The sequence below is a fragment of the Arthrobacter sp. ISL-95 genome (genome assembly GCF_018613695.1).
GTDB lineage: Bacteria > Actinomycetota > Actinomycetes > Actinomycetales > Micrococcaceae > Arthrobacter.
The window spans coordinates 204,448-262,118 of record NZ_JAGGPR010000008.1 but is presented as its reverse complement, the minus strand read 5'-3'; the positions used below and the strand labels follow the sequence as shown (position 1 = coordinate 262,118).

52 protein-coding genes and 1 pseudogene (1 of these 53 running past the window's edge) are annotated in these 57,671 nt (G+C 62.9%); 25 read left to right on the top strand and 28 right to left on the bottom strand.

All coding sequences use genetic code 11. From position 1 onward, the window contains the following. Positions 1-791 precede the first annotated feature (791 nt). The gene (locus tag J7I86_RS13365) at positions 792-1,865 is read left to right on the top strand and encodes a DNA polymerase IV (RefSeq protein ID WP_214820533.1); all 1,074 of its coding nucleotides are present in this window, start codon (positions 792-794) and stop codon (positions 1,863-1,865) included. Positions 1,866-1,902: 37 nt separating this feature from the next. Here J7I86_RS13365 and J7I86_RS13360 read toward each other — a convergent pair whose 3' ends face one another. The 5 genes from J7I86_RS13360 to J7I86_RS13340 form a co-directional block, all read right to left on the bottom strand. Further along, entirely contained in the window at positions 1,903-2,886 is a 984-nt protein-coding gene (locus J7I86_RS13360; RefSeq protein ID WP_214820531.1) for an aldo/keto reductase, read from the bottom strand. A gap of 18 nt (positions 2,887-2,904) precedes the next feature. After that, positions 2,905-4,104, bottom strand: a complete 1,200-nt coding sequence (locus tag J7I86_RS13355) for an RNA polymerase sigma factor (RefSeq protein WP_396019882.1) — start codon at positions 4,102-4,104, stop codon at positions 2,905-2,907. A 24-nt stretch (positions 4,105-4,128) separates the two neighbouring features. After that, positions 4,129-4,488, bottom strand: a complete 360-nt coding sequence (locus J7I86_RS13350) for a YciI family protein (protein WP_062068338.1) — start codon at positions 4,486-4,488, stop codon at positions 4,129-4,131. A 102-nt stretch (positions 4,489-4,590) separates the two neighbouring features. Further along, a complete protein-coding gene (locus J7I86_RS13345) occupies positions 4,591-5,406 on the bottom strand; it encodes a methyltransferase domain-containing protein (protein ID WP_214820530.1) in 816 nt (271 codons plus the stop codon). A 29-nt stretch (positions 5,407-5,435) separates the two neighbouring features. Next, a complete protein-coding gene (locus J7I86_RS13340; protein WP_214820529.1) occupies positions 5,436-5,957 on the bottom strand; it encodes a MarR family winged helix-turn-helix transcriptional regulator in 522 nt (173 codons plus the stop codon). Between the two features lie 167 nt (positions 5,958-6,124). Here J7I86_RS13340 and J7I86_RS13335 point away from each other — a divergent pair, with 167 nt between their 5' ends. The 5 genes from J7I86_RS13335 (at position 6,125) to trxB (ending at position 11,187) form a co-directional block, all read left to right on the top strand. After that, the gene (locus J7I86_RS13335) at positions 6,125-8,296 is read left to right on the top strand and encodes an MMPL family transporter (RefSeq protein WP_214820528.1); all 2,172 of its coding nucleotides are present in this window, start codon (positions 6,125-6,127) and stop codon (positions 8,294-8,296) included. A gap of 251 nt (positions 8,297-8,547) precedes the next feature. After that, positions 8,548-9,117 carry a pyridoxamine 5'-phosphate oxidase family protein gene (locus tag J7I86_RS13330; protein WP_214820527.1) on the top strand — a complete coding sequence of 190 codons (570 nt, stop codon included), beginning with the start codon at positions 8,548-8,550 and terminating at the stop codon, positions 9,115-9,117. A 10-nt stretch (positions 9,118-9,127) separates the two neighbouring features. Further along, complete coding sequence (locus J7I86_RS13325; protein ID WP_286179741.1) at positions 9,128-9,682, top strand: ArsR family transcriptional regulator; 555 nt, start codon at positions 9,128-9,130, stop codon at positions 9,680-9,682. Between the two features lie 49 nt (positions 9,683-9,731). After that, the gene (locus J7I86_RS13320) at positions 9,732-10,163 is read left to right on the top strand and encodes an arsenate reductase ArsC (protein ID WP_214820526.1); all 432 of its coding nucleotides are present in this window, start codon (positions 9,732-9,734) and stop codon (positions 10,161-10,163) included. A 46-nt stretch (positions 10,164-10,209) separates the two neighbouring features. Next, positions 10,210-11,187: a thioredoxin-disulfide reductase gene (trxB, locus tag J7I86_RS13315; protein WP_214820524.1), complete on the top strand. Its 978-nt coding sequence runs from the start codon at positions 10,210-10,212 to the stop codon at positions 11,185-11,187. Positions 11,188-11,197: 10 nt separating this feature from the next. Here trxB and J7I86_RS13310 read toward each other — a convergent pair whose 3' ends face one another. The 3 genes from J7I86_RS13310 to J7I86_RS13300 all read right to left on the bottom strand — a co-directional run bounded on the left by J7I86_RS13310 (position 11,198) and on the right by J7I86_RS13300 (position 14,392). Then, on the bottom strand, positions 11,198-12,055 hold the full coding sequence (locus tag J7I86_RS13310) for a prephenate dehydratase (RefSeq protein WP_214820737.1): 858 nt from the start codon (positions 12,053-12,055) through the stop codon (positions 11,198-11,200). Positions 12,056-12,217: 162 nt separating this feature from the next. Next, a complete protein-coding gene (locus J7I86_RS13305; RefSeq protein ID WP_214820522.1) occupies positions 12,218-13,630 on the bottom strand; it encodes an aldehyde dehydrogenase family protein in 1,413 nt (470 codons plus the stop codon). A 171-nt stretch (positions 13,631-13,801) separates the two neighbouring features. After that, positions 13,802-14,392, bottom strand: a complete 591-nt coding sequence (locus tag J7I86_RS13300) for a TetR/AcrR family transcriptional regulator (protein ID WP_214820520.1) — start codon at positions 14,390-14,392, stop codon at positions 13,802-13,804. 122 nt (positions 14,393-14,514) lie between these two features. Between J7I86_RS13300 and J7I86_RS13295 the strand changes: the two genes are divergently transcribed. The 3 genes from J7I86_RS13295 (at position 14,515) to J7I86_RS13285 (ending at position 18,102) form a co-directional block, all read left to right on the top strand. Continuing rightward, positions 14,515-16,491 (top strand): primary-amine oxidase, encoded by a 1,977-nt coding sequence (locus tag J7I86_RS13295; protein WP_214820518.1) that lies wholly within the window; start codon positions 14,515-14,517, stop codon positions 16,489-16,491. Positions 16,492-16,513: 22 nt separating this feature from the next. Next, complete coding sequence (locus J7I86_RS13290; RefSeq protein ID WP_214820516.1) at positions 16,514-16,945, top strand: hypothetical protein; 432 nt, start codon at positions 16,514-16,516, stop codon at positions 16,943-16,945. A gap of 119 nt (positions 16,946-17,064) precedes the next feature. After that, the gene (locus tag J7I86_RS13285) at positions 17,065-18,102 is read left to right on the top strand and encodes a zinc-dependent alcohol dehydrogenase family protein (protein ID WP_214820514.1); all 1,038 of its coding nucleotides are present in this window, start codon (positions 17,065-17,067) and stop codon (positions 18,100-18,102) included. Positions 18,103-18,115: 13 nt separating this feature from the next. On the opposite strand, the gene J7I86_RS13280 is transcribed toward J7I86_RS13285, so the two are convergent. The 4 genes and pseudogenes from J7I86_RS13280 to J7I86_RS13265 all read right to left on the bottom strand — a co-directional run bounded on the left by J7I86_RS13280 (position 18,116) and on the right by J7I86_RS13265 (position 22,777). Beyond that, positions 18,116-19,351 (bottom strand): pyridoxal phosphate-dependent aminotransferase, encoded by a 1,236-nt coding sequence (locus J7I86_RS13280; protein ID WP_214820736.1) that lies wholly within the window; start codon positions 19,349-19,351, stop codon positions 18,116-18,118. A gap of 48 nt (positions 19,352-19,399) precedes the next feature. Next, the gene (locus J7I86_RS13275; RefSeq protein WP_214820512.1) at positions 19,400-20,059 is read right to left on the bottom strand and encodes a hypothetical protein; all 660 of its coding nucleotides are present in this window, start codon (positions 20,057-20,059) and stop codon (positions 19,400-19,402) included. 125 nt (positions 20,060-20,184) lie between these two features. Then, positions 20,185-21,048 (bottom strand): hypothetical protein, encoded by an 864-nt coding sequence (locus tag J7I86_RS13270; protein WP_214820510.1) that lies wholly within the window; start codon positions 21,046-21,048, stop codon positions 20,185-20,187. 123 nt (positions 21,049-21,171) lie between these two features. Next, a pseudogene (locus J7I86_RS13265) lies at positions 21,172-22,777 on the bottom strand (alkaline phosphatase D family protein). A gap of 133 nt (positions 22,778-22,910) precedes the next feature. Here J7I86_RS13265 and J7I86_RS13260 point away from each other — a divergent pair. Next, positions 22,911-23,321, top strand: coding sequence for a hypothetical protein (locus J7I86_RS13260; protein WP_286179740.1), 411 nt, complete (start codon positions 22,911-22,913; stop codon positions 23,319-23,321). On the opposite strand, the gene J7I86_RS13255 is transcribed toward J7I86_RS13260, so the two are convergent. From J7I86_RS13255 to J7I86_RS13245, 3 genes are all read right to left on the bottom strand, one after another. Beyond that, positions 23,303-25,732 (bottom strand): HAD-IC family P-type ATPase, encoded by a 2,430-nt coding sequence (locus J7I86_RS13255; protein WP_214820507.1) that lies wholly within the window; start codon positions 25,730-25,732, stop codon positions 23,303-23,305. The genes J7I86_RS13260 and J7I86_RS13255 overlap by 19 nt on opposite strands. A 70-nt stretch (positions 25,733-25,802) precedes the next feature. Further along, entirely contained in the window at positions 25,803-26,312 is a 510-nt protein-coding gene (locus tag J7I86_RS13250) for an isoprenylcysteine carboxylmethyltransferase family protein (RefSeq protein ID WP_214820506.1), read from the bottom strand. Between the two features lie 20 nt (positions 26,313-26,332). After that, positions 26,333-27,277, bottom strand: coding sequence for an NAD-dependent epimerase/dehydratase family protein (locus J7I86_RS13245; RefSeq protein ID WP_214820504.1), 945 nt, complete (start codon positions 27,275-27,277; stop codon positions 26,333-26,335). 145 nt (positions 27,278-27,422) lie between these two features. Between J7I86_RS13245 and J7I86_RS13240 the strand changes: the two genes are divergently transcribed. From J7I86_RS13240 to J7I86_RS13230, 3 genes are read left to right on the top strand one after another with little or no spacing between them, the layout of a single operon-like run. After that, positions 27,423-28,166 (top strand): TetR/AcrR family transcriptional regulator, encoded by a 744-nt coding sequence (locus J7I86_RS13240; RefSeq protein ID WP_214820502.1) that lies wholly within the window; start codon positions 27,423-27,425, stop codon positions 28,164-28,166. Between the two features lie 17 nt (positions 28,167-28,183). Then, entirely contained in the window at positions 28,184-28,975 is a 792-nt protein-coding gene (locus J7I86_RS13235) for an oxygenase MpaB family protein (RefSeq protein WP_214820501.1), read from the top strand. Beyond that, on the top strand, positions 28,968-29,861 hold the full coding sequence (locus J7I86_RS13230; protein ID WP_214820734.1) for a DUF817 domain-containing protein: 894 nt from the start codon (positions 28,968-28,970) through the stop codon (positions 29,859-29,861). Before J7I86_RS13235 ends, J7I86_RS13230 begins: the two co-directional genes overlap by 8 nt. Here J7I86_RS13230 and J7I86_RS13225 read toward each other — a convergent pair. Further along, positions 29,836-30,003 (bottom strand): hypothetical protein, encoded by a 168-nt coding sequence (locus J7I86_RS13225; RefSeq protein WP_214820752.1) that lies wholly within the window; start codon positions 30,001-30,003, stop codon positions 29,836-29,838. The two genes, J7I86_RS13230 and J7I86_RS13225, sit on opposite strands and share 26 nt — an antisense overlap. Positions 30,004-30,180: 177 nt before the next feature. On the opposite strand from J7I86_RS13225, the gene dnaK reads away from it, so the two are divergent. The 4 genes from dnaK to J7I86_RS13205 all read left to right on the top strand — a co-directional run bounded on the left by dnaK (position 30,181) and on the right by J7I86_RS13205 (position 34,221). Beyond that, positions 30,181-32,052, top strand: coding sequence for a molecular chaperone DnaK (gene dnaK, locus J7I86_RS13220; RefSeq protein WP_214820499.1), 1,872 nt, complete (start codon positions 30,181-30,183; stop codon positions 32,050-32,052). Between the two features lie 2 nt (positions 32,053-32,054). Continuing rightward, positions 32,055-32,714, top strand: coding sequence for a nucleotide exchange factor GrpE (locus J7I86_RS13215; RefSeq protein ID WP_089596351.1), 660 nt, complete (start codon positions 32,055-32,057; stop codon positions 32,712-32,714). An 87-nt stretch (positions 32,715-32,801) separates the two neighbouring features. Next, on the top strand, positions 32,802-33,782 hold the full coding sequence (locus J7I86_RS13210; RefSeq protein ID WP_214820497.1) for a DnaJ C-terminal domain-containing protein: 981 nt from the start codon (positions 32,802-32,804) through the stop codon (positions 33,780-33,782). A 10-nt stretch (positions 33,783-33,792) separates the two neighbouring features. Next, entirely contained in the window at positions 33,793-34,221 is a 429-nt protein-coding gene (locus tag J7I86_RS13205; protein ID WP_141280640.1) for a heat shock protein transcriptional repressor HspR, read from the top strand. A 28-nt stretch (positions 34,222-34,249) separates the two neighbouring features. Here the strand turns inward: J7I86_RS13205 and J7I86_RS22875 are convergent, their stop codons facing one another. Continuing rightward, positions 34,250-34,714, bottom strand: coding sequence for a hypothetical protein (locus J7I86_RS22875; RefSeq protein WP_286179738.1), 465 nt, complete (start codon positions 34,712-34,714; stop codon positions 34,250-34,252). A 208-nt stretch (positions 34,715-34,922) separates the two neighbouring features. Between J7I86_RS22875 and J7I86_RS13195 the strand changes: the two genes are divergently transcribed. After that, positions 34,923-35,225: a DUF3040 domain-containing protein gene (locus J7I86_RS13195; RefSeq protein ID WP_214820495.1), complete on the top strand. Its 303-nt coding sequence runs from the start codon at positions 34,923-34,925 to the stop codon at positions 35,223-35,225. Between the two features lie 41 nt (positions 35,226-35,266). Here J7I86_RS13195 and J7I86_RS13190 read toward each other — a convergent pair whose 3' ends face one another. The 3 genes from J7I86_RS13190 to J7I86_RS13180 form a co-directional block, all read right to left on the bottom strand. Beyond that, complete coding sequence (locus J7I86_RS13190; RefSeq protein WP_214820493.1) at positions 35,267-35,689, bottom strand: hypothetical protein; 423 nt, start codon at positions 35,687-35,689, stop codon at positions 35,267-35,269. A gap of 83 nt (positions 35,690-35,772) precedes the next feature. After that, positions 35,773-36,423 carry a CG0192-related protein gene (locus tag J7I86_RS13185; protein ID WP_214820491.1) on the bottom strand — a complete coding sequence of 217 codons (651 nt, stop codon included), beginning with the start codon at positions 36,421-36,423 and terminating at the stop codon, positions 35,773-35,775. A 59-nt stretch (positions 36,424-36,482) separates the two neighbouring features. Next, on the bottom strand, positions 36,483-37,118 hold the full coding sequence (locus tag J7I86_RS13180) for a TetR/AcrR family transcriptional regulator (RefSeq protein ID WP_214820489.1): 636 nt from the start codon (positions 37,116-37,118) through the stop codon (positions 36,483-36,485). Between the two features lie 92 nt (positions 37,119-37,210). On the opposite strand from J7I86_RS13180, the gene J7I86_RS13175 reads away from it, so the two are divergent. The 3 genes from J7I86_RS13175 (at position 37,211) to J7I86_RS13165 (ending at position 40,429) form a co-directional block, all read left to right on the top strand. Then, positions 37,211-38,269 carry an agmatine/peptidylarginine deiminase gene (locus J7I86_RS13175; RefSeq protein WP_214820487.1) on the top strand — a complete coding sequence of 353 codons (1,059 nt, stop codon included), beginning with the start codon at positions 37,211-37,213 and terminating at the stop codon, positions 38,267-38,269. Next, positions 38,269-39,987, top strand: coding sequence for an amidase (locus tag J7I86_RS13170; RefSeq protein WP_214820485.1), 1,719 nt, complete (start codon positions 38,269-38,271; stop codon positions 39,985-39,987). Before J7I86_RS13175 ends, J7I86_RS13170 begins: the two co-directional genes overlap by 1 nt. Before the next feature lie 76 nt (positions 39,988-40,063). Further along, positions 40,064-40,429 (top strand): hypothetical protein, encoded by a 366-nt coding sequence (locus J7I86_RS13165; RefSeq protein WP_214820484.1) that lies wholly within the window; start codon positions 40,064-40,066, stop codon positions 40,427-40,429. Positions 40,430-40,704: 275 nt separating this feature from the next. Here the strand turns inward: J7I86_RS13165 and J7I86_RS13160 are convergent, their stop codons facing one another. The 6 genes from J7I86_RS13160 to J7I86_RS13135 all read right to left on the bottom strand — a co-directional run bounded on the left by J7I86_RS13160 (position 40,705) and on the right by J7I86_RS13135 (position 47,547). Continuing rightward, a complete protein-coding gene (locus J7I86_RS13160; protein WP_214820483.1) occupies positions 40,705-42,456 on the bottom strand; it encodes a beta-galactosidase in 1,752 nt (583 codons plus the stop codon). A gap of 17 nt (positions 42,457-42,473) precedes the next feature. Next, on the bottom strand, positions 42,474-43,184 hold the full coding sequence (locus J7I86_RS13155) for a DUF624 domain-containing protein (RefSeq protein ID WP_214820482.1): 711 nt from the start codon (positions 43,182-43,184) through the stop codon (positions 42,474-42,476). Next, complete coding sequence (locus tag J7I86_RS13150) at positions 43,181-44,122, bottom strand: carbohydrate ABC transporter permease (protein WP_214820481.1); 942 nt, start codon at positions 44,120-44,122, stop codon at positions 43,181-43,183. Before J7I86_RS13150 ends, J7I86_RS13155 begins: the two co-directional genes overlap by 4 nt. Beyond that, positions 44,122-45,048, bottom strand: coding sequence for a carbohydrate ABC transporter permease (locus J7I86_RS13145; protein ID WP_214820480.1), 927 nt, complete (start codon positions 45,046-45,048; stop codon positions 44,122-44,124). The genes J7I86_RS13150 and J7I86_RS13145 overlap by 1 nt, the downstream gene beginning before the upstream one ends. 124 nt (positions 45,049-45,172) lie before the next feature. Continuing rightward, on the bottom strand, positions 45,173-46,453 hold the full coding sequence (locus J7I86_RS13140; protein WP_214820479.1) for an ABC transporter substrate-binding protein: 1,281 nt from the start codon (positions 46,451-46,453) through the stop codon (positions 45,173-45,175). A gap of 80 nt (positions 46,454-46,533) precedes the next feature. Further along, on the bottom strand, positions 46,534-47,547 hold the full coding sequence (locus J7I86_RS13135) for a hydroxyacid dehydrogenase (protein WP_214820478.1): 1,014 nt from the start codon (positions 47,545-47,547) through the stop codon (positions 46,534-46,536). 164 nt (positions 47,548-47,711) lie between these two features. Between J7I86_RS13135 and J7I86_RS13130 the strand changes: the two genes are divergently transcribed. From J7I86_RS13130 to J7I86_RS13115, 4 genes are all read left to right on the top strand, one after another. Then, complete coding sequence (locus J7I86_RS13130) at positions 47,712-49,667, top strand: heparinase II/III family protein (RefSeq protein WP_214820476.1); 1,956 nt, start codon at positions 47,712-47,714, stop codon at positions 49,665-49,667. Continuing rightward, entirely contained in the window at positions 49,664-50,815 is a 1,152-nt protein-coding gene (locus J7I86_RS13125) for a LacI family DNA-binding transcriptional regulator (protein ID WP_286179737.1), read from the top strand. Before J7I86_RS13130 ends, J7I86_RS13125 begins: the two co-directional genes overlap by 4 nt. Further along, entirely contained in the window at positions 50,815-52,752 is a 1,938-nt protein-coding gene (locus J7I86_RS13120) for a DUF2264 domain-containing protein (protein ID WP_214820474.1), read from the top strand. The genes J7I86_RS13125 and J7I86_RS13120 overlap by 1 nt, the downstream gene beginning before the upstream one ends. A gap of 195 nt (positions 52,753-52,947) precedes the next feature. Beyond that, entirely contained in the window at positions 52,948-53,748 is an 801-nt protein-coding gene (locus tag J7I86_RS13115; protein WP_214820472.1) for a GNAT family N-acetyltransferase, read from the top strand. A gap of 4 nt (positions 53,749-53,752) precedes the next feature. On the opposite strand, the gene J7I86_RS13110 is transcribed toward J7I86_RS13115, so the two are convergent. Beyond that, entirely contained in the window at positions 53,753-54,862 is a 1,110-nt protein-coding gene (locus J7I86_RS13110; protein ID WP_286179736.1) for a Fic family protein, read from the bottom strand. A gap of 243 nt (positions 54,863-55,105) precedes the next feature. After that, positions 55,106-57,671, bottom strand: the 3' portion of a protein-coding gene (locus tag J7I86_RS13105) for an Ig-like domain-containing protein (protein WP_214820468.1). Its footprint extends 953 nt past the window's final position; only the last 2,566 of its 3,519 coding nucleotides appear in the window; its start codon lies beyond the right edge, outside the window; it ends in the stop codon at positions 55,106-55,108.

Genomic DNA, 57,671 nt, shown 5'->3' with positions numbered 1-57,671 from the left:
CTTTGGACGCGAGCCTTCACCACCCACTTTGGCAGTGACCGAGGCCAGCAAAGCTTGACGGTGGCCGCCAAGCATTGCTGGCGGCCACCGCTCCCGGCTAGGGGATGTTGTGCCAGAACCAGCGGGCGACATCAACGACTAGTCGGATGATGTTGACCGCCAGGTTCCAGGCGCCCCATGATTCCGCGCGTTTACGTTTGGAAGTCATGCCGACACCTCCTCCCGAAGGAACAGGGCGCGGCCAAGCTAACGGAGCAACAAGCGTTGCGCCCTTAGTATGTGAGGCCATAGACTCAAGAGGTGATGTTTGAGGTTCTACAGCCCTCCAACCGCACCAAATGAGCGCACCACGCTGAACAAGGACCCGACTGCAATCGGGTCCATTGTTCGTTAACGGCGCATCAGGACGTCGTCCTGATTGCCTCCAACACTAGAGGAATGCGAGCCTCCTTCCCGCCATCCTGGAGGACTGTGGACCGCGCGTGCCGTCCGTAGGCCATTGCGGCCAGGGCGGACAGCAAATCTGCCATGAAGTAAACCTCGGCTCACTTCTTCGGCCGGCTACCAGCTGACAGGCGCGAGGGCTTCATTCCCCAGTGAATTTGTGACCGAAGTTGGCGCTTCGTGACGGGAGGCGGGGCGCGAGCCAACTTTGGACGCGAGCCTTCACCACCCACTTTGGCGGCCAACTTGCCCGAATGCACCCGTAATAGGTTGATTCCTGCGCCTCAGCGGATCAAAGAAGGTGGTGAAGGTACAGCCAAAGCAACGCATTAGGGCAAACTGGTGCCGTGAGCGGAAACCCTTGGGTACTCCACGTCGATCTCGACCAGTTCATTGCTGCCGTCGAGGTGCTCCGCCGGCCTGAGCTGGCGGGCAAGCCGATCATTGTGGGTGGCAGGGGAGATCCCACGGAACGGGCCGTAGTGTCCACCGCCTCCTACGAAGCGAGGGCTTTCGGCGTCGGGTCCGGCATGCCACTGAGGATCGCGGCCCGCAAAGTGCCCGACGCCATCATTTTGCCGGTGGATCAAGAGGCTTACCTGGCGGCATCGGAGGTGGTGATGGCCACCCTGCGGGCACAACCGGGTGCCACGGTTCAGGTGCTTGGTTGGGACGAGGCTTTCGTGGGCATCGAAACCGATGACCCGGAAGCGTATGCCAAGCAGATCCAGACTGCGGTACTGGAGCAAACCCGGCTGCACTGCAGCGTGGGCATTGGCGACACCTTGGTCCGGGCAAAGAATGCCACGGATTTTGGCAAACCAGCCGGCATCTTTCGGCTGACCAAGGAGAACTGGCTCGACGTCATGGGCGATAAGCCCACCAAGGAATTGTGGGGCGTTGGAAGCAAAGTGTCGCAGCGGCTGGCAAAGCACCACATCACTACGGTGGCTGAGTTGGCAGCGTCCAATCCCCAGGATCTCGTCCCGGAGTTCGGCCCGAAGATGGGCCCTTGGTATGCCCAGTTGGGACGCGGTGAAGGTGCCAGCGAAGTGGACGACACTCCCTGGGTTGCCCGCGCTCACGGCCGCGAGACCACCTTTCAGCAGGACCTGACACAGGCCGAGCAGATCCAGGACGCCATCAAGGAACTGACTGCGCGTGTCTTGGAAGATGTGGCAGCCGAGGGGCGGCCGGTGATCGGTCTGACCCTGAAAGTCCGTTACGCGCCATTTTTTACCAAGACCTACGCGAGGAAGATCCCCGAGTCATTCGACAGGGAAGAAGTCCTCGCGCAGGCCCTGGAACTCACCGGGAAAATCGAGCCGGAGCGTCCCATCCGGCTCCTCGGACTGCGTGCTGAAATGTCCATGCCCGAAGAAGCCCGAAAGGGACACACGCCGACGCGCAGCGGCTGGTAACGACGTCGAACGCTAAGGCCCGACGGCGGCCCGGCAGCTACCAGCGCGGGTGGATTGCTTCGCGGAAATACCGGTCATAGATATCCCGCACTCCGTCGGTCAGGCCTGCTCCGACAGACTGCAGCCCACCTGCCTCGGCATTTGCCGCTGCCTGCGAAGCGGACCGTGCGCCGGGGATGACCGAGGTGACACCGTCCTGGGCGATCACCCAGGCGAGGGCCGCTTGGGCGGTGCTGACGCCGTCGGGAACTAGTCCGCTGAACTCCTGCGCAGCCTTGACTCCGGTTGCGAAATCGACGCCGGAGAAGGTCTCGCCGACGTCGAATGAAGAACCATCGCGGTTGTAATTGCGGTGATCGTTTTCCGGGAACTCGGTGTCCGGCGTGTACTTCCCGGAAAGTAAACCGGAAGCCAGGGGGACGCGGGCGATGATGCCAACGCCCGCTTCCTTCGCTGCGGGCAGCACCTCGTCGAGGGGCTTGAGGCGGAACGCGTTGAGGATGATCTGGACAGAAGCGGTGTTCCCGCGCTTGATGGCTGCAAGGGCTTCGTCGGTACGCTCGACGCTGACGCCGTAGTTGCGGATGGCACCCTCGCTGACCAGAGTGTCCAGGGCGTCGTAGACACCGTCGTTGCTGTAAACGGAGGTGGGAGGGCAGTGCAACTGGACCAGGTCCAGGGTGTCCTGCTGCAAGTTGCGCCGGGAGCGGTCTGTCCACGCCCGGAAATTGTCCAGCGTGTAATTCTCGGGAATCTGATCAACGCGGCGGCCCATCTTGGTGGCAACCGTCATGTTCAGGTCCGGGTGGGCGCGGAGGAAGCGTCCGATGAACTGCTCACTGCGCCCGTCTCCATACACGTCTGCCGTGTCGAAGAAATTGACGCCGCCTTCCACCGAGGCTTCAAGGACGGCAAAGGCGTCCTCTTCGGTGACGGAACCCCAGTCGGCTCCCAGTTGCCACGTTCCCAGTCCGACGGTGGAGACGGACCGGCCGGTCTTGCCAAGTATGCGTTGTTCCATGAATTCGACTATATGGGGTTATTGCTCATCCATCCGCGCTACTTTTCCCATTAAGTATTTTCGCTCCGGCAGGCTTCCGGTCTTCTTGGCGGCGGAAAGGTACGCTGCTCGAGCCTCGGCGTAAGAGCCGGACATTTCCAGTAGATGGCCACGCACTGCGTCCAGCCGGTGGGTCCGGCCAAGCGCCGCATCCAATCCGACCAGCACCTCCAGACCAGCGGCCGGCCCATGCACCATTGCCACGGCAACCGCGCGGTTCAGAGTTACCACCGGACTGGGTGCCACTGCTTCAAGGACGGTGTACAGGGCCAGAATCTGCGGCCAATCAGTCTCGGCAGCAGACGCCGCCTCCGCATGACAGGCGGCGATTGCGGCCTGAAGTTGATACGGCCCGGCCGCCCCACGCCCCAAGACGGAGGACAACAGCGCGATGCCCTCCTTAATCTGCTCTCCATTCCACAGGCTTCGGTTTTGCTCCGCCAACGGCACCGGTGTTCCGTCCGGCAGAGCACGCGCCGCCCTCCGGGAATCGATGAGCAGCATCAGTGCCAGCAGGCCGGTGGCCTCGAGCTCACGCGGCGCAGCGGCCACCAGCAGTCGCGTCACCCGGATGGCCTCAGTGGTGAGTTCCTCGCGCTGCAGGGACGGACTCGAGCTTGCGGCGTAGCCTTCGTTGAAGATCAGGTACAGGACGTGAAGTACGACGCCGAGCCTTGCCTTGCGCTCGGACGCCGGCGGCATGGTGAAGGTGGCTCCCGCCTTGTGGATCCCCTGTTTCGCGCGGCTGATGCGCTGTCCCATGGTCGCTTCGGGGACCAGGAAAGCAGAGGCGATTTCCGCCGTCGTGAGTCCGCCAACTGCCCGGAGCGTTAGGGCGAGTTGCGAAGGTGCGGACAGAGCAGGGTGGCAGCAGAGGAACATGAGCGTGAGGGTGTCGTCGGCTTCCGGGGCGGAGCTGTAGGAAAATTCGACGTCCAGGGATGCGACGCGTTCCTCACGGGTTCGGCGGGCGCTTTCGCTGCGGTAAAAATCCACCATTCGGCGGCTTGCGACGGCCATCAGCCACGCCCTCGGGTTGTCCGGCATGGTGCTTGGCCACTGAAGGGAGGCCTCGAGGAGTGCTTCCTGGACTGCGTCCTCGCAGGCATCGAATTGTCCGTGGGTCCTAGCCAGCACGCCGAGGACCTGCGGCGCCAGGGTGCGCAGCAGGTCCTCTATTCGTGCGGCCGGTGACGAATCCAGCTATACCTCCGGAGGTGCTTCCTGAACTGCGCGGAGCTCAACCACCTGCGCGTACTTCACAATGCTTGAACAAATTTCCACTGCACGTTCCTCGCTGGCAACATCAACCACCCAGTAGCCCACCAGCGACTCCTTCGATTCGGCGTAAGGCCCGTCTGTGGTGATGACACCGTCAGGGGTCTGCTTGACCAGCTTCGCGGTGCTGCCGTCGGCCAAGCCGGCATTGAACACCATCTCCCCGGACTCGGTAAGGTCCTTGTCGATCTGGATCATGAACCCGATCATTTCCTGGATCCATGCAGGGTCTGCGGTCTCCATCATGCCCTCGGCCGATCCGAACATCATGATCATGTATTTCATTTCAAACTCCTTGTGAGGAGCGCCCTTTGTGGGTGCTTTCACTCATAGGTCGGAACTGCAGGCGGCATTTCTACATGGTTGGGAAAACTTTCTTGAAAAAGTTCAGGCCCGGGCGATCACCTCGCCGTTGGGGATGAGGAAGAAACCGTCATCGGTTGCTCCCCAGCGGTGCCAGCCCGCGGCGATCCGGGCGAGATCGGCTTCGTTGGCGAAGCCGTACTCCAGGGCTTGCTCGGCGAACGCTGAATGCAGAACCCTCTCGCTCCAGACGCGGGATTGCCACGCACGTTGCTGGGCGGTGGCGTAGAGCCAGTTGCTGCTGGTGGGTGCCACCTGGGTGAAACCCGCCTGTTGGGCCCAGGAAACCAGGCGACGGCCGGCGTCGGGTTCTGCTCCGTTGCGACGCGCGATTTTCTGGTAGAGCTCCATCCAATCGTCCAGCTCGGGGACTTCGGGATACCAGCTCATGCCGTGGAAATCGGCGTCGCGGACGGCAACGATCGCGCCGGGTTTCGCCACCCGGCGCATTTCCCGGAGGGCAGCAACCGGATCGGTCAGGTGCTGGAGGACCTGGTGGGCGTGGACGAGGTCGAAAGACTCATCCTCAAAGTCGAGATCGTAGATGTTGCCGGCCTGGAACGTCACGTTGTCCACGCCGCGGTCGGTAGCCAGTTCCGTGGCTTGGGCGACGATATCTGCGGACCGGTCCAAACCGATGACTTGCCCGGGCGCAACCAGCGCCGCAAAGTCGCACGTGATGCTGCCGGGTCCGCACCCGACGTCGAGCACTGACGTTCCGGGAGTGAGATGGGGAATCACAAACGCGGCCGAATTCTCGACCGTCCGTGAGGCGTGGGCCCGGACAACCGACTCGTGGTGCCCGTGGGTATAGACATCTTCAGGCTGCTGCGCGTTCATAGGAGAACGCTACAACTTGGAGGGTGAATTTAGGTGGAACGCGAGGAGTCAGGTTGGACGGCTTCTTCGCGGGCCGCCAGAGTGGCCTCCACCATGTCAGTCATGAACCGGGTAACAAGTTCCAGTTCCGCAGGGCTGTAAGCGGCCATCGCCTTGCCCATGCGAATGGCAAGCGGCATAAACATGGCGCTTCCGTCCCGGTACGCCTTGGGTGTCATCTGCAACTGGACTTGCCGACGGTCCGCGCCAAGACGTTCGCGCACCACGTGCCCGGAGGCGTGCAGGCGGTCAACCAACGCCGTGGTAGCCGGGGAGCTGAGCCGGAGTTCGGCCCGGAGAACACCCGGCGTAACCACTTCGCCCGCTGCAGAATGGCGCATGATGACGGCGAGCGCGTTGAGGTCCGTGCGGTGCATGTCGTTCCGGCCGCCTGCTGCGTCCACATAGTGGTTGGCTTCGAGGGTGAAGTCCTGGAGGAGCCGCACGAGTTCTTGGGGAGCCGCGTTTTCGGGTCGGCTCGCCTCGGGGCGCGGGGCTGTTGGTTCCGACATCTCCGCCCTCCTGCCAGCGTTGTGTGGTGATTACTGCCTTCCGGATACTACTCCCAGCAGTAGGGGATTCCGGCATTCTCATCCTTGCACTCTTGGAATAGTTCCATCATAGAGATAATCTATGATGGAAATAAAGGCCATCAAGCATTCCCAGAGAAGAAGGACTCATGAACTCGCAGAAGGTACCGTTCTGGCTGCGCTGGCTGATACCGGTGGTGCTGGTTATCACGTGGTTGGGCATCGCAGGAATCGGCGGCCCAACGTTCGGGCGCTTGGAAGAGGTTTCGTCCAATGACCAGGCCTCCTTCCTTCCCGCCGGCGCTGAGGCCACGGAAGCCGGGGACTGGCAGGCCAAGTTCCGGGACTCCGAAGAGATCCCGGCAATCGTCATCGTTGAGAGCGATGCTTCCTTCACCCCTGCACAGTTGGGCGAAGCAGCCCAGCTGAAAGCCGACATCGAGGCACTCAAGTTGGGGAGCGCCGTCGTCGGGCCCATTCCGTCCCAAGGCGGCAAGGCCATTCAGTTCGTTGTTCCCATGGCGTCCTCCGATGAACTGCGCGAGAAAGTCCAGGAGCTGCGCGACGTGGTGCAGCCCGGCGCCCCGGACGGCATGAAGGCTTTCGTCACCGGGCCGGCCGGCTTGACCGCCGACCTCGTCAACGCTTTCGGTGGGATTGACGGCATCCTGCTGCTGGTTGCCCTCGGTGCCGTGTTCGTGATTCTGCTGCTGGTCTACCGTTCAGTGGTGCTGCCCATCGCTGTGCTGCTCACCTCTGTGTTCGCCTTGTGTGCCGCGATTCTGCTGGTGTTTGGAATGGCCAAGGCCGGTTGGATCCAATTGAACGGCCAGAGCCAAGGCATCCTGTCCATCCTGGTCATTGGCGCTGCGACGGACTATGCGCTGCTGTTCGTGGCGCGGTTCCGGGAGGCGCTGACGCACACCACCAACCGTACGCAGGCTGTGATTACGGCGTGGAAGGCCTCATTCGAACCGATCCTCGCTTCCGGTGCCACGGTCATCATCGCGCTGCTCTGCCTGCTGTTCTCCGATCTGAATTCCAACAAGGCGCTGGGTCCTGTTGCTGCCGCCGGAATCCTTTGCTCCCTGTTCGCTGCGCTCACGCTCCTGCCTGCGCTCATGGCGTTGCTGGGCCGGGCGGTCTTCTGGCCCTTCAGTCCCAAGCTGCTGCCCGACGACGAACGCGAACCGGAGATTGTCACCGGCCTTGAGTGGCAAAAGGGTCTGTGGCGCGCCACCGGCCGTCTGGTCTCCAAGCGGCCGCGCGTTGTGTGGGTGGCTTCGGTCCTGCTCCTCCTTGCAGCTTCCACTGGCTTGATGCAGCTGAAGGCCAACGGTGTTCCGCAGACGGACGTCATCCTTTCCGCATCCGACGCCGTGGACGGCCAGGAAGCGCTGGCGCGCCACTTCGACGCCGGCAGCGGAAGCCCCGCCGTCGTGGTCGCCTCACAAGGTTCCGCGCAGCAGGTGCTGGACAAGGTCAAAGCGGCCGACGGCGTGGGCGACGCCTACCTGCTGGCTGACGGAAATGTTCCCATCACCGGTGCTCCCGGCACTCCCGCTGACCCCGCAGTTCGTGACGGCAGGGTGCTCATCAACGCCACGTTGAACTCGGCGGCAGACTCGATCGAGGCTGAAGGCGCCGTGAAGTCCCTGCGGTTGGCGGTGAAGGAAGTCGACGCCGACGCTTTGGTAGGTGGTGTCACAGCCACCGCGCTGGATACCAACACCACGGCCCAACGTGACCTGGTGGTGATCATCCCGATCGTGCTGGTGGTCATCCTGTTCATCCTGATGCTCCTGCTCCGCTCGGTGGTGGCACCGGTGCTGCTGGTGCTGTCCGTGGTGCTTTCCTACGGTGCCGCCATGGGTGTTTCCGCCTGGGTCTTCAACGGAGTGTTCGGATTCTCCGGCGCCGACGCCACGGTGCCGCTGTTCGGCTTTGTGTTCCTGGTGGCCCTCGGCGTGGACTACAACATCTTCCTGATGAGTCGTGTCCGGGAAGAGTCGTTAAGGCATGGGACGCGTCCGGGAATCCTGCGAGGCCTGGCCGTTACCGGTGGTGTCATCACCTCTGCCGGTGTGGTCCTGGCCGCTACGTTCGCCGCCCTTGGTGTAATCCCCATCATGTTCCTGGTGCAGCTCGCCTTCATCGTGGCATTCGGTGTGCTGCTGGATACCGTGCTGGTCCGGTCCCTGCTGGTTCCCGCGCTGGCCTACGACATCGGCAGCAAGATCTGGTGGCCGCACAAGCTGGCGCGTGAGTCCTCGCCGGCCCCGGTAGAGCCTCGCGAGGAAGAGGCGCCGGTGGGTCGTTAGGCGATTAGTCGACCACCTGAGAGCGGCGTTACAGCAGCAGGGTGTCGCGCCATTGTCCGGTGGTGGGTCCGGTGCTCACACGAGCAAATAGGGTCCCGCCGCCCGACGATGGCAAAACCATGGGCCTGATGGAGCTTTAGTCTGGCCTCGTTCTCCCGGTCCAGCAAGACAGTCATCAATGTTCGTCAGTGCCCGTACCGCCCCCTGAGACAGGTTTGAACCACGCTGCTGCTCATGGAAGCGTGTTTCCCATGAAGGTATACGGGGCAATCGATGAGCGATTGAGCAAGTTCATTGAACAACAAGTGGTCTTTTTCGTTGCGACCGCTCCGCTGTCCAGTGATGGGCACGTCAACGTATCGCCCCGCGGGCTCCCGGGCACCTTCGCGGTCCTTGATGAGAAGACGTTCGCTTGGCTCGATGTCACGGGCAGCGGCAGCGAAACCATAGCCCACTTGCGGGAGAACGGCCGGATTACCGTCATGTTCTGCGCTTTTGATGGGCGCCCAAATATTGTCCGACTCCACGGGACGGGCCGCGTGGTCACCCGCTATGACCCTGACTTCGAATCTATGGCTCAGCGCTTCGACGACAAACCCGGGGCCAGAGCCGTCGTTGTTGTTGACGTCCACCGTGTTTCCGATTCGTGCGGGTGGGGCGTTCCCCTGATGAGATTCGAGGGCCACCGCGATCTGTTGGGTCCGTACTTTGAACGCAAGGGCGTTGACGGTAGTGCCGACTACCGGATCACCAAGAACCGCACCAGCATCGACGGACTTGCTGCCTATGACTTTGACCCTGCGGAACTGGCCGACGCCTGACACTCGGGTCATGCAGTCGGAATTAGGTATGCCGGCCAATTTGCTGTCACACCACTTGCGCTCCATGGAGGATGCTGGCTTGGCGGTCCGGCATCTTTCCGAAGGTGACAAGCGGCGCAGTTATGTCCGGTTGGCTCCCGGCGCGCTGGAGGGGCTCACCCCCGGCCGGGAGCACGGAGCCCGGCGGGTCCTGTTCGTCTGCACGAGGAATAGCGCACGCTCGCAGCTGGCAACGGCGTTGTGGCGAACCGTGAGCGACATTCCCTCGGCGTCGGCCGGAACACATCCTGCGGAACGTGTGGCGCCAGGTGCCGTGGATGTCGCCCGCCGTCATGGCCTGGACCTTGCAGGTTCAAAACCCCGCCTGATAGACCAAGTGATGAACGACGAAGACTTGGTGGTCACTGTCTGCGATAACGCCCATGAGGAACTGCCGGGTTTGCACGGCATTCACTGGTCCATCCCCGATCCGGTGCGGCTAGACAGCAAGGAAGCGTTTGAGGATGCGTACGCAGACATTTCACGCCGCGTCCACGATTTGGCCCCCCGACTGCGTGCAGCATGACCCACTGCTTCCATCCCAACCAGACCAACCCAGAGACACAGGAGAACCCGTGAGCACCGAGACCGCCGAGAAGCCCTCCGTTCTGTTCGTCTGCGTTCACAACGCAGGGCGCTCGCAGATGGCCGCCGCCTTCCTCACAACTCTCTCCAAAGGTGCCATTGAGGTCCGCTCCGCGGGGTCGCAGCCCGCGGACAAGGTCAACCCTGCTGCTGTTGAAGCAATGTCTGAGCTTGGTATCGACATTTCTGCAGAAATCCCTAAGATCCTCACCACGGAAGCCGTCAAGGAATCTGATGTGGTGGTCACCATGGGCTGCGGGGATGAGTGCCCGTATTTCCCCGGAAAGCGTTACGAGGACTGGGTTCTTGATGACCCCGCCGGACAGGGGGTGGACGCTGTCCGTCCCATCCGCGACGAGATCAAGGTCCGCATTGAAGATCTCGTCGCGGAACTCTTGCCTGCCCGGCACGCAGACGCCTAATAATTCACTTACCCGCTTGTCCCCCCGACCCTTCCAAGGAGATATCGTGAGCACCGAACAGTTGATCATCATAGGGTCCGGCCCTGCCGGCTACACGGCCGCTATCTACGCCGCCCGCGCCGGGCTTAACCCTTTGGTTCTGGCTGGTTCAGTCACTGCCGGTGGCGCCCTCATGAACACCACCGAAGTGGAGAATTTCCCTGGCTTCCCGGGCGGGATTCAGGGCCCGGAGCTGATGGACGGACTCCAGGAACAGGCTGAAAAGTTCGGCGCCCGGATAGTGTTCGACGACGTCACTGAGGTTGATCTCAAGGGTCACCTCAAGCGTGTCGTCACCGGCGGCGGAGAGGCTCACGAGGCAGCGGCGGTCATCCTCGCCACCGGCTCCGCGTATAAGGAGCTCGGGCTTCCGGAAGAGAAGAAACTCAGCGGACACGGCGTTTCCTGGTGTGCTACCTGTGACGGCTTCTTCTTCCGCGAACAGGACATCATGGTGGTTGGTGGCGGCGACTCCGCCATGGAGGAGGCCACCTTCCTGACGCGCTTCGGGAAGTCCGTCACGGTAGTGGTCCGGAAGGATGAGCTGCGGGCCTCGCGCATCATGGCTCAGCGCGCCAAAGACAACCCCAAGATTAAGTTCGCTTGGAATTCGGCCATCACCAAGATCCACGGAGATACCAAAGTTACAGGTGTAACCCTCACCGACACCCGCACCGGCGAAACCCGTGAGCAGGCGGCGGCCGGAATCTTCGTTGCAATCGGTCACTTGCCGCGGACAGGGCTGGTGGAAGGACAGGTTGACCTCGATGCCGAGGGCTACATCAAGGTGGACTCACCCACCACCTGCACCAACGTTTCCGGCGTCTTTGCCTGTGGCGACGCCGTGGACCACCGCTACCGTCAAGCCATTACTGCAGCGGGCACCGGCTGCGCGGCCGCTTTGGACGCTGAGCGCTACCTCGCCGCTCTGGACGACGCCCACAGCATTGCCACTGCGCTGGTGGAAGAGCCCACCCACTTCTAAGGCGGAAGTACTAGACGCTGATGGTGTTCCGTTCGCGGTAACCGTCGGCGGCGTAAACACCGAGGACACGCACCTCAGTGGTGAAGAACTCCAGTTCCTCCAACGCGCGGCGGAGTCTAGGGTCTTCTGGGTGGCCTTCGACGTCGGAAAGGAACATGGTGGCAGCGAACTCGTCGCCCACCATGTAGCTTTCCAGGCGCGTCATGTTGAGGCCGTTGGTGGCAAAGCCGCCAAGTGCCTTGTAAAGGGCAGAAGGAACGTTGCGGACCCGGAAAACGAAACTGGTGATTGCAGGACCGGGCAGTTCTTCCTTGGAGGGAAGATCGCGTTCGCGGGCCAGAACAACAAAGCGCGTGGTGTTGGTGGGGTCGTCCTCCACCCCGGAGGCCAGGACTTCAAGGCCGTACAGGCCAGCAGCGAGCGGTGGAGCCAGGGACAGCTTGCGGGGGTCGTTCCAGTCCCGGACTTCGCGTGCTGAGCCCGCAGTGTCACCGGCTATGACAGGCTTGAGGCCAGCTTCCCGGATGATCCTGCGGCACTGTCCCAGAGCGTGGATGTGGCTGTGAACCTCAGTGGCACCTTCGATGGTGCTGCCCGGAATTCCCAGGAGGTCGAAGCGGATCGGCAGGAAGTATTCGCCAACAATCTGCAGCTTGGACTGGGGGAGCAGGACGTGGATATCGGCCACACGCCCGGCGATGGAGTTCTCGATAGGGATCATGGCCAGATCGACTTCGCCGGTGGATACCAGCTCAAACGCGTCCTCAAAGCTCGCGCACGGGACGCTTTCGAGCTCGGGGAACATTTCCTTGCACGCGAGATCCGAATTGGCTCCGGGCTCACCTTGGTACGCAATCTTCTGGGCCATGATGCTCATGGTTGCACGCTGAGCACCCGTCTAACCAACCGCGTCCACCCTGTGACTCTCTGTCCCCAGGCAACGCCCCCAACCCAAAGTAGGGGACAGATAACGCCGCTATGAGGCTCATTGCGACGTGATCTGTCCCCTAGTCGGGTAAGCGGAGCGGGGTTAGCCGTTGATGATCTGCGGGACTCCCAGGGCTTTCAGACCTTCGGCTCCGAACTCGAGACCGTATCCGGACTGCTTGGCGCCACCGAACGGGATGCGGGGATCCACAGCACCGTGCTTGTTGATCCACACCGTGCCGGCCTGGATACGTGAGGCTACTTCGCGTGCGGCGTTCAGGTCCGATGACCAGACTGAGGCGCCCAGTCCGACGTCGAGCCCGTTCGCCTTGGCCACCGCCTCATCAACGGTGCTGTACTTGATGATCGGCAGGGCTGGTCCGAACTGTTCCTCGGCGACCAACGGGTTGTCGTTGTCGATGTCGGCAACCAGCGTGGTGGGGTAGAAGTTGCCGGGCTGCTCCGCGTCCGGGTTCCCACCCAGAAGTACTCGCGCGCCGGATTCTTTAGCGGACTCCACCAGGCGGGCCACGATGTCGTACTGCTGCCGGTTCTGCAGCGGGCCAAGCACGTTGTTCTCGTCAAGACCGTTGCCCATCGGCATGGCTTGGGCCACGGCGACAAGCTCGGAGCAAACAGCCTCGTACTGCGACTCGTGGACATACAGGCGCTTCAAAGCCGCGCAGGTCTGGCCGGTGTTGATGAACGCGCCCCAGAACAAGCCCTCAGCAATAGCTTTGGGATCGGAATCGGGGAGGACGATGCCTGCGTCGTTGCCGCCGAGTTCCAGCGTGAGCCGCTTGACGGTATCGGCCGAGGAGCGAATGATCGCCTTGCCCGTGGCGGTGGAGCCGGTGAACATGACCTTGCCGATCGCCTCGTGTGCGGCCAGGGCCTCGCCGACCTCGCGGCCGCCGGAGACCACGGAAAGCAGACCTTCGGGCAATTCCTGATTGATGATCGAGGCCAGTGCCAGCACGGACAACGGCGTGTATTCGGACGGCTTGACCACCACGGCGTTACCCATGCGCAAGGCGGGTGCAATCTGCCAAACAGTGATCATCATGGGCCAGTTCCACGGGCCAATGGCACCGACGACGCCGATGGGCCGGTAGTGCAGTTCGGCGCGGGTTTCACCGTCGTCCACCACGGTTTCAGGATCAAGCGGCGTGGCAGCGGTGGCACGGAGCCAGGCCGCGCACGCGCCGACCTCGAATCGCGCGTTCGGCCCGTTCAGCGGCTTGCCCTGCTCGCGGGAGAGGAGTTGGGCGAGCTCTTCGGCGGAACGTTCGACGGCGTCGGCGGCCTTCATGAGCGCAGCGGACCTTGCGTCGTGCCCTAAGGCAGCCCACGCCGGTTGCGCAGCGGTAGCGGCTGCAATGGCGGTTTCGAGGTCTTCCACCGTGTGAACAGGTGCTTCGCCGACAGCCTCGCCCGTTGCCGGGTCGAAGATGGTGCGGCTTTTCTGGCCGGTAACCGGTGTGATCGAGGTCAGGAGGGCGTCGTAAGTCTCCATTGGTACTCCGCTCGGGTAGTAAGTCTTGGCGGCCAGTCAGGCGCGCGGCGATGCTTCCAGTGTGGTCGGGATCACGCGCCAAGGCCTTGTCTATGCACGAACACCCCTTGACGGGAAGCGAACGCTTCCCGAAGCGGGCTGGGCGTGGTGGCCTCGGGCGCCACCATTTAGCTAGCCCGCCAACAGCGCGAGGTAATTATCCAGCTGCCCCGCAAGGTCCTGCGAGAAATGCTCGGCGGGGGATAGCGCCACAACTATTTGCGCACCGAGCATCATATTCAGCAGGTGATCGGCGACGGCGGCGTCCCCGATGGGGGCTTTGATCTCACCTGCCGCGCGGGCTGCTGCGCAATGCGCCGCAATGGTGGAGTGCCACTGTCGCATGGACTTACTGTGAAGTGCAGCCATGTGGGCGTCGTTGAGCGCCTTCTGCCAGAACGGAATCACGATCCGCGCTTCGTTGACACGTTCCTCATCCAGCGGCAGGACTTCGGCGCAGAACGCGCGGAGGGCCGCGGCGCCTGAGAGTCCCTCAGTCATGGTGGCGATGCGCTGGTTGGTGCGGTTGAAGACGTGTCCGAACGCCGACGTCAGCAGCAGATCCTTGGTGGGAAAGTAGGGCTTGAGGGCGCCGTTGGCGAAGCCGGCTTCCTCGGCAATTTCCCGCATGGTGGCGCCCTCCATGCCGAGCTTGGCGATGATCCGCCAGGTTGCGTCCACTAGTTCGAGGCGTCGTTGATCGTGGTCCACAATCTTTGGCACTGGATGGGCTCCCGAAAAATAAATGATGGACAGGTCTTGTGACCCATCTTACGTTTTGGTTATTCTCTACACCTATAGAAAATAAATCCTGACCCATCATAGGTCCCGGACAAGAGGCAGCCATGACGCCCAAAGCAACTGAGACAGCAACCGACGCCACCGCCATTGAGGAAGCACAATACGCCCTGGCAACGGGAGCCGAAATCTCCCAGGTGCAGGGAATCCTGCAGGCCGCCGGCCACCTTGGCGCCGAGAAGCGCATCGCCTATTTGGGACTGGTGGACCCGGCCCGCCGCCAGTCAGGGCAGGACCGCCGTTTCCGCGTCTTCCTCCACGACATTTCCGGCGGCGCACCCACCGATGTCCTTGTCTCGGTGACCCGCGGCGAGATTGTGTCCGCAACAGAACTGGACACCAAGGTCTCCGGTGAACTCCCTGTGTTGGAGGAAGAATTCGAGGTTGTGGAGACGCTCCTCGCCACCGACGAGCGGTGGCTTGCCGCGCTCGCAGCCAGGGATCTGGACGTCGCCAAAGTCCGCGTAGCCCCGCTCTCTGCCGGTGTCTTTGAGTACGACGACGAGAAAGGTCGCCGCATCCTGCGCGGCCTCGCCTTCGTGCAGGACTTCCCGGAAGACAGCGCCTGGGCCCACCCCGTGGACGGGCTGGTGGCCTACGTGGATGTGGTCAACAAGGAAGTCACCCAGGTTATTGACCTCGGCGTCATGCCCATCCCGGCCGAGCACGGAAACTACACGGATCCTGAGCTGACCGGCCCCCTCCGTGAAACCCAGAAGCCCATCAGCATCACCCAGCCCGAAGGCCCCAGCTTCACCGTCACCGGCGGGAACCATGTGGAGTGGGAAAAGTGGAGTGTGGATGTCGGCTTCGACGTCCGCGAAGGAGTTGTCCTCCACAACCTGGCCTTCCAGGACGGTGACAAGAAGCGTCCCATCATCAACCGCGCCTCCATCGCTGAAATGGTGGTCCCGTATGGTGATCCCTCGCCCATCCGGTCCTGGCAGAACTACTTCGACACTGGCGAATACCTGGTGGGCCAGTACGCCAACTCTTTGGAACTGGGCTGTGACTGCCTGGGTGACATCACCTACCTGAGCCCTGTCATCAGTGACGCCTTCGGCAACCCGCGCGAGATCCGCAACGGCATCTGCATGCACGAGGAAGACTGGGGAATCCTCTCCAAGCACTCCGACCTTTGGACCGGCATCAACTACACCCGCCGCAACCGCCGCCTGGTGATCTCCTTCTTCACCACCATCGGCAACTACGATTACGGCTTCTACTGGTACCTCTACCTGGACGGCACCATCGAGTTCGAGGCCAAAGCCACCGGTGTCGTCTTCACCAGCGCCTTCCCGGAGGGCGGCTCGGACAACATTTCGCAGCTCGCGCCAGGCCTCGGCGCACCCTTCCATCAACACCTCTTCAGCGCCCGGTTGGACATGGCCATTGACGGCTTCACCAACCGGGTTGAAGAAGAAGACGTGGTCCGCCAGCCCATGGGCGAGGGCAACGAGCGGGGCAACGCGTTCTCCCGCAAGCGCACGGTTCTGTCCAAGGAGTCGGAGGCAGTCCGTGAGGCTGACGCACGCGCAGGCAGGACGTGGATCATCTCCAACCCGGAGTCCAAGAATCGTCTGGGCGAGCCCGTCGGCTACAAACTCCACGCCGAGAACCAGCCAACACTGCTGGCAGACCCCGGCTCGTCCATCGCGAAGCGCGCGGCTTTCGCCACGAAGGACCTGTGGGTCACCCGCTACTCCGACGAGGAGCGCTACCCCACGGGCGACTTCGTCAACCAACACTCTGGCGGAGCCGGGCTGCCGGCCTACGTTGCCCAAGACCGCGACATCGACGGCCAGGACATCGTGGTGTGGCATACGTTCGGCCTGACGCACTTCCCGCGGGTGGAAGATTGGCCGATCATGCCCGTGGACACGGTGGGCTTCAAGCTCCGGCCGGAGGGCTTCTTTGACCGCAGTCCTGTCCTGGACGTGCCGGCCAGTGCCTCGGGTTCGAGCTGCCACAGCCCGGCAGCGGCCGGCGAAGAACACGGCGAACCCGCCGGGCACTGCCACTAAAGCCAGCCGCAGGACATTCACGATGACAACCATGACAGGACGGGTCCGGGCCTCCGGGCCTGTCCTGCACCCCCGAGTCTGTGCGGCCCTCACGGCCGTGTCCTGCCTGGTCCATCTGTGGCTCGCAGCCTCGGGACACCATCAACTTTGGCTAGGCGTCCTCATGATCGTCCTGGCTGCAGTGTGTCTCCCGTGCACTGTCCACATCTGGCGCCACAGCCGCGTGGGAGCACTACACCAAGTGACCATCTCGGCTTTGGCAATGGTGGGACTCCATGCCGTCCTGCTGTTGGGCGCAGGCGGTTCCGGACATGCGCACGGCGGGGGACCGGCGTCGAACACTGTTGACATCACTGGCGCTGCCGGGTTGTTGCTGGTGATCGGGCTTGAAATCACGACGGCGTTGATCGCCGCCACGCTGGTGGCCCGCCTCCGGCCTCGGGTGGCATGCTGAGCCGAACCTGCCGCCGAAGTGGCCCACCTTTGCTGGAGAAAAGCCCGGTTATCAGCCTCAAGGAGCCGGCCGGGGAAGCAAAGGTGGGCTGGAAGCCACTCATTGTTAGAGTCAGTGGCGTGCGCGCAATAGTTTTTGATGAAGTCCGGACCCAGCCCGATGTCAGGGAGGTCGCCAAACCCCAGGCTCCCGTGGGAGGCGTGGTGGTAAAAGTGCTGGCAACAGGTATGTGCCGCAGCGACTGGCACGCCTGGGCCGGCCACGATGACATTGCCATGCCCCATGTGCCGGGCCACGAGCTCGCCGGGGTGATCGACGCCGTCGGGGAGGGCGTCCAGCGCTGGAAGGTTGGCGACCGCGTCACCGTCCCCTTCGTCTGCGGGTGCGGCACCTGCGAATGGTGCCTGGCCGGCGAGGCGCAGGTCTGCCCGGACCAGCAGCAGCCCGGCTTCACCCACTGGGGATCGTTCGCCGAGTTTGTGGCCTTGCATGCCGCCGACAGCAACCTGGTTGCCATTCCTGACGGTGTTGAATTTACGACGGCGGCAAGCCTCGGCTGCCGCTTCGCCACGGCATACCGTGCGCTGGCAGCCCGTGCGCAGGTGAAGGCCGGCGAATGGGTGACCGTGGTTGGCGCGGGCGGCGTAGGGCTGAGTGCCGTGATGATTGCCAAGGCCATGGGAGCAAGGGTGATTGCCGTGGATAGGAACCCCGAGGCCCTGGCTGTAGCCGAGCGTTTGGGTGCCGAACATACTGTGCTCGCCGATGGTTCGGATATCCCGGCTGCAGTCAACGCCCTGTCCGGCGGAGGCAGTCACGTGGCGGTAGACGCCGTCGGGAGTGAGCAGACTTGCGCCGACGCGATCCTCAGCCTTCGCAGGCGGGGCCGGCACGTCCAGATCGGTTTGCTGCCGTCCATCGACGGCAATCCGCAAGTGCCCATGGCACGTGTGATCGGCTGGGAACTGGACCTCCTGGGCAGTCACGGCATGGCCGCAGTGGACTATCCGGGCATGATGGCGCTCATTGAACAGGGTGCCCTCCAGCCGCAGATGCTCATTGAACGCACCATTGGCCTGGAAGGAGCTGCGGCACTGCTGCCCGGCTTCGATCAGGCCAACCCCGCGGGCATGACCATGGTGGACCCTGCCCTATGAGGGCTTCCCCCACTTACCGGAGTGCGTCGGCGGGGCGGTTCCGGTAGGCGGCCAGGTAGGTGGAGATGCGGCGCACTGCTTCCTCAATGTCCTCCGTAGCCGGCAGGATCACGAACCGGAAGTGGTCCGGTGTGGGCCAGTTGAACGCGGTACCGTGCGAGACCAGGATTTTCTGTTCCTGCAGTAATTGGAGGACGAACTTCTCATCTGAGGCGATGGGATAGACCTCCGGATCCAACTTCGGGAACAGGTACATGGCGCCCGCTGCCGGGACACAACTGACGCCCGGGATCGCGGTGAGGAGTTTCCACGCAAGGTCCCGCTGGTCGCGGAGCCTTCCGCCGGGGCGAATGAGTGCTTCGATGCTTTGATACCCGCCAAGGCACGTCTGGATGGCGTGCTGGGCCGGAACGTTGGCGCACAAGCGCAAGGAGGCCAGCAGTTCCAAGGACTCCCGGTAGGCGGCCGTTGCGGTCCGGGGGCCGGTGACAGCGACCCAACCCGCGCGGTAGCCGGGCATGCGGTAAGCCTTGGACAATCCGCTGAACGTCAGCACGCAGACGTCCTCGGCAACGGCTGCGGTGTGAATGTGAGGGGCGGCCACGTAACGGATCTTTTCGTAGATCTCATCCGAGAAGAGCACAAGATCATGTTTCCTGGCCAACGCCGCGAACTGCTCCAGAATGTGCCGGGGGTAGACGGCCCCGGTGGGGTTGTTCGGGTTGATGATCACAATGCCCTTGGTGCGCGGGGTGATCTTGGCCTCGACGTCGGACATGTCCGGCCACCAGTTCTCCTCCTCATCGCACAAGTAGTGCACCGGGTTGCCGCCCGTCAGAGTCACGGCCGCAGTCCACAAAGGGTAATCCGGTGCCGGGATGAGGATTTCGTCGCCATTCTCCATGAACGCCTGAAGGGTCATGGAGATGAGCTCACTGACGCCGTTCCCAACAAAGACATCCTCGACGCCGATGGTCATCAGTCCGCGCGTCTGGTAGTACTGCGAGATGGCGGTACGGGCGGAGAAAATGCCCTTGGAGTCGCTGTAGCCCTGCGCGCCGCGAAGGTGATGGATCATGTCCACCACAACTGACTCCGGTGCCTCCAGCCCAAACGGTGCTGTGTCCCCAAGATTCATCTTGAGAATCCGGTGCCCTTCGGCCTCCATGGCCTTGGCCGCTTGGAGGATGGGCCCGCGGAGTTCATAGCGGACATTCTGAAGTTTGCTGGAGTGCTGCATCGGACGCATGGTTGATCTTTTCATGGCACCCGCCCGCCCGAGCAAATGGTTCCAGAATCAGAGCCAGCGAATGACCATAGGAAGTCTCTTGGTGCTGGCCGAAAGTTCCCGTTCAGTACCGTCCACCGCAACAGCGAAATGCTGAACTTCGTCAGCCGACGCAAGGACCTCGAAGTGCCCGGTAGCGTCACTCACGACAGCCTTAGCGGATGAATGGGCGTGGATATAGGCGTCAGGAATGCCTTTGTTGTGCACATCCACCAGTCGTCCACGGATCCGGCGGCTGGCACCTGACGTGCCCGTGACGGGCTGGGCGGGAGGATCGGAAGGTTCCTCGAAGCGAAGGGATACCGGGACGCGGACCAGAAACCCCAGCCCTTGCCCGATTGCACCGGAGTACTCCTCGGGCCGGAACTCGCCGTTGGATACAACGGAGTACTCGCTGTGGAGTTCCACGGCCAGAAGTAATTGCTCCATGTTGTCCAGTTGCCCGGGGCCGTGACATTCCACCGAAACCCTCAGCTCCAGGTCCAAGGCCGGGCCGTCACGGCGGGATCTTCCAACCCTGTTAAGGGCTACCGCCCGCACGGTGACCGGAGCATCGGGTGGGGGAACAACGGCGGTGGGGGACCCGTCGTCGAACCTTACATGCTGAGGGGCGACGGCGCCGGAAAGTACCCCCAGAAGGTCGGACAGCGACGAACGCACATGGCCCACGGCAGAACCCCAGCCGGACAGAGATCCACTAATTCAACTGGAACTAGGCTACTCCCGCAGTTGCCCGTAGTCACTGGGATTCAGAGGTAACTCCAACCGATTGAAGGCATGGGTCCGCCGGGATCCTACGTGTAGGACTCCACCCGCTCCACGGGCATGCCCGAGCGCCACGAATTCAGGGCCAAGGCTGCAGAAAGCAGCATCGCTACGAGGCCTACGGTCAGGCTCAGTGCGAGGTTGAGTCCACTGCCGAAGTGCGCTGCCAGCGGAGCCAAACCCAGCGCCGAGCCGCCCACGGCGGCAGCACCAAGTTCACCGCGCCAAATGTGGGAAAAGCGCCACCAAAATGCCTGCTTCGGTCCGGGCGTGAGGGTGCTGATGCTGCGGGCAAGAAGGCGGTTATACGTCAACTTCTTCAGCAGGGACATGGCAACCATGGCGGTGATGGCGCCAGAGATCAGGCCGTAGACCACCACGATGAACCAGAGTTGGCTGCGCGCAGTGGAACCATCCTTGGCGGCGATCAGCCCCTGGGTGTCCAGATAAGCAGGCAAGGCAAGAACCGCGAACCATGCTGCGAAGCCCACCAGGACCAGGAACCCATGAATCACAGGGTTGATGGGGCGAAGGTCCACACGCCACGTTCCCGGCTTGCCCCGAGGCTGTTCTTCTTCTCGGAGCAAGCTCCACGTGCCGCGCAGCGCGAAATTGCCGAAGACCAGCGCAATGAACCCAAACATGAGCACCAAGAACGGCGCTGCAATGGTTGTGGTGCCGGTCCGGTCATCCGGAAAGACCTCGCGAATGGGTGTCCCGCTACCAGTGAGCACCAACAGGAAGGCCACCAGGCCGACCCCAGCCAGGGTTAGGGCAATGCCCAATATTAAGGTCAGTTTGCCGAACCTTCGGCCACGTCTGACAGCTGCGCCAGGCACGGACCCGTTCCGGTGTGCCTTGCCGTTTAGCGTTGCCTTGCTCTTGGCCGTCATACCGTCCTTTCGGGCAACGCCTGCAAAGGTCGTTGCCTTACCAAGGTAATGGCAGGACCGTCCTTTTCGTAATGCCCTCAAAGCACCCCGGAAGGGCACTATCCGTACAAAAACTCTGCAGGATCAGACGAGGCCTGGGATGCGGTCGTTGATCGTGAATGACTTCTTGGTGCTGACCGGCGCGCCCGGGGTGGTGACGTAGTCCAGCACACGGAAGTCGGCGGTCAGGGCGTCCTTGGTGATGCGCGTGTTCACGTACCCGCGGTTGTCGTTGTAGAACTTCAGGTGCGGGTTCCAGGCCATGGTGGGATCGGTGGTGGATCCCGTGCCATCGCCGGTGGACGTGATGGAGGAGCACACCAGTTCCGAGCCCACCACAGGTGCCGCCGGGTCCTTGTAGTCCACTTTGAGGTCGGTGGCCCAGTGGCGGTGAACATCGCCGGTGAGTACGACGGCGTTGCGCACCTTGGCATCAACCCAGCCTTGGGCGATGCGGCGGCGGGAAGCAGCGTAACCGTCCCAGCCATCCATGGAGACGTCGTCGATGTCCGGTGCTTTGTCACGGTCCCGCTCGGCGAAGAAGACCTGCTGGCCCAGGATGTCCCACCGCTGCGTGGAATTCCTGAAGCCGTCCAGCAGCCACTTCTCCTGCTCGGCCCCGGTGATGGTGCGGTTGTCGTCCAGGCGCCCGGCGACGTTCTTCTGCCAGCCGTCACCCGCGAGTTGATCGTCCCGGTACTGCCGAGTGTCCATCATGTGGAAGTTGGCCAGTTGGCCCCATTGGACAGTGCGGTAGATCTTCATGTCGAACCCGGCGGGGACTGATGACCGGCGCAGCGGCATGTTCTCGTAGTACGCCTGGAACGCTGCCGAGCGGCGCTGGCGGAAGTGCTCAGTGGTGTCGTTGAGCTGCGTCGTTGTTCTCCGGGATGTCGTCGGCCCAGTTGTTGTCCACTTCGTGGTCATCCCACACCACCAACCACGGCGCGATTGCGTGCGCGGCCTGAAGATCGGCGTCGGACTTGTACTGGGCGTGCCGCTGGCGGTAGCCGGCCAGGCTCACGGTCTCGGGACCCTCGTGGTCGCGCGGGTTTCCGCCGCCGATCACGTAACTGCCCTTCTTGTACTCGTACAGGTAGTCGCCCAAGTGCAGTACCAGATCCGGGTGATCCTCGGCCAGGCGCTTGTATGCGGTGAAATAGCCGTGCTCGTACTGGGCACAACTGGCGAAAGCCATGGCCAGGGCAGCGGGGGTTTCACCGGGTGCCGGGCTTGTCAGCGTGCGCCCCACTTCGCTCAGGTGCCGCCCGGTCCGGAAGCGGTAGAAGTACTCCCGCCCCGGCTTGAGGCCCTTGAGTTCGACGTGCACCGAGTGGGCGGTTTCGCTCCTGGCATGTTCGACGCCGCGGGCTGCTACCCGGCGCATCGCCGGGTCTTCGGCAACTTCCCAGGCAACGGCTGCGTTGCGGGAGGGCATGCCGCCCAGGCCGTCCTCGGCCAGGGGGTTCACTGCCAGGCGGGTCCAAATGACAAAACCATCGGGCCAAGGCTCTCCCGACGCGATGCCCAGTGTGAAGGGATTGGTGCGGAGACCGGCGTCGTCCGCTGTTGATACCGCGACGCCGGGACGGACGGCGGCAGGATCCGCCACGGCGGTGCCTGGCAAGGCGGCGACGAGTCCGGCCCCAAGGCCGGCGGTGATGAGGGATCTGCGGGAGATGTTTTCCATAAGGCCGACTCTAGGAAGCCCGGGTTGACGAGATCCAAGGGCGGCATGAATGCATGGTTAATTGTGTGACAAAAGGTGTCACCCCACCGCGAAGCCCTCATCGCCCTGATGGGGGCTCGTCTATGCTCAGTTCATGACTACGGGGGAGAGCCGTCAGCGGCCCGGAGTGGTGACGTTCTCAGTGGTGCTCATGTACATCGGTGGCATCGCGCAGATCCTCTTGGGGATCCTCACAATTTTTCTGCGTTACACCCCGGAGGCCCAATCCGGCGGTATTGCCCTGCCTATCACGCTGTTCGGCGCAGGAATGATCCTGTTCGGATTATTGGTGATCGGGCTGGCCTCCGGCGTGGCACGGGGAAGCGAGGCTGCCAGGCGTGGTGCAACGGCGGTCATGTTCCTCGGTTTGGCCTTTGCTGTGGTGGACCTCATTGTTGCTGCTGACGGAGACTGGTCTGCTGTCATTATCCAGTCCATCGCGACGGTTGCCGTGGTGGTTCCACTGTGGGTTGGCCGGGGCCGCCGCTATTTCGAGGCGCGCTGACGCAGGGCATCCTGAGCGTCCCGGTACGCCACGCGGCGGTGAACGAAGCGGACGATTTCGATCAGCCCGACGCACGCCGCCGACGTTCCCAGGACGAGTAGTGCCGTGGGCAGCGTTGGGTCGGTGAATTGCAGGAAATCGCGGGCGATCGGCACGGAATACACCAACACCAGCCCGATCATCATCGCCCCGATGACCAGGCCCTTGAAACGGGTGACCGGACGCGAGAGCACCACCAGGATCCAGATGCCGATGATTGCCAGGATAAGCGTTGACCCGGTCCGGATCTCCGCTTCCGGAATCTGCATATTTGCGGCAAGGCGGGCGTAGGAGGCGAGCCCCAAGGTCACGGAGACGCCGGCCGGCACGGCAAACGTCAGCGAGCGCCGCAGGAAACCGGGAATGTAGCGCTGGGCGTTGGGCAGCAAGGCCAGGAAGAACGCGGGTATGCCGATAGTCAGGCCATCCGTGACCGAGAGTTGCCGTGGAAGAAACGGGAAAGGCAGCAGGAGGATGCCGAACGCGATGGCAAGGAAGGTGGCGTAGGCGGTCTTGGTGAGGAACAGCATGGAGACGCGCTCAATGTTGGCAATCACTTGGCGGCCCTCGGCAACCACGCTGGGCAGGTGGGAGAACTTGCCGTCCAGGAGCACCAACCGAGCCACCGCCTTAGTGGCAGCGGCACCGGAATTCATGGCCACCCCGATGTCTGCTTCCTTGATGGCCAAGGCATCATTGACGCCGTCGCCGGTCATGGCCACTGTGCGGCCCGCACCCTTCAACGTCACCACGATCCTCTTCTTCTGGTCCGGGGTTACCCGGCCGAAGACAACGTGGTTGTTGATGGTCTCAAGAAGTTCCTGGTCGTCGTCGGGCAGTTCCCTCGCATCAAAGCCGTAGGGTGCATCCAGCCCCACTTCCCGGGCGATGGCGGCAACCGTCTGGGGGTTGTCACCGGAAATGATCCGGACATCCACGTCCTGCGCTGCGAAATACGTGAGTGTCTCGGCAGCATCGGGTCGGATGTTCTCCTTGAACGTCAGGAGCACTACCGGGACAGCATCGGCGGGAACGGTCTCGTCGTCAGTGGGCGTGCCGTGTGCCAGGACCAGGGTGCGCCGGCCGGTGGCTGCCAACTCCACTGCTTGCGTGGCGAGTTGCTGAAGCACGGGATCGCTGTGGTTGCGCGCCGGGAACACCATTTCCGGCCCGCCCAGAACCCACATTCCGTCGTCGAAGATCACCGCGCTCCACTTACGGGCGGAGGAGAACGGCACCCGATCAAGCGGGACGCCGGCTGGATCGTTGAAGTGCCCCTTGAGACTGCGGGCCGTTGCGTTGGCATCTTTCTGCACGCCATACCAGGAAAGAACGGACTCCCAACCGGGCCGGGCGGTGAGGGGGTGCGCCGCGTCGAAAACGATGTCGCCTTGGGTGAGCGTCCCGGTCTTGTCCAAGCAGATGATATCCACGCGAGCCAGCCCCTCTACGGCTGGGAGCTCCTGCACCAGGACCTGTTGCCGGGCCAGTTTCACAGCCCCGACGGCGAAGGTAATGCTGGTCATCAGCACCAGGCCCAGGGGGACCATGGCGACGACGGCGGCAATAGTCGCCGTCGCCGCCTCACGCCACGCTCCACTTGCAGAGGCTTCGGCCCACCCGCCCTGGGCCATCATCTGTGCGTTCAAAACCAACAGCGCCACGGGACCGACAAACCAGGTCACCCATTTCAGGACACGGTCGATCGAGGAGCGGAGCTCAGAGGCCACCAGCGAGAACCGTTTGGCTTCGGCAGCGAGGGAGTTGGCGAAGGAGTCCGCGCCCACCCGGTCCACTACCGCTGAGCCTTCGCCTGCCACTACAACAGAGCCGGACAAGACGCGGTCCCCGTCCTCCTTTTCAACGGCGTCGGACTCGCCGGTGAGCATGGATTCATCCACTTGGAGTCCACGCGAGCCGGTCAGCACTCCGTCCGCGGGCACTTGGTCACCGGCCCTCAGGATGAGGGTGTCGTCCAACACCACGTCATCCAGGGCAATTTCCGCCTCGGAACCTTCACGCATCACCCGGGCATGCGGTGCATTCAGAAGTGCCAAACGGTCCAATGCCCGCTTTGCCCGGTACTCCTGGACGCTGCCGATCACCGCGTTGGCCACAGCACTGAAGCCAAAGAGCGCATCCTGCCAGCGACCAATCGCGAACAGAACAATGAAGCAGGCCAAGATGATGCCGTTGAACAGGGTGAGCACGTTGGCGCGGACGATGCTCCACACACTGCGGCTGGTGTCCTGGACGAACGCGTTGGTTTGCCCCGCGGCCACCCTCTCGGCAACCTCGGCAGTGCTTAGGCCTTGCGCCGAGGCCGCCCTTTGTTGGATGGCAGCGCCGGGGTGCTGGTTCTCGTTTGGCACTCATGCCCCCGTTGTTGAGGTGGTGGAGCGATGGGTCTGAGTATGCCAGCCGCGGACGGTAATGTCGCCGTCAGCCATGCCACGGCGTGAGCCTTGGCCACCACCCAGGGACGTTACGTCGGTAGGTGAGGTACTGCTCGCCATAGGTCTCGGTGAGAGTAGGCTCCTCGTACCCCTTCACGAAAGCGACCACGGCGGTCAGAGCGAGCAGTGCATAAATGACCAGCGCCCAGCTGGCGAACAGCAAGGCTTGGCCGAGAATGATGCTGAGAACCGAGAGGTACATCGGATTCCGCACAAAACGGTAAACGCCGGTCACCACGAGCGTCTGGGTTGGGGCGATCGGAGCGGGCGTACCGCGGTGCAGGGCGAACAGTGCGAAAGCGTGCAGCAGGAAAGCCACCCCGACGCCAATGGCGATCCAGGAGGATACCGCCACGATCCCGGCGGCGCTGCCCCAGTCGCGCCAACGCCAGCCGGAGATGAGCCACGGAATGAATCCCGCAACGACGCCAGGAGCGAGGAACAGGAACAGAACCGTGCCGACCCATGCTCGCGCAGGCGATGTTGATGGGGCCATGCGCGTCAGGTTAGCCCCCTTCAGCCCATCATGCGACCCTCCCGCCGCGCGGTGCCCCGCCACCACGCCACCGTGGCCGCTGCTGCTTCCCCCAAGGGTGTGGGTTCAAGTCCGAGCATCCGCTGGCTTGCGGCCGAGTCCATCACGAACGGACGCTCAAACTGGTACAGCATTTCTGCCAGTTCACGCATGTCAATGGAGAAGAGGCCTGCTGCCCGCAAAACCAAACCCGGCACGGCGCTCACTTTTGCGACGGACACTCCTGCAGCGCCGGCGTAGGCTGCGGCCATTTCGCGCTGGGTCATCGGCGGGCCGGTGGGCGCGTGCAGCACGATGTTCCATAGCTGGGGATTCAATGCTGCGGCGATCATGGCCGCGGCGAGGTCCGGAACGTAGGTGAAAGAGTGAGGCTGATCCGCGCTTCCGATTGCCTGGATTCGCTTGCCCGCCAGGACCAAGGGGACCATGCGTTCCCCGGCGTGGGCCATTTTCACGCGCGGCCCAAAGAAGTCTCCTGCTATGACGCTCACGGTATTGGCAGTGTGCGCCTCACGTGCTTTCAGCAGCTGGACGCGGATCCCGCGCTTGCCCCCTGTGGCTTCCCGCGGGCTCGATTCGGTCATGATCCGGTCCGGCTTGCTGTACGAATAGAGGCTTTCAGGGAAGACGACGACGGCGCCCGCGGCCGCCGCTGCGTCCATCACCACTTGCTCGGCTTGGGGGAGTTCGGCGGCCCACGTTGATGCCCGGTAAGCGGAAGCGTGGATGCAGTGGAAGACTGCGCTGGCACCGGCGATGGCTTGGGAGAGCTGTTCGCGATCGGACGCGTCCACCTGCAGACGCTCTACCAGTGGATGGTCCGGGCCGCTGCCTGATCGGGTGAGGACTCGCACGTCATGCCCCTGCTCTGCGAGCTGTTCCGCGACTGTGTAACCTACGGGCCCTGCTCCGGTGACGACATACATGTGGTCCTTCTTTCAGGTTGTTTTCACTTTGAAAATCAAAGCAAGAGCACTGCTCTTTGAATCCAGAATGAGCGTTACGCAACGCAAAGTCAAGAGCAGTGCTCTCAATTGTTGGCGGCGCTCTCCCTTGTGGCAAGCTATTGGCATGACGTCAGCCGAACCCACCCCAGCCAAGGCCAAGACAAAGCCCCCCACTCCGCGGGAGCGGGCGCGCATGCAAACAATCGCCGACATCACCCGCTTGGGGCGCGAGCACCTTGCCCTCCACGGCGCAGCCGCCTTATCCCTGCGCGCTGTCGCAAGGGATCTCGGCGTCGTTTCGTCAGCTGTCTATCGGTATGTCCAAAACCGCGACGAACTCCTCACGCTCCTGCTCATAGATGGGTACAACGAGCTGGGCGACGAGGTGGGCGCAGCAGTGGACGCTATGCCGGAGGATGACTTCGCCGGACAGTTCATAGCGCTCGCAAAGGCGGTCCGCAGCTGGGCCATCCGTGAACCCGCCAGCTACTCCCTGCTTTTCGGCAGCCCGGTACCCGGGTACCAGGCTCCGGGCGAGCGCACTACCGTCCCGGGAACGCGAGTCATCGTTCGCCTCGTGGGTATCTTTGATGCCGCGTACAGGGCAGGTGCGCTCAACGCCGAGGTGCTCCCCGCCGTCGTGATTCCCGAAAAGCTGGCCGCGGACCTCGCAGCCATTCGGGCCGAGCTGAATCTCGCGGCGCCCGATACTTCATTGACGCGGGGGGTGTTGGTGTGGACGTCGGTGTTCGGTGCCGTCAGTTTCGAGGTGTTTGGGCAGTACGGCCCGGACACTTTCACCGCGAGGGATGAGCTGTTCGAGCATCAACTGAGAGTGCTGCAGGGCGTCGTAGGGCTCCAAGGCTAGGGCGCTACAGTATTCAGATGGCTCGAGGACTTGCAGACATTGGCGCGGAAGGTGTTCTTCTGGCCGGTGCAGGCCGCGCGATCCTCCTTCAAATCGCCGATCCCCGGGTTGGCCATGGCGTTGCGGACCACAGCAACTTCGCGCACAGGCCGCAGGACAGGCTTCGGGCCACGCTGACCTATGTTTACGCTGTGGTTTACGGCACCGAAGAGCAGGTCGCGGCCGTACGCCGGGCGGTCAACCGGGCCCACACGCCGGTTCGCCGGAACGCTGACGGCACATCCGCCGGCTACAACGCCTTTGACGCCGATTCCCAGCTTTGGGTTGTCGCCACCCTTTACGACACCGCGGTGACCGTTTACCAGCAGGTTCACGGACCGCTCGATGACGAAACCGCGGACCTCATGTACCGCGACTATGCGAGGATCGGGACGGAGCTGCAGCTCCCGCCGAATAAGTGGCCTGCTGATCGTGCCGCCTTTGCTGAGTACTGGGACGGGCACGTGGCACTGTTGCGGCCCGACGAGAAAGCCCGCAAAATCGCCCAAGACTTGCTCTACCCGGCAGCAGCTCCTGCCCTGATGCGCTTGGCCATGCCGCTGGCCCGCTTCCTCACTGCGGGCTTGTTGCCCGAGCACGTTCGTGAAGGTTTCGGATTCGAATGGGGGCCGGGTCAGGCGCGGCGCTTCAAACAGACCATGCGCATCTTGGGACGCGTTTATCCGCGGCTGCCGCAGCGGCTCCGCCACTGGCCTAGGGACTACTACTTGAGCCAACTCAACCCAGATGAGGCGCCTCATGGTGCGTAACTTCTCCTCGGTTGAGCAGTCCATTGACGATCTCGCCCATGGGTATCTCGACCGAGCCCGCGGGGGTCGGATGCGCGAGAGGCTCACGGAGTTCGTCGTCTTCGGACTGAAACAGGCGTGGGCTTGTGTGTTCGGCGCAGCGTTGCTCGCGGTGATCATCGCAGCCCGGCTCTGGTACCCGGACCATGCGGGCCTTGCCCGGAACGACTTCCTCACCCTCGCCGCCGTCGTTATTCAGGTTCTGATGATCAGTTTCAAACTTGAGACGCTCCGCGAGCTACGGGTGATCCTGCTGTTCCACGTGGTGGGGACCGTGATGGAACTGTTCAAAACGGACGTCGGATCCTGGGCCTACGAGGCCGAGGGTGTCCTGCGCATCGGGGCCGTGCCGTTGTTCAGCGGGTTCATGTACGCCGCAGTGGGTTCCTATATGGTGCGGGTTTTCCGACTGTTCGACCTCCGCTTCGATCGGTACCCGCGCCGGTGGATCACGGCTCTTGTGGCCGGCGCGATTTACGTGAACTTCTTCTCGCACCACTACATCTTGGACCTCCGCTGGGTGCTGCTGGCCGCCGTCGTGCTTGTCTACGGGCGGTGCGTCATGCACTTCAGGGTGTTCCGGCGCCGCTTCCGCATGCCCATTCTGGTGTCGTTCCTGCTGGTGGCGCTGTTCATCTGGTTCGCCGAGAACATCGGCACATGGTCGCGTGCGTGGCTGTATCCGAACCAGCTCGAGGGCTGGCAGGCGGTCTCCATAGACAAGCTTTTGGCGTGGTTCCTGCTGATGATCATCTCGGTGGTGCTGGTGGCATGGGTGTACAAGCCGGAGCCGCTCGACGCCTCTGGCACCCCGGAGGTTCCTAGGCTTCGCCGCGTAGCGCCTTGAGTGCCATGCGGCGCGCCTGAAGCAAGGGTTCGACGTCGGCAACTCGGGTGAGGCCCGTGAACTCCATCGCGTCAGTCTGCCAGTTCACCGTAGGCGAAACCAGCCATCCAGCCGCGGAATTCCGGGGCTTCTTTGGGCTCAAAAAACTAAGTTGAGCGTACTTCACTCAACTTTGGATTGACTTAAATCTGAGGCTGAGTACAGTTGAGTGCAGAACGCTCAACTAGCCGATTGTTGAGCAGGCTTCCGGCACGTAGACCGCCCAGCGGACCGCTGTCAGGTGCAATCTCCAACATCGGCCATTGAAAGGAAACAAGATATGTCACGTGCAGTAGGTATCGACCTCGGAACCACCAACTCCGTGGTCTCTGTTCTCGAAGGTGGCGAGCCCACCGTCATTGCCAACGCAGAAGGCGGCCGCACCACGCCGTCAGTCGTTGCGTTCTCCAAGTCCGGCGAAGTCCTGGTTGGCGAAATCGCCAAGCGCCAGGCCGTCAACAACATCGACCGCACCATCGCTTCCGTCAAGCGCCACATGGGCACCGACTGGAACGTCGCCGTCGATGACAAGAAGTACACGCCGCAGGAAATCTCCGCGCGTATCCTCATGAAGCTCAAGAACGACGCCGAGAGCTACTTGGGTGAAAAGGTCACCGACGCTGTGATCACCGTTCCGGCATACTTCAACGACGCCGAACGCCAGTCCACCAAGGAAGCCGGCGAAATCGCAGGCCTCAACGTCCTCCGCATTGTCAACGAGCCCACCGCGGCTGCACTGGCCTACGGCTTGGACAAGGGCAAGGAAGACGAACTCATCCTGGTCTTCGACCTCGGTGGCGGAACCTTCGACGTCTCCCTCCTCGAGGTTGGCAAAGACGAAGACAACTTCTCCACCATCCAGGTCCGCGCAACCGCCGGTGACAACCGCCTCGGTGGCGACGACTGGGACAACCGCGTTGTCGAGTGGCTCCTGAGCCAGCTCAAGGTCAAGGGCATCGACCTCTCCAAGGACAAGATCGCCCTTCAGCGTCTCCGTGAAGCTGCCGAGCAGGCCAAGAAGGAACTGTCCTCCTCCACCAGCACCAACATCTCCCTCCAGTACCTGTCCGTCACCCCCGACGGCCCGGTTCACTTGGACGAGCAGCTGACCCGTGCCAAGTTCCAGGACCTCACCAAGGACCTGCTGGACCGCACCAAGAAGCCGTTCCAGGACGTCATTGCGGAAGCCGGCATCAAGGTTTCGGACATCGACCACATCGTGCTCGTCGGTGGTTCCACCCGTATGCCTGCTGTCTCCGAGCTCGTCAAGGAACTCGCCGGCGGCAAGGAGCCCAACAAGGGCGTCAACCCGGATGAAGTTGTGGCCGTTGGCGCTGCACTGCAGGCCGGTGTCCTGAAGGGTGAGCGCAAGGACGTCCTCCTCATCGATGTCACCCCGCTGTCCCTCGGCATCGAAACCAAGGGTGGCGTCATGACGCACCTCATCGAGCGCAACACCGCTATCCCCACCAAGCGTTCCGAGACCTTCACCACCGCTGACGACAACCAGCCGTCCGTGGCCATCCAGGTCTTCCAGGGCGAGCGTGAATTCACCCGCGACAACAAGCCGCTGGGCACGTTCGAACTGACCGGCATTGCTCCGGCTCCGCGCGGCGTTCCGCAGGTTGAGGTCACCTTCGACATCGACGCCAACGGCATCGTTCACGTCTCTGCCAAGGACAAGGGCACCGGCAAGGAACAGTCCATGACCATCACCGGCGGTACGGCACTGTCCAAGGACGACATCGACCGTATGGTCCGTGAAGCCGAAGAGCACGCTGCAGAGGACAAGGCCCGCCGCGAAGCTACGGACACCCGTAACTCCGCAGAGCAGCTCGCCTACTCCGTGGACAAGCTGATCGCCGACAACGACGACAAGCTGCCCGAGGAAGTCAAGACCGAGGTCAAGGCCGACGTCGACGCCCTCAAGTCCGCGCTGGAAGGCACCGACGACGCCGCTGTGAAGACTGCGTTCGAGAAGCTCCAGGCCTCCCAGACCAAGCTCGGCGAAGCCATCTACTCGCAGGCTGCTGCAGCTGACGCTCCGGGTGCCGGCGCTGAAGGTGCTCCTGCCGGTGAGCAGACGGGTTCTGCTGCTGACGAGGACATCGTCGACGCCGAAATCATCGACGAAGACGAAGCGAAGAAGTAGTCATGCCTCACCACGGCAACGAAGCAGAGCACTCAGAAGGCAACGAGCCGCGTAAGCCAGTTATTCGCGACAACCGCAAGGTTGACCCGGAGACCGGCGAAGCACGTCAGCCTGATAGCGAAGCTGCGGCTCCCACCGAAGGCAACGCTGCTCCCACGGACGGCGACGCCCTCTCCCAGGCTGAGGAAATCCTCAACGGGGTAGAGGTGCCGGCCGAGGAATCGGTAGCCTCCGGTGCCGCGGCTGAAGCCCAGGCTGCGGAACTCCGCAACGACCTCCTCCGCCTTCAAGCTGAGTACGTCAACTACCGCAAGCGGGTCGAACGCGACCGCGCCGTAGCAGGAGAGATGGCCGTCATCGGCGTCCTGAACTCCCTGCTCCCGGTGCTGGACGACGTCGACGCCGCACGCCAGCACGGTGACCTCGAAGGCGGCCCCTTCGCCGCCATCGCCACCAAGCTGGAGAACGCGCTGAAGACGTACGGACTGGAACGCATCGCAGATACCGGAGTCGAATTCGACCCCACCATCCACGAGGCACTCATCCAGCAGCCCGGCGAAGACATCGAGGTTGACACAGTCAGCCAGGTACTGCGCTCCGGGTACCGCTCCGGCGAGCGTGTCCTGCGTGCAGCTCAGGTCATCGTCGCGGTTCCGGCCTAGTACCCCTCTCGAGATGGCAGTTCGTGACAATGATTGAGTAAACATTGGCACGAACTGCCATCTCGTTCCCAACGAAAGGAAACGCTCTTGGCCAGCCAGGACTGGGTTGAAAAGGATTTTTACGCGATCCTTGGTATTGCCAAGGACGCGTCCGACGCGGATATCAAGAAGGCTTATCGCAAGCTAGCCCGCGAGCATCACCCTGATACGAACTCGGGCGATGCTGCAGCGGAGAAGAAGTTCAAGGACATCTCCGAGGCTTACTCGGTGTTGTCCAATCCCGAGGACCGCCAACAGTACGATGCCATCCGCGCCATGGGTGGTGCCCGGTTCGCTCCGGGTGCCGGTGCCGGGCGCGGGGGAGCAGGAGCCAACGGCGGGTTTGAGGACCTCTTTGGCGGTCTGTTCGGCGGCGGGCCGGGTGCCCGTCAACCTGCAGGCGGCGGCATCCCTCCGGAGTTCGCTGACCTGTTCGGTGGTGGCTTCGGCGGAGCCGGCCCCACCGGGTTCCAGCGTGCACCGCAAAAGGGCGCGGACCGTACGGCCACCACGTCCATCTCGTTTGCCGGTTCCATCAAGGGCACCACTGTGAGCCTGCGTGAGAGTAACGGCAACGTGATCGACGTCAAGATTCCCGCCGGCATCAAGGACGGGCAGAAAGTCCGTCAGCGCGGCAAGGGCAACGCTGGCCCGGCCGGCAACGGCGACCTCATCATCACGGTGAGCGTCAAACCCCACGACTTTTTCCACCGCAACGGCGATAACATCCGCATCCATGTGCCCGTCACGTTTGCGGAAGCGGCGCTTGGCGCCACCATTGAGGTGCCAACGCTCGACGGCGACACCGTCAAGGTTCGCGTCCCGGCTGGAACTCCGTCAGGCCGCACCCTCCGTGTGAAGGGGCGCGGGGTGAAGACGTCCAAGGCGACCGGTGACCTGCTGGTGACAATCGACGTCGCGGTTCCGCAGAACCTGAACAAGGAAGCAGAGGAAGCTGTCAAGGCTTTCGCTGCGGCAACCACCGATGCAAACCCGCGTAACGATCTGGCCGCAAAGGCCCGGTTATAGGGAGGCGGTCATGGCTATCGACGTCAACCAGCCGATCTTTGTCATCTCCGTGGCTGCGGAGCTTGCCGACATGCATCCGCAGACGTTGCGCCAGTACGACCGTTTGGGCATCGTTTCGCCCAGCCGTGCTCCCGGCAAGTCCCGCCGTTACTCTCAGAACGACGTCAACAAACTGCGGGAGGTCCAGCGCCTCTCGCAGTCCGGCGTCTCGCTTGAAGGCATTAAACGCATCCTCGATCTCGAAAACCAGGTTGCTGCCCTGCAGTACCGGGTAGCTGAGCTGACGGAAGAGTTGTCGCGCCGCCGCTCACCCGTGGACGCGCGGATTTTCGCGGCAGGTGCGGCGGGTGACGTCGTCAGCCTGGCCCGTGGACAGCGACCCCGTGCACGATCGCAGGCCGTTGTGGTGTGGCGGCCACGGCAGGGCGAGAACCTTTAGCCCTTCGGGAACCTTTTGCTCCCCGGACCTACGGCAAAGTCCTGTCCCAGCTGACCAGTACCCGGGCAGCACCCGCTTCGGTCCGCTCCACGTTGACCACAATCTGCGACTCTTTGGCTCCCATGCCCCGAATCTGCTGCTTGTAGTCCTCAACATGTTCCAGCAGAGACTCTTCGGTCCATTCACCCGGGCGCATCCTCGTGGAGATTTCCACCGGCTCTTCCGGGACCAAGATCTCCGCCGGCTGTTCCACATGGGGTTGCGAAGCATCCAATGGCGACGTTCCCACCCTGGAAGCCCCGCTTGGATCCCGCCGACGGTCCCTGAGAGGCTCGGACTCTCCCGGCGGTACCAGCATGCGGAAGCCGAAAACTCCACCCGCTATGCCGGCCACGAGACCGGCGGCAATAAGCCACATCGCCCTACGGGGTCCGCGGCGCTTGGGAACCGCTTCAGTGGTGCTCAGTGCATTCTTAGCGCTTTGTCGTGCCATGGGAATTCAACTTTCCAGTGGGCGGTTGGGTGTTCCGTGCTCTTGGTGCGTCAGAATCCTGCCCTACCATCGTAAGCATGCTTAGGACCGTTGGTAAGAACGAGGCATCGGGAAGATAATGAAGGCATAGCACGGCAAGCAGAGCTCGTGCTGATGTTCTGAGCATCGACGCACGGTTGGCGGCCTGCTCGTGTGGTGAGGAATTCCGATGTCATTGTCGGATGAAGAACGCAGGAGCTTGGAAGAGCTGGAACGGGATCTCGCGTCAACAGATCCCGATCTCGCTTATGAGCTGAAGTCCGGCCGCCCACGTGGTGCGGTGGCGCGCACCGTTCTGGGCAGTCTGGCCGTTGTGGCCGGTTTCGTCATGGTTATCGCCGGGATCATTACTCAGCTGGTTTTCCTGGGCGTGGTCGGTTTCCTGCTGGCCAGCGGCGGGGCTTATTGGCTGGTGGCCGGGACGTCGCTGCGGAGGCGAACAAAACCGCACGACGACGGCCCGGCACCTTAGCCGCTTTCCGCACCTGAAGAGGTCCGGGGCCTTTCCGGGCGTTAGGGGACCGGGGGCACCGGCGGTTGGGCAGGGGTTTCCGGCCGCTTGACCGGCTCAGGTTCGCCCGGAGGCAGCATCGTGCGCCAAGCAAACACTGCGCCTGCACCCACCAGAGCAGCAGCAATTGCGGTGAACCAGATGGCCCGGCCGGAGCTGCGCTGGGTGGTCTTCCGGCTGAGTGCCTCGGTGGCCTTCTTAACGGCCTTGGTGGCTGTGCGTTTAGCTTCCTTGGCGGATTTCTTGTTGCCGGTCAGAGTGAGCATTACGCCCTGAACCACGGAAGGGACGTCGGCATGGTTGATTCGGGCCAAAGCCCACCTCACCACTGCATCTGTTTGGGCGGATTTGCCCTCTGTTGCATGCGTTACCCACTCCCGTGCAAGATCCTGGGCGGCGGGAAAGATGCTTTGCGCTTTATACATGCTGAACCTCTCACGTTTAGACGACTTTCTTGCCAGCCTACGCCGCAGCACCTGCGACCAACAGATGCCCCCGGCGTCGACGGTTAGTTCCGAACCACCGATGCCAGCTCCACCGGGTTCTCCAGCCCGGCCCACTGTCCATTGAGGATCAGGTCCCCGTGAAGCTCCGGAGCTGCAGCGGTATTGGCCGATGCATCCGCTGCCACATCCAGGACCCGGGTAACCTTCAACCGCAGCTCACCGGCATCGATGATGGTCACGCCGCTCCCGGATACCGGCGCCGAAGCACTCAAGGCGGGGACGACGTCGTCGAGCTTTCCGCTGCCCTTCACCGTGACAGTGCTGGGGCGGGGCTCGGGCTCGCCGTCGACGATCAGCTCGGCCTCTTTCTGGCCGGTGATGATGGCAGTGGCGAGGACCTTGACGTAGACGGGATCGGCGCAGGCGTCGTAAACCCAGCGCTTGCCCAGGACCGAGTGGTCCATGGTGCCGATGAGCCATTCTTCGGCGCCGGCCAGCTCGTAGCCGCGGTAGCTGAGGGGAACTTGGTAGACGCGCTCGCCGGCAGTGATGACGTGCGTCTCCAGGCCCACCTCGCCGGCGGGATCGTCAAAGCGGTAGGCGCCAATGAGCTCCGGTGAACCATCCTGGATGAACCAGGGCTGCTTGGGGAGGTAGTCAGCGATGAGTTCGAGCTTGGACGGGGACAGGGTTGCCTTGTGAATGATCGCCATGGTCTCCAGCCTAGGGCAGCGGGCGTGGCTCCCGAAGACGGGGCCATTGGCTCGCTGGCTTACGCGCCCTGCTTGCTCACCAAGGAACCTCGTGCGGCGCCCACCATGCCCTCCACGGCGTGGGCCAAATGAGTGCCGCGATCGTTGACGCCGTCCCAGCGGACCAGTGCTTGGGCGTTCAGGCCGTCCACCATGCCGAGGATCTGCCATGCGACGGCGGCGGCATCCGTAACGTTGAAGGCTCCGGTCGCGTTTCCTTCCTCCACTACCCCCTGGAAGACGTTCTGCCAGGCATCCATCTGATCGCGGACGGAAGCGGCCAGGGTCTCATTGCGGCGACCCAGCGTCCAGGCTTCCACCCAGATTGCGGTGACGTCGAGCCTGCTGTTGTCCAGGAGCGTTTCCACCAGCAGGCTCAGGCGTTCGGATGGTCCGGGGCGTTGGCTCAGCAAGCCCGCGACTTCTTGTGTTTCTGCTGCCACGATGTTGGCGAAGGTGCTTGAAACGAGAGCGTCCATATTGGGCTGGTAGTGCGCCACGAGGCCCGAAGCGACGCCTACACGGGCGGCGATATTGCGCAGCGTGAGCGCTGTGAGGCCCGCCTCGAGTGCGATCTCGCGGGCGGCTTCGGTGATTTCTGCGGCGCGCTCTGCCGGTGACTTACGGACGGCGCGTTTCTGTTGAGTGCTTGACATCAAGGACCAGTCTAGATTACGTTTTCAGCATTGTTGATCGTGTGATCAACAAGAAAATTGCAGCAAAGCGCAAGAAGACGAAGGAGTCACCCATGGCTTGGAGAATGCCGGCCGAAACCGCACCGCATGAGCGCACCTGGATGGCGTTCCCTCGCCCCGGCCTGACCCTTGGCGACGACGTCACCTCTGCCGAAGAGGCCTACACGGCCTGGACTGCCGTGGCCCACGCCGTGGCCGAATTTGAACCGGTCACCATGGTGGTGGACCCCAGCGAACGCGAGAGGGCCGCCCGCATGCTGGGCAGCGGCATCGAGCAGATTGAAGCGCCGCTGGATGAGTTCTGGATGCGCGACGTCGGACCCACCTTTGTGCTGGATGATGAACGCCCCGGCGTGCTTGGCGCAGTGGACTGGATCTTCAACGGCTGGGGCGCGCCCGCATGGTCCGAATGGCAGAAGAGCGCCGGAATGGGCCGTTTTGTTGCGGAAAAGTCCGGTGCCGAACTGGTCAGCTCCCTCCTGGTCAATGAGGGCGGCGCTATTCACGTGGACGGCGAGGGAACCGTGCTGATCACCGAAACGGTCCAGCTGGATCCGGGCCGGAACCCCTATGCGGACAAGGCAGCAGTCGAGGCCGAACTGGCCCGCACCATCGGCGCCACCAAGGTCATCTGGGTTCCCCGAGGACTGACCCGCGACTACGAGGACCTGGGCACGCGCGGTCACATCGACATGGTGGCCACCCTCCCCACCCCTGGCCGGATACTGTTGCACTCCCAGACCAACCCGGAGCACCCGGACCACGAGGTCAGCCGCACACTCCACTCCTTCCTGGAAACCCAGACGGACGCGGCGGGCAAACCGTTCGAGATTGTTCCGCTGCCCGCACCGGAAACGCTGCGCGACGACGACGGCTTTGTGGACTGGAGCTACGTCAACCACCTCGTGGTCAACGGCGGCGTCATCGCCTGCGGGTACGGCGAAGAACGTGCCGACTCGCTTGCTGCGGAAATCCTGGCCGAGGCCTACCCCGGCCGCCGCGTTGTCACCGTAGACGCACGCCCCATCCTTGCCCGCGGCGGCGGTATCCACTGCATCACGCAGCAGCAGCCGCTTCTCAGCGAAGCACAGTCCGCAGGAGGTGCAGCATAGTGGCTCCTTTCGACGTCGTTGAAGCCTCCATTGCGCAACTGCGGGCAGCGCTGGAAGCCGGAGAGGTAACCAGCGAACAGCTCACCCAGGCGTATCTTGACCGGATCGAGGCCTACGACCACAACTGCATCAAGCTCAACGCACTCGTGGTCATGAACCCCGACGCTTTAGCAGACGCCAAGGCATCAGACGAACGGCGGGCGAACGGGACTGTGCGGGGCCCGCTGGACGGCATCCCCTACACAGTCAAGGACAGCTACCTGGCCAAAGGGCTCACCGCCGCGGCAGGATCGCCCGCTTTTGAGCATCTCGTGGCGCAGCATGATGCCTTCACCATCGAACGCCTTCGGGATGCCGGCGCGGTGCTGATGGGCCTCACCAATATGCCGCCCATGGCCAACGGTGGCATGCAACGCGGCGTCTACGGACGCGCCGAAAGCCCCTACAACGCTGACTTCCTGACTGCAGCGTTCGGTTCCGGCTCCTCCAACGGTTCCGGCACCGCGACGGCGGCAAGCTTCGCAGCTTTCGGCCTGGGCGAGGAGACCTGGTCAAGTGGCCGCGCACCGGCGTCGAACAATGCCCTGTGCGCGTACACGCCCTCGCGTGGCGTTATCTCCGTGCGCGGCAACTGGCCGCTGGTCCCCACCATGGACGTAGTGGTCCCGCACACCCGCACCATGGCGGACATGCTGGAGCTGCTCGACGTGATCGTGGCCGACGACGCCGAGACCCGAGGCGACTTCTGGCGCTCGCAGCCCTGGGTTCAGCTCCCGAAGTCTTCCGAGGTCCGTCCGGAGTCGTACCTGGCTCTGTCTCCGGAAGACGCCGACGCCGGACGGTTGGCGTTGCGGGGCAAGCGCTTCGGAGTGCCGCGCATGTACATCAACGCAGACCTGGACGCCGGAACCAGCACCAAGCCGGGGATCGGCGGGCCCACCGGGCAACGCATCGAGACGCGGGCTTCCGTCATCGACCTGTGGGAGGCAGCAAAGCGGGACCTTGAAGCGGCCGGTGCTGAGGTTGTGCTGGTGGACTTCCCGGTGGTCTCAAACTACGAAGGCGACCGCCCGGGCGCACCCACCATCGCCACCCGTGGCCTCGTCACCCCTGAGTACCTCAAGCGTGAAATTGTGGACCTTTCCGCCTGGGCGTGGGACGACTTCCTCCGTGCCAACGGCGATCCCGTACTGAGCAGCCTTGCAGATGTGGAAGGCGCAGCAATCTTCCCGCACCCGGAGGGCGCATTGCCTGACCGGTACGCCGGGTTTGACGACGACATTGCTGAGTATCCCGGGCACGTCCGCGAGCACGGAGTATCGCAGTTCACCGAGATCCCGGAGCTGGAAAACGGTGTGCACGGGCTTGAGGAAACGCGGCGTGTGGACTTGGAGGAGTGGATGGACGGGCTCGGACTCGACGCCGTACTGTTCCCGGCAGCAGCGGACGTGGGTCCTGCCGATATGGACGTGAACCCTGCTTCCGCTGACCTAGGCTGGCGCAATGGCGTGTGGGTGGCCAACGGCAACCTCGTCCCGAGGCACCTGGGCATACCCACGGTCACTGTGCCGATGGGAACCATGGCGGATATCGGCATGCCCGTAGGCCTCACCTTCGCCGGGCGAGCCTACGACGACACGGCTCTGCTGACGTTGGCCGCAGCCTTCGAAGCCACGGGTTCACGACGGACGGCTCCGCCCCGGACACCGGCCCTGTAACTTTGCTTGAGGGCCGATGCGGGGCGAGACGCCTGCTCTGATTACAATCAAAGGGACGTCGACCACTGAGGGAATCATGAAGAAACTCACCACTGTCCTGATCGCTGCCGGGCTCATTGCCTCGGCATCTGCCTGTTCCGCCCAGCAGCAGCTGACCACCGCGGAAACCTGCGACCGCGTCGGTGTCGCCGCCGCCGGCATTCCCCAGAACGCTAGCCAGACCGCCACCATCCGCGTGGCCAACGCCATCCGCCCCATCGAGTCCGTGGCCTCCACGGACATGAAGCCGGTTGTCTCCGCAATCCTGGAGTACCTGGACGAGCAGGCTAAGGAAGAACCGAAGGACGCGGCAGCGAAGAGCGAACGCGAGGCCAAACTGGCTGAGCTGGGTGCTGCCTACCAGGAAGCCGGCACCAAGTACGGCGAGCTCTGCCGCGGCTAATGACGCCCGCGCGCTGAACTTCAGTCGCTGAACACACAGAAGGGGACCGGCTCATCAGCCGGTCCCCTTCTGCGTCCCCACGCTCTCTCACTTCCCAGCCCTTAAAACGGGACCTTCTATCACTCCCCAGCCCTTGAATCGGAACCGTCTATCACTTTCCAGCCCTTAAAACGGGACCTTCTATCACTCCTCTGAAGAAAGTGAGAGAGGATCGGCGGGGAGGGCTTGGGATGTGAGAGAAGGTTGTCCTCAAGCACTTGGGATGTGAGAGAGGGTTACTTTTCGTCGGGGCCCAGGTCAGGTCCGACGACGAAACTCACCTCACGCGTCGCGCTTCCGTGAAGTTCCAGGATGGCGAGCTCGTTGGCGCCCTCGCGGATCAGGGGACCGGGCACATAGAGCGTGCGCTGCGGACCGCGACTCCAGTATCTGCCCACGTTGAAGCCGTTGATGAAGGCATTGCCCTTGGTCCAGCCGTCCAGGCGGAGGAACCGGTCGCCAGGGCCATCGGCTTCAAAGGTGGCGAAGGAGATGGAAGGACCGGCCACGCCAGCGTGGGCGAGGTTGCCGTCCGGAAACGGCAACGAGGCATCCCGGAAGGCATCCAGGGACAGGTCAATAGCGCCTACTTCCCAGTCCACTACCTCCACGCCGTTGAGCAACGCGGGCCCGATCAGTCCTTTGGCCTCGCCGATCCTCTGCCCGTAGTTCACCCGGCCTTGGTCTTCCAGAAGAACCTGCAGGCGGCCTCCATGGGGGATGACGACAGTGCGCTCGCCCGCTTCCCGGCTCAGTACCCCCACAGGCACTCCGTCCAGGAAAAACTGTGCCCGGTCCCGCACCTCGGAGAAGGACAAGACTCCGCCGCCCTGCAGCAACACCTCGTAGAGGTAGAAGCCTCGGTAATGCCCGGTGATTTCCACCGGTGGAACCGGGCCGGGAACCAGTTGCGTAGCAGGCGGGACAGAGAGCAATGGAACGGACCTGGAAACGGCCGCCACGGAAGCAGCAGCGGCAGCCCGAATCTCCGGCACTTCGGCAGGAACCGGGAAGTGCTTGGCAATAACGTCACGGAACGCGAAGTACTTGGCCGTGGGGTGTCCGTCTTCGGAGAGCGGTGCGTCGTAATCGTAGGAGGTGATGGTGGGCTCGTAGATGCCCTTGTCGTTCGCCCCGTTGCTGAACCCGAAGTTCGTCCCGCCGTGGAACATGTAGATGTTCACCGAAGCCCCAGCGGTCAGCAGCGCATCCAGTTCGGCGGCGGAAGCAGCGGCGTCGGTAGTGTGATGGTGCGTTCCCCAGTTGTCGAACCAGCCGTTCCAGAACTCGGCGCACATCAGTGGCCCTGTGGGCTGCCGTTCGCGGAGAAAAGCCAGCCGCTCATCAGCACGCGATCCGAACGTTCCGGTCTTGTGGAGTTCTGGCAGTGATCCGTCCTCGATCATGGTCCCGAACGGCTGATCGCACGTGAACAGCGGAACGTCCACACCCAAACGCTTGGACAGGTCAACCATGTGCTGCAGGTAGGCCTTGTCGTTGCCGTAAGCACCGTACTCGTTCTCAATCTGGAACATGATCACAGGGCCGCCGTTGGAAATCTGGCGCGGCACGACAACGTCCAGGACCGACTCCATATAAGAGGAGACGGCGGCAAGATAGCCGGTTTCGCTGCTGCGCACGCCCACGGTGGGGTCGGTGAACAGCCACGCCGGCAGCCCACCGTTGTCCCATTCGGCGCAAATGTAGGGGCCGGGGCGGACAATAGCGTGCATCCCGGAATCGGCCACAAGGTCCAGGAAGCGCCCGAGATCCCATCCACCGTCGGCCAAAAAGACGCCCGTCTCGGGAGAGTGTTCATTCCACGGCACGTAAGTCTCGATGGTGTTCAACCCCATGAGCCGTGCTTTGTGGATTCGGTCCGCCCACAGATCGGGGTGCACCCGGAAGTAGTGGATGGCTCCGGAGAGGATGCGGAACGGCCGATCATCCAGGAGGAAGTCCTGATCTCCGATTGCGAACGTGTCCAAGAAAGGTCCTAACGGTATTACGGGGTACGGAGCGCGGCGTGGAAGGCGTACGAAGCGTTGCTCCAGATCACGAACAGCAGAGGTGCCGGCGCCAGCGCGATGCCCAGGACCGGTTGCATTACAGCCGCGGAAACGATGATCCCCAGCAGCACCAGCATGGCCAGGCTCAGGTACCAGCGTTGAACGGCCAAATACAGCGAGGCCTTGAGGATGCTTTTCAGCTGCGCCTCAGGGAGAAGTACGACGCCGGCAATCGCCGTGACGGATAGGGTCACCGTTACGGCGGCTGCTACGACGATCAGCGGCACCAGAAGTGCCGCGCCGGGAATGGCAGCGGCATTGTTCTGGATGACGGCCAGGTCCACGCCGAGGAACATCAGCATGGCCACAGCCCCTACGCCGAGCAGCGCGGCCTTGGCGAAACTGCGCTTGTATCCCCGAAGGAATGCGGCAACCGGCTTGACAGCGCCGCCGTCGTCGTTCAAGGCCTTGAAGGCAGCGAAGATGCCGGCGAGGGACGGCGCAATAGTGACCGAGAGCGCCAGGAAGAACGGCCATGCAGCCGCGGGGTCGGCCACCAGCGAGAGGCTGAGGACCAGCGGGGCGTTGGCCACGGCGAGCAGGGCATTTCCGGCCAGGAAGGTGTAAATGAAGCCGAAAATGCTCCCGAAGGTTTCGAACCCCGGTCCGGCCCACCGCCGTCGCTTCTGCCCCGCCGCGGTACTCATCCTTTCATCCCGCTCGTGGCGATGCCTTGAATGAAGTAGCGCTGGCCGATCAGGAAGATGATGAGGATGGGGATCACGGAGATCACGGAGCCGGTCATGATCATGGCGTACTCAGCGTCGAACTGGCCAACGAAGGACCGCAGGCCCAGTTGGACAGTCCAGAGACGGTTGGACGTGAGGTAGATGAACGGACCCATGTAGTCGTTCCACGTGTTCACAAACGTGAGCAGTGCCAGGCTGGCGAGGGCCGGCTTGGACAGGGGCAGGATCACGCGGGCCCAAATGCCGTACTCGCTGAGGCCGTCAATCCGGGCGGCTTCGCAGAGCTCGTCCGGGATGGTCATGTAGTACTGGCGCATCAGGAATACGCCAAACGCGCCGAATGCCTGGAGCAGGATCAGGGCGTTGAAGCTGTTGGTCAGGCCCAGGTTCTGCATCATGATGTACTGCGGCACCATGTAGGCCTGCCACGGAACGGCGATGGTGCCGATGTAGGCGAGGAACAGCACATCGCGGCCCGGGAAGCGGACCTTCGAAAAACCGTACGCAGCCAGCGAGCCCGTGAGGACCTGGAGGCAGGTGATGATCACGGCGAGGTAGAGCGAGTTCTGCAGGTACCCCATCATGGGGATCCGGGTCCAAATGTCCGTGTAATTGCTCCACACGAACTCCTGCGGAATCCACTGGATGGGTACGGTGAGGACCTGGTTGTTCTCCTTCAGCGACGAAGAGAGCATCCAGATGAACGGCACCATGAGCGCCACCACCAGAACCACCAGGACACCGTAGATCACCATGTTCGCGGTGCGCTTCTTCTGCTCGCGCGGGGAACGCTTGCGGTCAGTACGACGACGGTCTTCCGCACTGGGTGCGCCTGACGGAGACGAGGCTGCGTCCGTCACATGAGTGGCTTTGAGGTCTTCGGCCATGTTGGTCATCAGCGTTCCCTCCGCTGTTGGATCTTGAACTGCAGGACGGTGACCGTCAGCACGATGATGAACAGGACCAGCGAGATGGCCGAGGAGTAGCCAAACTTTCCTTCGCCAATGCCTTCCTGGTAAATCAGCTGGGACAGCACCGTGGTGGACCGTCCGGGGCCGCCGTTGGTCATGACCACAATGAGGTCGAACACCTTGAAACTGGAGACCGTCAGCATGACCACAACAAAGAACGTGGTGGGACGCAGGGACGGGATGGTGACGTTCCAGAAACGCTGCCAGGCGCTTGCGCCGTCAACTTCGGCGGCTTCGTACAGCTCAGTGGGGATCGCCTGAAGACCGGCCAAGTACAGGACCATGTAGTAGCCCATGTCCCGCCATACGCTGGTGATGATCACCGCAGGCATGGCCCAGTCCGAGCTGGAGGTCCAGCCGGGCGGGTTGGCGATGCCGATTGCGCCGAGGAACTGGTTGATGGGTCCGCTGTCCGGGCTGAACAGCATGTTCCAGACCACTGCGACAGCCACCAGAGAGGTGATGTACGGGAAGAAGATCGCAACCCGGAAGAAGCCGATGCCTTTGAGTTTCCGGTTCAGCAGCATGGCCAGGAGCAGTGCCAGCGCCATGGTCAGAGGGACGTGGCCCAGGGCGTAAACAACAGTGTTCCGCAGTGCGATCCAGAAGGAGTCGGAGGCGAACATGCGCTCAAAGTTGGCCAGGCCAATCCATTTGGGAGCGCTGAACGAGGACCATTCCATGAAGGAGAGCGCGAAGGCGGCCACGACTGGAATGAGGGTGAAGGCCAGGAAGCCAAGGAAGTTCGGAAGGATGAACGTCCAGCCAATCAGCGTGTTACGCCTGGCTTGCTTCCTGTTGCCGCGGCTCTGCACGGGGGCAGGTGCCTGGGGGATTGTTTCTGTAGTCATGATGACCGCTCCCGGGGCGGGGGCGTTCCTCCATTTCAGGATCCGGAGAGTTCAGGTCCGGGTTCCGGTGCTGCGCCTCAAGGATGCAGCACCGGAACCGGGGAGAGTTACTTGCCTGGCAGGATTACTTGCCCAGCACTTCGCTCGTGACACGCTTGCCCATCTCGGCGATGCCATCGCTAACGGAGCGCTCGCCCACCATGACGAGGTCGTGTTCCTGGTTGAGGATCTTGTCCGTAGCGGCTGACTTGTCGCTAACGGGCATTTCCAGTTCAGTGGTGTCCGGCGTGAAGGCCTTCTTGGACAGCTCGTCCGTGGGCATGCCATCGAGCTTGAAGTACTCAGCGGTGATGGCATCGTTCTGCAGAGCCGGGACTACGCCGATCTTGGAGATCGCCTTGGCGCCCTCTTCTCCGGCGGCCCATTCAATGAACTTCTTGGCCTCATCGGAGTGGGTTGCGTTCTTGTTCACGGCGAAGGCCGTGGGCGAACCGAACGTGGTGACCTTGCCGTCGTCGTTCTTCTGCGGCATCGGAGCCAAGCCCCAGTTGACGTTGGTCTTGCCGTCCTTCTTGGCCTGCAGGATGCCGGCGATGTACCAGGTACCCATGGGCATCATGGCTGCCTGGCCGGACTCGAACATGGTGCGGTAGCTGGTCTTCTGGCTCTTGGCGGTGCCGAAGTCCAAGGTGGCGCCGGACTTCTGCAGGTCAAGTGCTGTGTTGTACTGATCTTCCATGAAGCCGTAGTCGCCGCTGTTCTGGTCAGCACCGTTCTGGGCTGCTGCGATGGCTTGAACCACTGAACGCCAGATGTGGTGGTAAGTGCCGTAAGTCTTCTTGCCGTCAGCCTCGGTGGAGAGCTTCTTGGCGATCTCGGTGTATTTCTCCCAGGTCAGGTCCTTGGGATCTTCAATTCCGGCGGCCTTGAACAGGTCCTTGTTGTAGTACAGGAGCCAGAAGTCCTGGCGGTAGGGAGCTGCGAAGTACTTGCCATCGATGTTGAAGGCGTCCGTGCCGGCGAGGTTGTCCTTGCCCACCTTGTCCACAACGTCATTGATTTCCTGCAGCTGGCCGTTGTTGGCGTAGCGGGAGTAGTCGATCACGTTCTTCATGGTGAGGACGTCAGTGGTGTCCCCGCCAGCCAGCATGGTGGTGACTTTCTGGGGGTAGTCATCGGCCAGGATGTCCACGGGTTCAATATCAATGTTCGGGTTGGCGGCCTCGTAGCTGTCAAAGAGGGCCTTGAACTCCGGGGTGCCCTCGTAGTTCCACACCGAGACGGTCAGCCGGGTCTTGCCTTCGGCCGCCTGCGGTTCGGCGGGACCGGCAGCGCCGGCGCAGCCGGTGAGTCCGAGCCCTGCAGTCACCGCAAGGGCGATTGCGGCGAGGGTTGTGCGCTTCATTGCGTTCTCCTTTAGTACTGGGTTTTAAGTTTGCCGTAGGTGCGGCGTTGGTTTGGTGCCGAGGTGTTCTTGAGGGGGACCTAGGCGCTGAGGCCGAGGTCCGCGTGGACTACTTGGGCAAGGAGGTCCTTGCCGGCGAGGTATCGCTCCAGGTCGTCCAGCGCGGCATCGGACATCCGCCTGGTTTCAGTCCCGAGCGAACCTGCGATGTGCGGGGTGATGATCACGTTGGGGAGGTTGTACAGTGTGGATTCCGCGGGCAGCGGCTCGGGTTCCGTGACATCCAACAGGGCAGTGATCCGTCCGGTGGCGCACTCTTTCTCGAGGGCTTCAGTGTCAACGAGTGAACCGCGGGCGGTGTTGATGAGCGTCGCGTGGTCCTTCATGGACTGCAGCTCAGCGGTACTGATCATGTTGCGGGTTTCAGGCAGGGCGGGTGCGTGGATAGTGACGACATCGGACACGGGCAGGAGCTCTTCGAGCGTGACCAGCTTGCCGCCCGCGGCGGCGACGTCAAGTGGATCGGCGTAGGGATCGCTCACCAGGCAGGTGACATCCTGGAGTTGCTGGACCAGTTGGACCACCCGGCGGCCGATTCGGGAGAACCCGATGACGCCGATGACCCGTCCGATGTTGCCGAGCTCGCCACGGTCACCGATGTAGCTCCAGTCGGCGCGAAAAGTGCGGGCATCGTTGGCCAGCACATGGGCCTTTTTGCCTGCCAGGACTATTGAGGCGAACGTGAACTCGGCTACGGGGATGGCGTTGGCGTCGGCTCCGTTGGTGACGGTGATCCCGCGATCCCAGAGTTCCTCGCTGACGAAGCTGCGCACTGTTCCTGCACAGTGGAAAACTGCCCGAAGCTTGGGCATGCGCTCCAGTCGTTCTGCGTTGAGCTGCGGAACTCCCCAGCTGGTGAGGAGAATTTCCACCTCTTCCAGGCGGCCCGTCAACTCCGGAGCGTCCAAGGAATCCGTCCACGGCTGATCACCGAGATCCACCATTCCTGCCAGCCGCTCCAGTCGTGTGGAGTCGAACTGATCAGCAAAGGTTCCGCTATTCATGACCAGCAGTGCCTGGGGCTTGAGCGACATTGAGGGGATCCTCCCTTCGAAACTATCGGCGGCCTGTTCGACCGTGATTTATGTGTTGCATCACATCTAATAATCAGTACATACTCATAAACAAGACAGTTCATTCAACTCAATCGAGCTTGATCTTAAACGTTCATACTCGAACAAATGAGAGAAGAATTCCTATGGCTACCGGCACCACTGCCGTTGACGCGCCGCCCCTCCTGAGCGCTTGGGGTTCGTCTGCAAGCGCACCCGCCTTGAAGGAGTCTCTTCGTGGCTTTCGCGATCGCCTCACCGTTCGTCCAGCGTCCGACGCCGGATGGCAGCTCGCTGCTGCCGGGGTGCTTTCCGAGCTGCGCGGCCAGGCGGATGCCGAGAAGGCGAGCCCCTGGCCCCAACCGTTGGTCTCGCATTACGCCCGCTATTTCCGCGACGGCAACCGCACAGCCTACGAGGGACTGGTGGCGAGCCGACAACAGCGGCTGACCCGCGCCGTCGCGCTGGCCGCTGTGGGGGGCTCCGCTGAACCGGGCTGGCTTGATGAGGTGATCGACGGCGCATACCTCCTCTGCGAGCAGAGCTCGTGGAGCTGGGCCGCGCATGATGACGTGTTCACGCGCAGCGGCGACGTTGTCCCGGATCGATCCCGGCCGTACCTGGATCTCGGCGCAGGAGAGGTGGTGGCCCAGCTCGCGTGGCTGGATCACGTGCTGGGTTCGCAACTGGATGCCCGTGCCCCCGGACTGCGCCGGCGGATCAGGCTCGAGGCGCAAGAGCGCGTGATCAGCCCTTTCCTGGACCGCCTCGACTGGCATTGGCTGGGGTTGGACGGCGATGTCCACAACTGGAACCCGTGGATCCACTCGAACATCATCGCGGCAGCACTGTTGTTGGTTGATGACCCTGGGGTGCAGGCAGAGGTTGTTGCCCGCTGCATCGAAGGATTGGACCGCTTCCTCGCCTCCATCCCTGCGGACGGCGCAATCGACGAGGGCTTCGCCTACTGGTGGAACGGGGCCGGCCGTGCACTGGAAGGCCTTGCCCTGCTGGAAGAGGCCAGCGGTGGTGAGCTGAACCCGGACCTGCCGGTGATCCGCGCGTTGGTGGCCTTCCCGCACCGCATGCACTTGGGCGATCGCTGGTTTCTCAACGTTGCTGATGGTCCCGCCCGTGCGCACCAAGGACTCCCGTGGGGAATGCTGCACCGCTGGGCTGTCCGGCTGGGGGACGTGGAGGCTGCCCGGCATGCCGCCGCCTTTGCCGCCGTCGAACCCGAACCCAACGCCGCCGCCGGACTTGGCCGCGTCCTTACCCACCTCACCCAATTAAGTAGCAGATCAGACCGTTCTCAGCCCTCAAAACGGCCTGATCTGTCACCCAGTTGGGGGACGTACCTGCCGTCGGTCCAGATCATGGTGGCGCGGCAAACCCCTGGCTCCTCCGACGGGCTCACGCTTGCGACGAAGGGCGGGCACAACGGCGAGCACCACAACCACCGGGATGTCGGTTCGGTAGTGGTCGCCGTGGATGGCGTGCCGCTGCTGGTCGATGCCGGCCAGCCCACGTACACCGCCCAAACGTTCGGACCTGATCGATACCGGATCCGGGCCATGCAGAGCGCCTGGCATAGTGTGCCGGCGCCGTTCGGGCTGGAACAGGGGACCGGGTCTTCGTTTGGGGCAACCGTTCTCCAGGAGCCCACTGGCGAGGAACCCACGCTTGCCCTCGGACTCGGTGCCGCCTACGGCTTGGACCACGCCGAGCAATGGATCCGCACCTCGCTGATGAACCGCGAGGCGGGCAGCGTTGTCATCGACGATCGCTGGAACCTGGGAGCGCACCCGCCGGAGGGAACGCACGACGTCGACATCACCTACCTGGTTGCCGGCACCGTCAGCGTCGGTTCAGACGCGACGGCGACCATCACGCCCGAGGGGATTCCGGCTGCGAAAACCACCAAGGGACTGCATCTTCGCTGGAAGCCGGCCACGGCCGTCGTACTGGTGGACGAGTGGCTCCTGGACGATCCTCTCCTCAGCGATATCTGGGGCAAGAAACTGACTCGGCTCCGTTTCCGCATGCCCGCCGAAAACCGCGCTTCCGGCGCATTCACCCTCACAGTGGAGGCAACATCTTGAGTTCCGAACAGACCCCCGAAGTGGGCGGAAAATCGCTGTTTTCGCTGCAACGACGTGAGCGGCTCATGGAGGAGTTGCGCGCACATGGTGCCATTACTGTGCGGGATATCGCCGCGAAGCTGGGCGTCAGTGAGCTGACCATCCGTCGCGACGTGAATACGCTGGCGGACGAAGGACTCGTTTCGCGTGTTCACGGCGGTGCCACGTTGCCCAGCCCGTTGGATCGGTCGGCGGCTGTGGGGCGCCAGTCGGCTCACAGCTATTCAATCGGCATGGTGGTTCCGTCCTTGGATTATTACTGGCCGCAGGTGATTTCCGGGGCACGTGGGGAGGCCGAGGTGCAGAACCTCCGTATCCTGGTGCGTGGCTCCGCCTATGACGCTGCCGATAACCGCCGCCAGGTCCAGGCACTCCTGGATACCCAGAACATTGACGGCCTGATCGTGGCCCCGGACATGGGTGGTGAGCACGGCAAGGAGCTTCTCCGCTGGCTGAATGCCTTGCCCATTCCGGTGATCATGGCTGAGCGTCGGGCGCCGTCGGAGATCCCGTCGCACCGTCTCGAATGGGTGGCGACGGATCACTCCTTCGGTGCGGGGATGGCCGTGCGGCATTTGTGGCAGGAGGGGCACCGGATGATCGGCTGCCTCACCGATTCGTCGAGCCCCACCAGCCCCCACGTGGTCCGGGGGTGGAAACAGGCAATGAACGCTCTGAAGATCCCGCTGGATAAGTCCATCCACGAGGATTCGGCCAAGCTGGACAACGGAGACCGGGCCAAGCACTTCGATCACGTCTTGGAGCTCTGCCGTTCATCAGGGACCACCGCCATGTTGGTGCACTCCGATACCCAGGCCGTGGCGTTCGTGCAGCACTGCGTGGACCGCGGGGTAGACGTTCCCGGCAGCATGGCGATCGTTGGATACGACGACGAAGTGGCTTACCTTGCCGAGCCTGCGATCTCCGCGGTCCGGCCTCCCAAGAGCTACGTCGGCAAGGTGGCGGTGCAGCTCATGGCTGCCCGCCTGGCCGAAGGAAGGATGCGCCCTGTGCATCGCATTGACCTGAACCCTGAGCTGATTGTGCGCGATTCGTCGTTGGGTGCGCCGCGAGGGCTCGCCGGAGTACTCCTGGAGGACTCACGCTGATGCTCTTGCCGCCCCTCGACCACAAGCTGTCCCCTTATACCGGCCTGACCCGCGAGCACTGGTGCGCGTATGCGGATCACCTCCTACGCTCTGCCCATTACTTTGGGACGGAGGACCACGCCAACATTCACTTGCCCGGAGCCAATAGCCGGTACGGCCCGCGGAGTGATTCGCTGGAAGCCTTCGCCCGGACATTCCTGCTGGCCTCATTCCGGATTGCGGGCGACCCAGCCAGCACCGGGTGGATCGCGGAGTGGTATGCCGCCGGTCTCGATGCCGGAACCAACCCCGGGAACCCGGACCGGTGGCCAACGCCAGGTGAGCTGGGGCAGGCGAAAGTGGAGGCGGCGTCGTTGGCTGTTGGGCTGGCATTGACGCGCGACGTCCTGTGGGACAAGCTCCCGGAGCGCGTGCAGGAGCAGCTCATTGCCTGGTTCGAGACCGTGATCGGTGAGGAGTACCCGCCCATCAACTGGGTGTGGTTCCAGATTGTGGTGGAGACATTCCTGGCATCCGTTGGTGGCGGGTATTCCGACGAGGATATCGACGCCGGACTCGCCATCCACGACTCGCTGTACCGGGGCGGTGGCTGGTTCGCTGACGGTCCGGAACGGGCGTACGACCACTATGTTGGCTGGGCGTTCCAGGTGTATCCGCAGCTCTGGGCGCTGATGGCGCCCAACGATCCTCGCGTTGCCGCCCGCAAGAAGCTCGACGGCGATCGGCTGGCTGACTTCCTGGACGACGCCGCCTACCTCGTGGGTGCAAACGGAGCTCCACTGATACAAGGGCGGAGCTTGATCTACCGGTTCGCGGCTGCGGCACCTTTCTGGGTAGGGGAGTTGTCCGGGCACACGCGTTTGGCACCTGGCCTGGCGCGCCGGGCAGCATCCGGGATGCTCGACTACTTTGCCCGGCACGGATCGATCACCGAGGATGGTCTCCTGTCCATTGGCTGGCACGGAGAATTCGCTGGCATGAAGCAGGCCTACTCCGGTGCCGGCTCGCCATACTGGGCTGCGAAGGGCATGCTCGGGCTGGCACTGCCGGCGGATCACATGGCGTGGACATCGGTTGAGGCTCCTTTGCCCGTTGAAGTTGCCGACACGCAGCGGCTGATCGCGGCGCCGGGTTGGCAGGTTGACGGGACTCGCGCCGATGGCGTGGTCCGGATCCGGAACCATGCCACGGATCACGCTGTTGTTGGTGCCGTGGTGGCTGACTCGCCGCTGTATGCGCGGATCGGGTACTCGACGCACACGTTCCCTGACTTGGTACCGGAGTCCGTGGACAATGCGGTGGCGTTTGTTGATTCCTCCGGCCGGCTGACGCATCGGACAGGTTTTGAGCACCTCGGGTCCTTTGCCGAGGGCGGCTTCCACGTGGGTGCCTCCCGGTGCACGGCACATTGGATCGAACCCGATCCCGACGCCGGTCCCGATCACGGCAGCGGGGTGGCCGGCGTTTCTACTCCAGGGCCCTCGGTGACGGTGGTTTCGGTGACGCGCGGGGCCGTTGAGCTGAGGCTGGTGCGGGTTACGGGTGCTTCCGCGGACGTCGCAGGTGCTGGGGATTCGGAGGCCCCGCTGAGGATTGGTGGCTGGCCGGTGGACGCTTCCTCTTTCATGGTCAGCGCGGTGCGTCCGGTGCCCGGGTACGGCGTGGAGCTGGGTTCGTCCGGGACGTTTGTGCGTTCGGGTGCGCACCCCATGGGCTCGGAACTCACCATTCCATGGGTGGGCACCTCGGGCACCGCGCACGACGGCGACTACGCCGCCGTCGTGATCCTCGCCGGCGGGGGAGGTGCTTCGCCGGACGGGGGTGTCACGTTTGTTGCCGGGGAAGGGGAGGGCGAGGGCCTTTTCGTGTTCCCCGACGGCACCTCGTTTGCCGTGGAACGCCTCGCCCGGCTGTGGCGCGCCCCTTTCGATGCGTAGCTGCGCACTAGACGACTCCTACCGTCTTCTGCGCAGCGAGCCGTCGAATCGGCGGCCATTGGGTCGCTCTGACGTGGGGTAGAGCTTGAACGGCTCACCCGGTTCGATGCGTAGCTGCGCACTCGACGATGCCTACCATCTAACGCGCAGCAAGCCATCGAATCGGGCGGCCCCGGCTTCCAGTAGGCTCGCGGAATGAGCCAAACCGATGATCGAGCCCGCTTCCTCGCCGCGTATGACGCCAACCTCCGCACAGACGCGGAGACGCCGAGTGCCCTCAAGGTCACCCAGCACGGCCCCCTGCGTTTGGTCACTTTCATGAAGGGCCGCGGCTTCGTCACGTACCAGGACCTCGGTGACGCGGATGCGCACACCATCACGCGGCTCGTTGCCGAGGCAGTCGCCTTCTTCCGTGCTGAACCTGACATCACCAGGGTGGAATGGAAATCCCGTGGCCATGACCACGCTCCGGGTTTGCACGAGGCCCTCATCGAGAACGGCTTCACCCAGGACGACGCCGAATCGATCATGATCGGTGAAGCGAAGGCGTTGAGCACAGCTGTGCCACTTCCCGACGGCGTGACCCTACGGCAGGTGACGGACGAAGCCGACGTCCGGGCGATGAGCGCGATGCAAGACGAGGTCTTCGGCGAGCCTGTCTCAGATGAGATGGCTGATGCCCTGCTGCATAGGCTCTCGCTGGATGACGGGATGCAATTGTGGGTGGCGGAGGCTGACGGAACAATAGTCAGCGCAGGACGTCTGGAGCCAGTGCCCGGCACAGCCTTCGCCGGTATCTGGGGTGGTGCCACCAGGGAAGAATGGCGCGGCCGCGGGATCTACAGGGCATTGACGGCCCGCCGCGCGCAGGCCGCACTCGAGATGGGAAAGACCCTCATCCACAGCGACTCCACCGAATTCTCGCGGCCAATCCTGGAACGCTCCGGGCTGCTCAAGGTCTCCACGACCACGCCCTACCGCTGGGTGCGCGACTGAAAGCTCAGACGGCTTTGAGGGCCAGCCGCCGGTTGAGACGATCTACCTCATCCAAGACTTCCATCGCTGCCCAGGCGCGATTCCGTTGCGATTGCGAGACCAGGGACAGCACGCCGGCTTCGGTCATTCGGTTCAGGGTTTTGTATATGGACGTTTCCTCAACACCAGCGACATACGCTGCCCGGTGTGCTTCGAAAACGGGCTGTTCAAGCAGCCAAGGGATGAGCTTTGCTTCCGCAGAGTTTTTCCTGGGGCGGAGTAAGTCGGTCCACAATGCCGGGAGCTCATCGAGAGCCGCGACCGATTCACTGGCGGCTTGGGAAGCACGCATAGCTGACTTTGCCAGATAGAGGACGAATGGATCCGCGTCACCGTTGCGGTAATTGTTGAGTAAGGAAAAGTAGGTCTCCACGTCCGCTACCATCGCAGAGGCTATGGGCGTGACCGTGTTCTTGGTCAGTCTTCTACGACGTGAAATTGTACCGATCAGAGCACGTCCTATTCGGCCATTACCGTCGGTAAAAGGGTGGATGGACTCAAAGTGGGCATGGGCAATGGCCGCCTGCGCCATGATGGGGACGTCCTTCCGGGCACAGAATGCCATGAGGTCGTCCATGAGTTCGGGTACCAGCGCCGGCGGAGGGGGAACGTGGATGGCTCCTCGAGGTGAGTAGTCACTTCCGCCGATCCAATTCTGCACATTCCGGAATGAACCGGCGTTGTGCCCGTCCATTGGGTCGTCTTTCATCAGGGCCTTGTGGGCCTTAAGCAGAGCCTCCAAACGGACCTCGCCAGTGTCCCCTGCATCGCTGATCATGCTCTGCACGGCTTCCGCTGCTGCGACCATGGATCTCGCTTGATCGGTGGCCTTCAGACCGATCAAGGCGCGGGCGTAATCGTTGCGGTTGGCGTCCACATGCTCGATCTTTGAAGAGGAAACCGCTTCGCTTCGCAGCAGAAAGCCGCTGATGGCAGCCATGCGAGAACCCGCCGACACGTCCAACGATGCGACGGCAACAGCGGCCTCTTCGAGTGCCACCATCGTTTCCCGGCCGGGTTCGAACCAAAGCCCGGCAATTCTGGGCGGAAGTGAAACTTCGACTTCGGTGAACATGCGGTCCTCCCGTGGGGGACGACCTGATGATTTCCAGGGCATTACCTTGTTGCCATGCGCTGGCCACACTGGCAAGAGGGCCTCCAAAGCCTAGTAAGGTGTCCTTTATTGTTATTTTAGCCTCTAAATAACAGCTACGGGCAATTAGCTGTTCATTTGCACGTACTCATCCCACTTCGGTGAAGACACAGCAAGGCCCCTCAGGATCAAAATCCCGAGGGGCCTCACTAACCCAGAATTTTCTTATTGCCCACCTGCAAAGTAACTCACGCACTGTCCTTGGTTCTTGAACACGGGCGATGGGCTCGTCTTCCAGCCATCGTTCTTGCACGCGTCCTTGCCCGTGGACACCGTCACTCGGTACTCCTTGGTGGTGCCGTCCGGCGCTGTCACGGTGATCACCGCCGTCGGGTTCTCAACGGTGGGCTGCTGCACGGTTACCTTTGCGTTGGTGTCCAGCGGGTAGCCGACGACGGCGGGAGTCGCCGACGTCGTCAGCGCCCGGTAGTCGGTGGTCCCCGGGGCGAAGCCCACTACCGAGGCCTGGTTGACGAGGAGTCGGCCGAGGTCGGCAAGCCCGGCGTCGGCCAGGCGGGAACCGGCGATGGCAACCTCAGCGATCTTTGTGTACGACGCCGTGGTCACGAACGAAACCCTGATCCCACGGGTGGTGACGGGGTCGAAACGGACGGTGGTCGGTGTAGAGATCGAGAGTCCTGTGATGGTTCCCGCGGAGGTGTCCTTCCATGTTCCGGAGGCGTCCTGGTACTGGACTTTAAGGCTCGCCGCAACCTTTTCCGCGGACGTGACGGTCACGGAGGAAACGGTGTAGTCGCGGCTGAAGGCGTAGCTCAGGCTGTCACCGGCACGGCCGCCGCTTACCCAGTTGGACCAGCGCGTGGTGGCGTTGGCATCGCAGGTGTTCTTCGCGATGTAGGAGCCCTCGGTGTAGCTTGCGGTGGCCGTGGTGGTGGGGTCGTCCTTGCAGATGTTGGCTACAGGAACGCGGTCCACCACAATGATGGTCAGCGAGGCCGGGAGGCCGTTGGCGGTTCCGGGTACCGTGACGGTGCCCGGGTTTTGCAGAGCTGATACTGCCACTGCGGACCAGTCCCAGGTGACGGCCAGTGGATTCCGGGCGGGACCATCGGCGATCTGTCCAGGCACGCTGGCCGGAGCCAAGGCCTGTATGGAAGCCACCGATGATCCGGTTCCAACGGTCACGGAAACAGGGTCCGTGGCGATGTAGGAGCCCACCGTGACCGTGAGAACGGCTTCGAAGGTTTGACCGTACGGGTCAACCCCTGAACCGTAGACCGTTACTTTGCCGGCCTTCTGCCATGAGGAAGGATCCACCGGTGCCCAGGTGACGGCCAACTGCTTGCCGGGGCCTGCCTCGTAAACGGGCGTGACCGTGGCTGGCAGGACCGGCGCAGTCCCTACGGGCGTGCTCAGCTCAACAGGGGAAACTCCCAAGAGCTTGAGATCTGCAATGTCCGTGAAAGCCCAGGCCTGGTGCGGGTTGGCGGCAGCGGTTGCTGTGGTTCCGGTAGAGGTTGCCAGGGCCACGGAGGTTCCCGCCCTTGTCTGGTTGCCCGAAACTTGCAGGGCAATCGCGGCGCCTGCGTTCACCAGGGACCATTGCTTGCCGTTCTCCGTCGTCACTGTCCACTGTGCAGAGGGAGTGGCCTTGGCCTGATCCAACGTCAGGGAAGCCAGTGTTGCCGGCCCGCTCTGGCTGCCGTTCAGCACTCCACCGTTGCCTGTGAGTACTCGGCCATCCTTGTTCGTAAGAACCCAACGGCGATCGTTCGCGAACTCATCTTCCGCAGACACGGCGTTGAACGTCCACATCTGCGGAGCCACACCAGCGGCGTCGGTGCCGAGTTCTTCGATCGAGGCGGTGCCGTTCCCACGCCCGGTCAGGTATTTGCCGCTCGCCTCACCGCTGAGGTGATAGCTGTGGCCGTCCTGCACGGGTGCGGCGTCCTCCGAAACTCCACTGACGCCGTCGACGACGAATGTCACCACTGATGCGGCAGGAACCTCGAGCGTGGCGGACTTGGCCGTGGCATCAACTGCTACCGGCGCACCCTTCACGAGGGCGTTCTTCTCGATGTCGTCCAGCGGCGACTTGGTGGTGACCACGGGCGTGACCTTGGCGCCGGGGGCGATTTCACCGAAGCGGCTGAGATCGATGGTGACCTTTTCCGGCGTCGGGGTGTCATTGAAGTGAACCAATGTGGCGCCGTTTCCGTCGGCGCGGAGGGCGCTGGCGGTCTTGGCGTTGTCGTTCTGGATGAGGAAGTCGCCGGGCCGGATGTAGTGCGTGAAGTTCCGGGTGGTGTTGTATTTCTGGTTGGTCAGGACCTTGCATTTGGCTTGTTCCCCGGTTGCGCCGTCGTTGATGCGGCGGTTGGAGAAGCCTTCGCGGCCTTCGTAGTTGCAGTCGAAGTCAACGTAGATGGAGCCCCAGCCTTTGTCGGCCTTCTCTTGCTTGTACGTGTCCTCCACAGGCTGCCAGAACACCCAGGCGTTGGGATCGAGCTCGCGGAGGTCATTGACCATCCGGCCCGCGATGCCCAAGCCGTTGGTGATGTTGGAGCGGTCCCAGCCGCTGGTGGAGTCGCCGAGCGCGGGGTTGCCCGTCCAGAAGCCGCCAACCTCGCTCATCCACAGCGGCTTGTCCGTGGAGTTGGCGAGGTCGCGGACCCTGCGGCGATCATTGGTGCCGTAGGTGTGGACGTTGAGCTGCGCAACGGCGTCCTTGGCCTCCTGGCTGTAGCCGTTCCAGTTGGTCATGAACTTG

Coding starts and splice junctions, on each gene's coding strand:
- J7I86_RS13110 (WP_286179736.1), bottom strand. CDS start 54,862: ATGTTCACCGAAGTCGAAGTTTCACTTCCGCCCAGAATTGCCGGGCTT.
- J7I86_RS22875 (WP_286179738.1), bottom strand. CDS start 34,714: ATGGCACGACAAAGCGCTAAGAATGCACTGAGCACCACTGAAGCGGTT.
- J7I86_RS13345 (WP_214820530.1), bottom strand. CDS start 5,406: ATGAACGCGCAGCAGCCTGAAGATGTCTATACCCACGGGCACCACGAG.
- J7I86_RS13115 (WP_214820472.1), top strand. CDS start 52,948: ATGAGCCAAACCGATGATCGAGCCCGCTTCCTCGCCGCGTATGACGCC.
- J7I86_RS13360 (WP_214820531.1), bottom strand. CDS start 2,886: ATGGAACAACGCATACTTGGCAAGACCGGCCGGTCCGTCTCCACCGTC.
- J7I86_RS13270 (WP_214820510.1), bottom strand. CDS start 21,048: ATGACGGCCAAGAGCAAGGCAACGCTAAACGGCAAGGCACACCGGAAC.
- J7I86_RS13295 (WP_214820518.1), top strand. CDS start 14,515: ATGACGCCCAAAGCAACTGAGACAGCAACCGACGCCACCGCCATTGAG.
- J7I86_RS13250 (WP_214820506.1), bottom strand. CDS start 26,312: ATGGCCCCATCAACATCGCCTGCGCGAGCATGGGTCGGCACGGTTCTG.
- J7I86_RS13185 (WP_214820491.1), bottom strand. CDS start 36,423: ATGGCGATCATTCACAAGGCAACCCTGTCCCCGTCCAAGCTCGAACTC.
- J7I86_RS13175 (WP_214820487.1), top strand. CDS start 37,211: ATGGCTTGGAGAATGCCGGCCGAAACCGCACCGCATGAGCGCACCTGG.
- J7I86_RS13260 (WP_286179740.1), top strand. CDS start 22,911: ATGACTACGGGGGAGAGCCGTCAGCGGCCCGGAGTGGTGACGTTCTCA.
- J7I86_RS13335 (WP_214820528.1), top strand. CDS start 6,125: ATGAACTCGCAGAAGGTACCGTTCTGGCTGCGCTGGCTGATACCGGTG.
- J7I86_RS13325 (WP_286179741.1), top strand. CDS start 9,128: ATGCAGTCGGAATTAGGTATGCCGGCCAATTTGCTGTCACACCACTTG.
- J7I86_RS13310 (WP_214820737.1), bottom strand. CDS start 12,055: ATGGCCCAGAAGATTGCGTACCAAGGTGAGCCCGGAGCCAATTCGGAT.
- J7I86_RS13235 (WP_214820501.1), top strand. CDS start 28,184: ATGGCTCGAGGACTTGCAGACATTGGCGCGGAAGGTGTTCTTCTGGCC.
- J7I86_RS13215 (WP_089596351.1), top strand. CDS start 32,055: ATGCCTCACCACGGCAACGAAGCAGAGCACTCAGAAGGCAACGAGCCG.
- J7I86_RS13340 (WP_214820529.1), bottom strand. CDS start 5,957: ATGTCGGAACCAACAGCCCCGCGCCCCGAGGCGAGCCGACCCGAAAAC.
- J7I86_RS13240 (WP_214820502.1), top strand. CDS start 27,423: ATGACGTCAGCCGAACCCACCCCAGCCAAGGCCAAGACAAAGCCCCCC.
- J7I86_RS13165 (WP_214820484.1), top strand. CDS start 40,064: ATGAAGAAACTCACCACTGTCCTGATCGCTGCCGGGCTCATTGCCTCG.
- J7I86_RS13180 (WP_214820489.1), bottom strand. CDS start 37,118: ATGTCAAGCACTCAACAGAAACGCGCCGTCCGTAAGTCACCGGCAGAG.
- J7I86_RS13350 (WP_062068338.1), bottom strand. CDS start 4,488: ATGAAATACATGATCATGATGTTCGGATCGGCCGAGGGCATGATGGAG.
- dnaK (WP_214820499.1), top strand. CDS start 30,181: ATGTCACGTGCAGTAGGTATCGACCTCGGAACCACCAACTCCGTGGTC.
- J7I86_RS13195 (WP_214820495.1), top strand. CDS start 34,923: ATGTCATTGTCGGATGAAGAACGCAGGAGCTTGGAAGAGCTGGAACGG.
- J7I86_RS13280 (WP_214820736.1), bottom strand. CDS start 19,351: ATGCGTCCGATGCAGCACTCCAGCAAACTTCAGAATGTCCGCTATGAA.
- J7I86_RS13135 (WP_214820478.1), bottom strand. CDS start 47,547: ATGTCGCTCAAGCCCCAGGCACTGCTGGTCATGAATAGCGGAACCTTT.
- J7I86_RS13205 (WP_141280640.1), top strand. CDS start 33,793: ATGGCTATCGACGTCAACCAGCCGATCTTTGTCATCTCCGTGGCTGCG.
- J7I86_RS13140 (WP_214820479.1), bottom strand. CDS start 46,453: ATGAAGCGCACAACCCTCGCCGCAATCGCCCTTGCGGTGACTGCAGGG.
- J7I86_RS13145 (WP_214820480.1), bottom strand. CDS start 45,048: ATGACTACAGAAACAATCCCCCAGGCACCTGCCCCCGTGCAGAGCCGC.
- J7I86_RS13120 (WP_214820474.1), top strand. CDS start 50,815: ATGCTCTTGCCGCCCCTCGACCACAAGCTGTCCCCTTATACCGGCCTG.
- J7I86_RS13130 (WP_214820476.1), top strand. CDS start 47,712: ATGGCTACCGGCACCACTGCCGTTGACGCGCCGCCCCTCCTGAGCGCT.
- J7I86_RS13290 (WP_214820516.1), top strand. CDS start 16,514: ATGACAACCATGACAGGACGGGTCCGGGCCTCCGGGCCTGTCCTGCAC.
- J7I86_RS13190 (WP_214820493.1), bottom strand. CDS start 35,689: ATGTATAAAGCGCAAAGCATCTTTCCCGCCGCCCAGGATCTTGCACGG.
- J7I86_RS13305 (WP_214820522.1), bottom strand. CDS start 13,630: ATGGAGACTTACGACGCCCTCCTGACCTCGATCACACCGGTTACCGGC.
- J7I86_RS13150 (WP_214820481.1), bottom strand. CDS start 44,122: ATGACCAACATGGCCGAAGACCTCAAAGCCACTCATGTGACGGACGCA.
- J7I86_RS13245 (WP_214820504.1), bottom strand. CDS start 27,277: ATGTATGTCGTCACCGGAGCAGGGCCCGTAGGTTACACAGTCGCGGAA.
- J7I86_RS13330 (WP_214820527.1), top strand. CDS start 8,548: ATGAAGGTATACGGGGCAATCGATGAGCGATTGAGCAAGTTCATTGAA.
- J7I86_RS13155 (WP_214820482.1), bottom strand. CDS start 43,184: ATGAGTACCGCGGCGGGGCAGAAGCGACGGCGGTGGGCCGGACCGGGG.